The organism is Pseudomonas agronomica, from assembly GCF_025917275.1.
GTDB classification, from domain to species: Bacteria; Pseudomonadota; Gammaproteobacteria; order Pseudomonadales; family Pseudomonadaceae; genus Aquipseudomonas; species Aquipseudomonas agronomica.
The window spans coordinates 1-44,964 of the sequence record NZ_JAOSHO010000007.1; the positions used below are offsets into that span (position 1 = coordinate 1).

The window sequence follows — 44,964 nt, forward strand, 5'->3', positions numbered from 1 at the left end:
GGCGCCAGCCCAGGCAATCCAAGACCATCAAGCCTCATGCAACGGCACGCGCACCGACAAGGTCGTGCCCTCCCCCGGCTCACTGTCGAGGGTCAACTGCCCGCCCATGATCAACACGCGCTCACGCATGCCAACCAGGCCAAAGGATGTTGGCCGTCCCGCGTCAGTGATAAATCCTACACCGTCGTCGCTGACTGTCAGACACAACTGGTCGTCTTCCCGCACCAGCGTCAATTCTACGGTATGCGCCTGGGCATGGCGCATCACATTGGTCAGCGCCTCCTGGAGAATCCGAAACAGGCCTATGGCTTTGGCGTCGCTCAAGGGCGGCAGGTTGTCAGGCACCTGCACCAGACAAGGGATCTGCGTACGCGCCTCGAAACGCCGGGCCTGCCATTCGATGGCCGAGGCGATACCCGCGTCCAGGATTGGCGGGCGCAGCGCCGTCGCTACGTCGCGCACCAGTTGGAACAGCTGGGCAATCAGGCGCTTCATGCTGTTGAGCCGTTCCTGCAGACCAGGATCGAGTTGTGCATAGGCCAATTCACACATGGAAGTTTCAAGCTTCAACACCGTCAGCATCTGGCCCAGTTCGTCGTGTACTTCCCGGGCGATGCGCGCCTTTTCTTCTTCCCGGACGCTTTCCAGGTGCGCCGACAGTTCGCGCAATTGCTCCCGGGAACTGGCCAGTTCCAGTTCGATGCGCTTGCTTTCGGTGATGTCCCAGACGATACCGTCCCAGACGTAGGCGCCGTCTTCGAGGCGGCGAGTAATCGCCTTGATCTCGGCCCAGCGCTCCAGGCCTTCGCGGGTCAGGATGCGGCCCTGCCAAGACCAATCGCTGTCGCTGTCCAGCGCCTGGTCCTGGGAGCGGTGATAGCCGGCCTTGTCTTCGGGGTGTACCAGGCTGCGCAGCCCGGTATCGCTGCGGGCCAGGGTTGCCGGGGAATAACCCACCAGGTTTTCGCTGCCTTCACTGATGTAGGCAAAATCGATTTGCCCGGTCACCGGTGCCCGCTCCAGGCGAAAGACCATTCCCGGAACGTTGGCGGCGATGCCTTGCAGCCGCGCCTCGCTCTCACGCAAAGCCGCCAGCGCCCGCCGACGCTCCGTCACGTCGTTGAGATAAACCACCAGGTATTCCGCCTCGCGAAAACGCAGGAAACTCAAGGAGACGTCGGCCGGCAGGATGCTTCCATCGGCACGCACGCACTCGGTCTCGAAACTCAGCGGCCCCTCCTCACTGGCACGGGCACGCTTCCACAGGTTCAGCCAACGGTCCATGTGCAGGCCCGGCTCGAAGTCGATCAGCGGCCGGTCGATGATCGCGCCCGGCGCGTAGCCGAGCATGGTTTCGGCAGCGCGGTTGGCGTAGCGCACATGGCTGTCCCAATTGACCCAGAGGATGCCGACAGTGCTCTGGTCGATGGAAAATTGGGTCAGGCGCAAGGCTTCTTCGCTGGCGGTGCGTTGGGCGATGTCTTCCCGCGCGGCACGCAGGCGACGCTCCACCGAGCGCTGCTGGCGGCGCTGCCAGAATACGATCGCCACGCTGCTGAGCAGCATCGCCAGCAGCAACAGCGTCAGGTTCTGCCAGAAGCCCGGGGTCTCGGTCAGGCGTGGATATTTGGGCTTGAGCCAGCGACTGTGCAGTTGCTCCAGTTCCTTGGCGGGGATGGCCTGCAAGGCGCTGTCAATGATATCGGCCAGTTGCGGCCAATCACGGCGCGTGGCGACCCGGAGCAATTGCGGCGAACCGATGTCGCCCACCACCGCCAGCTCGGCGAATTCGGGCTCGACCATCAGCCGTCCAAGCTGCGCCTCGTCGACCACCGCGTATCGGGCCTGCTGGGTCAGCAGCAGCTGCAAGGCTTCGCGCTCCATCGGCACGCCCTGCAGATTCAGCGCTGGATAATTGCTACGCAGGTAATCAGCCGTGGCACTGGGCATGCGTACCGCAACCCGGCTCTGGGTGTCGAGCTTCTCCAATTCCACGCCTTCGGCGCCTTTCTGCGCGCCGACGATCAGTTGCGGTACACGCATATAAGGGTCGGAAAATTGCCAGAGCCTGAGCCCCCCCGGGGTCTGGGTCAGGCCCGGCGCAACATCCACTTCGCCATCGCGCACCGCCTCTTCCAGTTGCGCGACGTCCTGAAAGTTGCGCCAGGTCAGTTCGACGTTCAACGCCTTGCCCAACCACTGCATCAACTCGACGCTGGTGCCGGACAAACGCTGCAAGCGCCGGTCGTATTGTGCGTACGGCGCCTGCAGCACCAGGCCGACCCGTAGCTGCGGATGCTCCGCCAACCACTGGCGCTGGACGCCATTGAGCTGCACGTCGTGGCTCTGCGGCGCGGGCGCGGCCCAGGCCATCAAGGGAAGCCATAAACAGCCGATAACCCACAGGCAGCAAAAACGCATCATCGAAGTCTCATGCACTGACAAATACTGACCAACCCATTAGGCTGCCGGAAATACTTCTGGTCATGGAATATCCGATGCCCTCTGTTTATCGCCTGGCGTTGCCAGCATTGTGCCTGTCGCTGATCCTGCCGAGTGCATTTTCTGTGCACGCCGGCGAACCAGCCCCCGCCGCTGCGGAACAACCCGCCGAAGAGAAACCGGCCGAACGTCAACCCTTGCTCGAGCGTAGCCAGGAAGAAGCGACGGCACTTGCACGAAAAGTCCCGTCCCAGGAACAACAACAGCTACAAACCGGCAGCGATACTTTTCTTGCCCTGTGGAAGCCAGCCAATACCAGCGATCCCAAGGGCGCGGTCATCATAATCCCCGGCGCTGGCGAAACAGCTGACTGGCCTCAAGCAATCGGCCCGTTGCGCAAAAAGTTGCCGGATGCCGAGTGGGGCAGCCTGAGTATCACGCTGCCGGACCTGCAAAGCGACGTCATCGCGCCTCGCACCGTGGAAACACCGCCCGAGACCAAACCGGCAGACGTGGCTGCCGCAGCACCGGACGCCACCGCCGCCGCGCCCATCGAGCAAGTGGCCGGGGGCGAAGCCGACGCAGCAGATCCCGCCATCGCCGAAACCGATGAAGAACACGCCAAGGCCGACGCCGAACGGATTTTTGCCCGCATCGACACGGCACTGGCCTACGCCGAACAGCAGAGCGCCCGCAGCATCGTGCTACTGGGCCACGGCACAGGTGCCTATTGGGCGGCGCGCTACCTCAGCGAAAAGCAGCCCGCGCAGATCGAACGCTTCGTGATGGTCGCAGCCCAGACGCCCGTCACCGCGACGCCGGGCCTGGCCGAACTGACGCCCACCCTGAAGCTGGCCACCGCCGACATCTTCTATATGGACAAGCCGCTGGATCGCAACGCGGCCCTCGAACGCCTGCAAGCGAGCAAGCGATTGAAAGGATCGAATTTCAGCCAGGTCGCCCTCAAGGCGCTGCCCAACGCAACGGCGGAGCAGGAGCAGTTGTTTCGGCGGGTTCGGGGTTGGTTGAATCCACAAACGGACTAACACTTCAAGTGAACCATTATTGTGGCGAGGGGATTTATCCCCTCGCCACAATTGCTCGGCGCTCGGCTAGCGGAAATCCCGCCGCTCGCGAATCAACCGATAGGCGTTGTGCAATTCCCGGGTCTTGTCAGTCGCTTCACGCACCTGCAACGGCGTCGCCCCGCTACCGGCGATCTTGTCCGGGTGATGACGGCTGAGCAGCCGACGGTAAGCCCGCTTGATCTGCGACGGTTCACTGGTGGCGGAAACGCCCAGCAGCCGCAACGCCTCCTGGTAAGTCACGCCGCTGCTGGGTCGCGACAGTTTCTGCGGTTCGTAATCGATCGCCAGCGCCTGGACCTGCTGCGGCGTCCAGCCCAGCCACTTGCCCCACTGGGCAAGCAACTCGCGCTCACTCGCACCTGCGCGACCATCGGCCCATACCATCCGCCAACACGCCCGTAGCACGCCTTCGGCCGCATGGGGCTGGAGGGCGAGGCGACGCAGATAACCGCGCAAGCGATCATGCTCGGACTTGCCCCGGTTGAACGCCGCGATGGCACGACGTTGCGCCGGCTCGCTCAGGTCGAGCGCGCGCATCTCCTGGCGAGCCTGCTGGATATGCCCATCCACCACGCGCCCATCGCTTTTCGCCAGGCGTCCGAGCAATACGAACAACAATTCATCGTTGCGCAACGCCGGACGACCACCCAGGCGTTCACGCACTTGCGCCCAACTGTGCAGGTCCAGGCGCCGATCCAGCGCCTGTCCCAGCAACGCACCGAGCATGGCCCCCGGGATGCTGGCTATGGCAAAGCCCGCTCCCGCTCCGATCAGAGTCCCTGGCCACCACATATCAACGGCTCGCTTCTATCAATGCTTCAACCTGCGCTAATCGTTCATGAGTCCCGACATCTATCCAATGCCCGTCCAGGCGTTCGCCGCTGACCTGTTCCAGGGCCATGGCCCGGCGCAGCAACGGCGCAAGCTTGAACGCGCCGTCAACGCAACCGTCGAACAGCCGCGGGTGCAGGACTGCGATTCCGCTATAGGTCAGTTTGTCGGCCGTCGGCGCGCCTTCATGAACCTTTCCGTCGGCCAGGATGAAATCGCCGCCGGGGTGATGCGCGGGATTGTCCACCAACACCAGATGGGCCATGCCGTCGAGCGGCCGGTGCAAGGTGCCAAAATCGAAGTCGGTCCAGATGTCGCCATTGACCACCATGAACGCCTCATCGCCCAACAGAGGTAACGCGCGGAAGATGCCGCCACCGGTTTCCAATGGCTCGCCTTCCGCCGAATAGACAATGCGCACGCCGAACCGCGAGCCGTCCCCCAGGTAATCCTCGATCTGTTGGCCGAGCCAGGCGTGATTGATCACGACCTCGCTGAAGCCGGCGGCAACCAGCGCTCGCAGGTGATATTCGATCAAGGGTACGCCGGCGACGCGGATCAACGGCTTGGGCGTGGTCAGCGTCAGGGGCCGCATGCGCTCGCCCTTGCCTGCCGCCAGGATCATCGCCTTCATGCGGTCACCCCAGCCGGCTGCCGCAGACTGCAAAGCAATTCATCGAGCGGCGCCAATTCAGGACGACGGGCGATGACTGCTTCTATATAGGCAAAGAAACGCGGCACATCACCCAGGTATCTCGGCTTGCCGTCGCGATGGCAAATACGCGCGAAGATGCCGATCACCTTCAGATGACGCTGTACGCCCATCAAATCGCTGGCGCGCAGGAAATCTTCGAAATCCGGCTGGACCGGAATGCCGAGGGCACCGGCTTCTTGCCAGTAATTTTCCAGCCAGACACGCACACGCTCCTCGGGCCAACTGAGGAAGGCATCCTTGAACAGGCAGGTCACGTCATAGGTGACCGGGCCATAGACCGCGTCCTGGAAGTCCAGCACGCCTGGGTTGGGCTCGCTGAGCATCAGGTTGCGCGGCATGTAGTCGCGGTGCACCAATACTTTCGGCTGGGCCAGGGCGCTGTTGATCAACAGGTCGGACGCCTGCTGCCAAAGTTGTTGCTGGGTCGCATCGAATTCGATGCCCAGCTCCCGCTTGACGTACCACTCCGGGAACAGCTCCAGCTCTCGGCGCAGCAACGCAACGTCATAGCTGGGCAGTGGCGCCACCATCGGCAGTTGCTGAAAAGCCAACAGGGCTTGCAAGGCATCGCGGAACAAATCGTCGGCATTTTCGCCATTGATCACGTCCAGATACGTCCGGTTGCCCAGATCATTGAGCAAAAGAAATCCGCGATCGAGGTCTTCAGCATATATTTTTGGCACGTTGATGCCGGATTTCGCCAGTAAAAATGCAATATCCACGAAGGGTTTGCAGTTTTCCTGGGGGGGTGGCGCGTCCATCACGATCAGGCTGCGACCCGCGCCTTCCCAACGGAAATACCGCCGGAAACTCGCGTCGCTGCTGGCCGCGGTCAATGTGGCCGGGGGCACGGCGCCCCAGCCTTGTTGGGAAAAAAGGATCGGGAGTTGCTCATCGAGCCAAACTTTCAGGTGTTGCAAGCGTACATCTTGGTCAGGCATTGCAAGGGTCTCCGACGGCCCTAGCCGTCAAGCGGGTCATGCTTTATTATCCAGCATCTTTTTCAGACCATCGAGAGGCGTGCGGCCCACACCGCGGGCAGATGGCACGCAGGAAGCCCGGACTAATAAGATGGCATTGAAATCCCCCGCGTTTCGTAAAAAATTTCCGTTGCTGGTCACCGGCAGTCTGCTGGCCCTGCAACCCTTGGCCTCTTCATTCGTCGTCGCGGCGCAGCAGTATGACTGCTCCGTCTCCGCTTCGGGTGCCTGGGACTGTTCCCCCAAGACACCGGCCGCTGCATTGCCGCCGCGCCCCGTGCATGAGGGCAGTGCCGTCGCGGACAGCGGTAGCACGCCGGCTGAGAGTGGTTCGGGCGAAGAAGCCGGCGAAAAGCCGATGCTCGTCACCGAAGCCAAGGGTCGCGGCCTGAAGTCGCGCAGTGCAGACTACAGTCACCTGGACTGGGTTCCCCGCGAGAACCTCACGCCCGCTCAATTGGCTGAAACCGGTCCCTACTGCGCTGGCGCGTATATCGAACCGACGCGCCCAGGCATGAACGACAAGACCGCCAAAAGCGACGCCCCGACCTTCCTCGGCGCCAAGGCCTCGCGTTACGAGCAGGAACAGCAAGTGGCGACCCTGGCCGGTGACGTGGTCATGCGCCAGGGCAGCATGCAGGTCGAAGCCGACGAGGCCAGCCTGTACCAGGCCGAGAACCGTGGCGAGCTGAATGGCAACGTACGGGTTCGCGACAACGGTGCGCTGATTGTTGGCGACCACGCCGATGTGCAGCTGGACACCGGCGAAGCCAAGGTCGACAACGCCGAATACGTGATGCACAAGTCGCGCATCCGCGGTAATGCGCTGTATGCCAAGCGCGCCGAGAACGCGATCATCCGTCTCAAGGACGGTACGTACACCACGTGCGAACCGAGCAGCAACGCCTGGACACTCAAGGGCAACAACATCACCTTGAACCCGGCCACCGGTTTCGGTACCGCAACCAACGTCACATTGCGGGTCAAGGACATTCCGATCCTGTACACCCCGTACATCTACTTCCCGATCGATGATCGTCGCCAGTCCGGCTTCCTGCCGCCGACCATTGGCAGCGGCAGCGATACCGGCTTCATGCTGGTGACCCCGTACTACTTCAACCTGGCGCCAAACTACGACGCCACGTTGTACCCGCGCTACATGGGCAAGCGCGGCCTGTTGATGGAAGGTGAGTTCCGTTACCTGACCAAGTCCAGTGAAGGTCAGTTCGGCGCCGCGTACCTCAACGATGAAGACGATGAGCGTAGTGGGCAGACCGACTACGACAAGACCCGCTATATGTACAACTGGCAGCACAAGGGCGGCCTCGACTCGCGCGTGCTGACGGAAGTCGACTACACCAAGATCAGCGATCCGTATTACTTCCAGGATCTCCAGACCGACCAGATCGGTGTGGAGTCGCGGGACTATGTAAACCAGCAAGGTGCCGTCAGCTATCGCGGTGACAACTACACCGCGCGGTTGAACGCCCAGGCTTACCAGATGGCGACGATTTCGAAGATCACGCCTTATAACCGCCTGCCTCAGATCACCTTCAACGGATCCCTGCCTGAACATCCGTATGGACTGGATTTCGCATACAAGACGGAGCTGGTGCGGTTTGAGCGTGATTTGCGGACCGGTCAGTACACCGACGAGGACGGTAACAGCGAGGACTTCCTCGATACTCGCGTTAGAGGCTTGGCACGAGCAAACGGCGACCGCATGAACCTGGCGCCAGTTGTCAGCCTGCCGATGACCGCAAGCTATGGCTATATCAAACCGTCGCTCAAGTACCAATACACTCAATACGATTTGGATCTGGATAGCACGGGTAAAGACCAGGTCGCTTTGCAAAACGCCGAAGCCGATCGCTTGCGCGGCACCTACAGCAGCAGCCAGAGCCGTGGCGTTCCGATCGCCAGCATCGACAGCGGCCTGTATTTCGACCGCGACACGCAATGGTTCGGCACCAACTACCGCCAGACCCTGGAGCCTCGCCTGTTCTATCTCTATGTACCGGAAAAGGACCAGAGCGATATCCCGGTGTTCGACACCAGCGAATCGACCTTCAGCTATTCCTCGCTGTTCCGGGATAACCGCTTCACCGGCTCCGACCGTGTCGGCGACGAGAACAAGCTGTCCCTGGGCGTGACCAGCCGCTGGATAGAAGAAAACGGTTTCGAGCGTCAACGCGTCAGCGTTGGCCAGGCCTTGTACTTCAAGGACCGCGAAGTCCAGCTGCCAGGCATCGACTTCAAGACACGCGAAGACGCCAAGTCCGACGTCTCCCCATATGCCTTGGAATACGAATATCGCTGGAACCGCGATTGGCGCACCACGGCAACATACAACTGGGACCCGGACACCCGCAGCCCTCGTTCGGGCAGCGCGATGTTCCATTACCAGCCGGAAGACAACCCGAACAAGGTCATCAACGCCGGTTACCGTTATCGCAACGACCAGGTCCGCTACGACGAGGCCACTGGCCAATGGCAAGTGGGCGGCGGCGACTACGGCCGGCCGGGCGATCCGAACTACGTGAAGGATTACTACAAGATCAAGCAGCACGACTTCTCGGTCATCTGGCCGATCGTGCCGCAGTGGAACGCCATCAGCCGCTGGCAGTATGACTACAACCGCAACCGTACTTTGGAAGCCTTTGGTGGTTTCGAATATGACAACTGCTGCTGGAAATTGCGCCTGATCAACCGTTACTGGGTCGACTATGAAGAATTCAGTCAGGCCGCCCCGGAAAACGAAAAGGGCGACCACGGCGTCTTCCTCCAAATTGTTCTGAAGGGACTCGGCGGCCTTACCGGCGCCAAGGTAGAGAGTTTCCTCGACAAAGGCATTCAAGGTTATCGTGAACGTGAAGACCAAGCTTTCTGATTGTCTGCGCCCGCTGATGCTGGGCGCGCTGTTCCTGGGTACTGCGGCCAACGCCGCGGTGCAATCCATCGACAAGGTCGTGGCCATCGTCGACAACGACGTGGTCATGCAAAGCCAACTGGACCAGCGTGTCCACGAAGTCCAGCAAACCATTGCCAAGCGTGGCGGTGGCATGCCGCCGCCGGGCGTGCTCGACCAGCAGGTGCTTGAGCGCCTGATCGTTGAAAACCTGCAATTGCAGATTGGGGAACGCTCCGGCATCCGCATCACCGATGAAGAGCTGAACCAGGCTGTCGGCACCATTGCCCAGCGCAACAACATGACCATCGATCAGTTCCGTGCCGCCCTGGCTCGTGATGGCCTGTCTTTTGACGACGCCCGCGACCAGATCCGCCGCGAGATGGTCATCAGCCGTGTACGTCAGCGTCGTGTCGCCGAACGCATCCAGGTGTCCGAGCAGGAAGTGAAGAACTTCCTCGCTTCCGACCTGGGCAAGATGCAGTTGTCCGAAGAGCTGCACCTGGCAAACATCCTGATCCCCACTCCGGAAAGCGCCAACTCCGAAGCGATCCAGAGTGCTTATCGCCAGGCGATGGACGTTTACCAGCAACTCAAGCAAGGCGCTGACTTTGGCCAGATGGCCGTGGCGCGCTCCGCCAGTGAGAACGCCCTGGAAGGCGGCGACATGGGCTGGCGCAAAGCCGCTCAACTGCCTCCTCCGTTCGATCGCGAACTCAGCTCCATGGCCGTGGGTGACATCACCCAGCCTGCCCGTACACCGGGTGGCTTCATCATCTTGAAGCTGTTGGAAAAACGCGGTGGCGGTACCCAGGTGCGCGACGAAGTACACGTTCGTCACATCCTGATCAAGCCAAGTGAAATCCGCAGCGAAGCCGAAACCAAGCGCCTGGCCGAGAAGCTTTACGAGCGGATCACTTCTGGCGAAGATTTCGCCGAGCTGGCCAAGAGTTTCTCGGAAGACCCGGGTTCAGCCCTGCACGGCGGCGACCTGAATTGGGTCGACCCGAATGCGCTGGTTCCCGAGTTCCGCCAGGTCATGGCCGAAACACCGCAGGGCCAACTGTCCAAGCCGTTCAAGAGCCCTTATGGCTGGCACGTACTGGAAGTCCTTGGCCGCCGCGCCACCGACAGCACTACCCAGGCGCGCGAACAGCAAGCCATGACGGTGTTGCGTAACCGCAAATATGACGAAGAGTTGCAAACCTGGCTGCGTCAGATTCGCGACGAAGCCTATGTCGAGATCAAACTCCCTGGCGCAGACCAGGCAGCGCAGTGAAACCCAAGCGTTTCGCGCTGACCCCCGGCGAGCCAGCAGGCATTGGTCCCGACCTGTGCCTGCTGCTCGCCTCGCAAGCCCAGCCGCACCCCCTGATTGCCATTACCAGCCGCGACCTGCTCCTTGAGCGGGCCGCGCAGTTGGGAGTGGCGGTCGACCTGCTATCGGTCACACCGGATGCCTGGCCGGATTCTCCGGCGCCGGCCGGCAGCCTGTACGTGTGGGATACCCCTTTGGGCGCCCCGGTAGTAACGGGCCAGCTGGACACCGCCAATGCCGCGTTCGTCTTGGAAACCCTGACCCGCGCAGGCCAGGGCTGCCTGGACGGAGCCTTCGCTGGGATGATCACCGCCCCGGTGCACAAGGGCGTGATCAACGAATCCGGCATACCGTTTTCCGGTCACACGGAATTCCTGGCCGACCTGACCCAGACCGCGCAAGTGGTAATGATGCTCGCCACCCGAGGCCTTCGCGTGGCGCTGGTCACCACTCACCTGCCCCTGAGGGACATCGCCGACGCAGTAACACCGCAACGCCTGGAACGGGTCACGCGGATACTGCACGCCGACCTCCGGGAAAAGTTCGGCATCGCCCAGCCTCGTATCCTGGTGTGTGGGCTGAACCCCCATGCAGGCGAAGGCGGACACCTGGGCCGCGAAGAAATCGACATCATCGAACCCACATTGGAACGCTTGCGCAGCGAGGGCATGGATTTGCATGGCCCGCTGCCTGCCGACACTCTGTTCACCCCCAAATATCTGGAGCACTGCGACGCGGTGCTGGCGATGTACCATGACCAAGGCCTGCCCGTGCTGAAGTACAAAGGCTTCGGCGCGGCGGTCAACGTGACCCTGGGCCTGCCCATCATCCGCACGTCCGTGGACCATGGCACTGCCTTGGACCTGGCCGGCAGCGGCAAGATCGACACCGGCAGCCTGCAAGTCGCGCTGGAAACCGCCTACCAGATGGCCGAGACCCATTTATGACCGAGCAATACCAACACCGCGCGCGCAAGCGCTTCGGCCAGAACTTCCTGCATGACGCTGGCGTGATCGACCGCATCCTGCGTTCCATCAATGCCAAGGTCGATGACCGCCTCCTCGAGATCGGGCCGGGCCAAGGCGCCCTGACCGAAGGTCTGCTCGGCAGCGGTGCGCAGCTGGACGTGGTGGAACTGGACAAGGACCTCGTCCCGATCCTCAACCAGCAATTCGCCAGCAAGAGCAACTTCAACCTGCACCAAGGCGACGCGCTGAAATTCGACTTCAACAGCCTGAACGCCGCGCCGGGCAGCCTTCGAGTCGTGGGCAACCTGCCATACAACATCTCCACGCCGCTGATTTTTCACCTGCTGAACAATGCCAGCCTGATCCGCGACATGCACTTCATGCTGCAGAAGGAAGTGGTCGAGCGCCTCGCCGCCGGTCCTGGCGGCGGCGATTGGGGGCGTTTGTCGATCATGGTCCAGTACCACTGCCGCGTGGATCATCTGTTCAACGTGGGGCCTGGCGCGTTCAACCCACCACCGAAAGTCGACTCCGCCATCGTCCGGCTTGTCCCCCACGCGGTCCTGCCACATCCGGCAAAGGATCATCGCTTGCTGGAACGCGTCGTGCGCGAAGCCTTCAACCAGCGTCGCAAAACCCTGCGCAACACCTTGAAGCTGTTGCTCAGCAGCGCCGAAATCGAAGCCGCCGGCGTCGATGGCAGCCTGCGTCCCGAGCAGTTGGACCTGGCGGCTTTCGTGCGCCTGGCCGACAAGCTCAGCGAACAAGTCACGCCCACGACGGCTGCCAACTAACAGGCCATGACCGCTATCGGGCAGTACGCCGGTCTGGTTTACTACCCGATACGTGGCCTAGACTAACCTCTTGAGTCATGTCCGCGTCCCGCTTAAGGCCTTTTTGCATGTCCGATCCTCGTTATCAGGTCGACGTCAGCGTCGCCACCCGCTTTCTGGCAGAACAGTCGCAACCCGAACACAACCGTTTCGCTTTCGCCTATACCATCACGGTGCGCAACAACGGCTCTTTGCCGGCCAGGCTATTGTCGCGACACTGGGTCATCACCGATGGCGACGGACACGTCGAGGAAGTCCGCGGCGAGGGCGTGGTCGGCCAGCAACCGTTGATCGACGCAGGTAAAAGCCACAGCTATAGCAGCGGCACCGTGATGACTACCCAAGTCGGCACCATGCAGGGCACCTACCAGATGCTGGCCGAAGACGGCAAACGCTTCGACGCCATCATCAAGCCCTTTCGCCTGGCGGTGCCCGGAGCGCTGCACTGATGGCCACGTATGCGGTGGGCGACCTGCAAGGCTGCCTGGACCCGCTCAAGTGCCTGCTGGAACGGGTAGCGTTTGATCCACAAAAAGACACGCTGTGGCTGGTGGGCGACCTGGTCAACCGCGGCCCGCAATCACTCGAAACCCTTCGCTTTCTCCATGGCATCCGCGATTCGCTGGTCTGCGTGCTCGGCAACCACGACCTGCACTTGCTGGCGGCTTGGCAGAACATCGAGCGCCTGAAAAAATCCGATACCTTGAAGGAGATCCTGGACGCGCCTGATTGCGTCGAGCTGCTCGAATGGCTGCGCCAGCAAAAGCTCATGCATTACGACGAGACGCGCAACCTTGCACTGGTACATGCTGGCATTCCGCCCCAATGGTCCCTGCGCAAGGCACTCAAGTGCGCCGGCGAAGTGGAGCAGGCGCTACGGGACGACAACCTGTTCGGCCCCTACCTGGACGGCATGTACGGTAACGAACCGGTCAAATGGGACAATGACCTGACCGGCGTGGCCCGCCTTCGGGTCATTACCAACTATTTCACCCGCATGCGTTTCTGCACACGCGACGGCAAGCTGGATCTCAAGGGCAAGGAAGGCATCGAGACCGCCCCACCCGGTTATGCGCCATGGTTCAAGCACAAGGAACGCAAGACACGTAACCTGAAGATCATTTTTGGTCATTGGGCGGCCCTTGAAGGTCAAAGCGACGAGCCCGGGGTCTTTGCCCTCGATACCGGCTGCGTATGGGGCAGCGCGTTGACGCTGATGAACGTCGACACCGGCGAACTGCTGCGCTGCGATTGCGACGAGAAAGGCCGCCCCAAACCACATCCATCGACCACCGCATCATTGCCGGCCGGCACTGCCCTTTGATCGGCTTTGCGCTTCAGGCCACAGGAGTCCTAAATGACCGAATTCAAACGCATCCCTCCCGAACAGGCCCACGCCCTGCATGAACAAGGCGCCGTCGTCGTCGATGTGCGCGACCCCGCCACTTTCGCAGCTTTGCACATCAGTGGCTCCAAGCATCTGGATAATCATTCCCTTCATGCTTTCATCCAGGCCGCTGATCTCGATGCGCCTACCATCGTGGTCTGCTACCACGGCAACTCCAGCCAGAGTGCGGCGGCCTACTTGATCAGCCAGGGCTTCAGTGACGTCTACAGCCTGGACGGTGGTTTTGAGCTGTGGCGCTCGACTTACCCTGGAGAAACCGAGCAAGGCTCCCACGAATAATTTTTTATGCCGTCCAAGCCCACGCGAACCGCGGGCTTGGGCGATGGCAGACGAACGGTCTGCCATAACTAATTACGTATTCCACCTTTACCTCTCAGATTCCGAACTATCCTTAGCCTCAGGCCATCCAAAACAGGGGAGAGCCGGTACACCGGCGCGCGGGTCATCGGGAGTCAGCTTCCAGGAGTCGATATTCCTGGAAGCATTCTGGGGGGTAAAACGGCAACTGGGTTCCCAGCGGCTGTCCAGCATCGACTGATTGATCCGACACCGGCTCCACGTATCGAGCGAGGTGACGTCATGAGTATTTTTAGCCACTTCCAGCAACGTTTCGAGTCCACGCGGCAGGAGGAGTACTCGCTGCAGGAATACCTCGAACTCTGCAAGCAGGACCGCAGTGCCTACGCATCGGCCGCGGAGCGTCTGTTGCTGGCCATCGGAGAACCGGAGCTGTTGGATACCTCGACCAACTCGAGGCTCTCGCGGATATTCTCCAACAAAGTGATCCGCCGCTACCCGGCGTTTGCCGACTTCCACGGGATGGAAGAATGCATCGAGCAGATCGTGTCCTACTTCCGCCATGCCGCCCAGGGCCTGGAGGAGAAGAAGCAAATCCTCTACCTGCTCGGCCCCGTCGGCGGCGGTAAATCGTCCCTGGCCGAGAAGCTCAAGCAACTGATGGAGAAAGTGCCTTTTTACGCCATCAAGGGATCGCCGGTGTTCGAGTCCCCGCTGGGGCTGTTCAACGCCACCGAAGACGGCGCAATTCTGGAGGAAGACTTCGGCATTCCGCGCCGCTACCTCAATACCATCATGTCGCCTTGGGCCACCAAGCGCCTGGCCGAGTTCGGCGGTGACATCAGCCAGTTCCGGGTGGTCAAGCTCTACCCATCGATCCTCAACCAGATCGCGGTGGCCAAGACCGAGCCTGGGGACGAAAACAACCAGGACATTTCCGCCCTGGTGGGCAAGGTCGATATTCGCAAGCTGGAGGAATTCCCACAGAACGACGCCGACGCCTACAGCTATTCAGGCGCACTGTGCCGAGCCAACCAGGGACTGATGGAATTCGTCGAGATGTTCAAGGCGCCCATCAAGGTGCTCCACCCGTTGCTGACCGCCACCCAGGAAGGTAACTACAACAGCACCGAGGGGCTGGGGGCGATTCCGTTCAGCGGTATCCTGCTGGCGCACTCCAACGAATCGGAATGGCATACCTTCCGCAACAACAAGAACAACGAAGCCTTCATCGACCGGATCTACATCGTCAAGGTGCCTTACTGCCTGCGAGTGACCGACGAGGTGAAGATCTACGACAAGCTGCTGTTCAACAGCTCGCTGTCCAAGGCCCATTGCGCACCCGACACGCTGAAGATGCTGGCTCAGTTCACCGTGCTGTCGCGCCTCAAGGAGCCAGAAAACTCCAATATTTACTCGAAGATGCGGGTCTATGACGGCGAAAACCTCAAGGACACCGATCCGAAGGCCAAGTCGATCCAGGAATACCGCGACAACGCGGGCGTGGACGAAGGGATGAACGGCCTGTCCACCCGTTTCGCGTTCAAGATCCTGTCCAAGGTCTTTAACTTCGACCCCCATGAGATTGCCGCCAACCCGGTCCACCTGTTGTATGTGCTCGAACAGCAGATCGAGCAGGAACAATTCCAGGCCGAAACCCGTGAGCGGTACCTGCGCTTCCTCAAGGAATACCTGGCGCCCCGCTACATCGAGTTCATCGGCAAGGAAATCCAGACCGCCTATCTGGAGTCCTACAGCGAATATGGCCAGAACATCTTCGATCGCTACGTGTTGTACGCAGATTTCTGGATCCAGGACCAGGAATATCGCGATCCGGAGACCGGCGAAATCCTCAACCGCGTGGCGCTCAACGAGGAACTGGAAAAGATCGAGAAACCGGCGGGCATCAGCAATCCGAAGGATTTCCGCAACGAGATCGTCAACTTCGTCCTGCGCGCCCGGGCCAACAACAACGGCAAGAACCCTACGTGGCTCAGCTACGAGAAGCTGCGGGTGGTCATCGAGAAAAAAATGTTCTCCAACACCGAAGATCTGCTGCCCGTCATCAGCTTCAACGCCAAGGCCAGCAAGGAGGACCAGCAAAAACACAACGACTTCGTCACACGCATGGTCGAACGTGGCTACACCGACAAACAGGTACGGCTGCTGTCCGAGTGGTACCTGCGGGTCCGGAAATCGCAGTAGTACAGCGACAAGCTACAAGCTATAAGCTGCAAGAGAAAAGCGCGTGAGCCTGCTTTTGCTTGCAGCTTGTAGCTCACGACTTGAAGCTCCCCCGGAGGGGCCTATGAGCTATGTGATCGACCGACGCCTTAATGGCAAGAACAAAAGCACGGTGAACCGCCAGCGCTTTTTGCGGCGTTACCGTGATCACATCAAGAAAGCCGTCGAAGAGGCGGTCAGCCGTCGCTCCATTACCGACATGGAACACGGCGAACAGATCAGCATCCCCGGGCGCGACATAGACGAGCCGGTGCTTCACCATGGCCGCGGCGGCAAACAGACCGTCGTGCATCCCGGGAACAAGGAATTCACCAGTGGCGAACACATCCCTCGCCCACCGGGTGGAGGCGGTGGCAAAGGCCCTGGCAAGGCTGGCAATTCCGGCGAAGGCATGGACGAGTTCGTGTTCCAGATCACCCAGGAAGAATTCCTGGAGTTCATGTTCGAGGACCTGGAACTGCCGAACCTGGTCAAGCGCAACCTGACCGGCACCGACACCTTCAAGACCGTGCGCGCCGGTATCAGCAACGAGGGCAATCCCTCGCGCATCAATATCATCCGCACCCTGCGCTCAGCCCACGCCCGACGCATCGCCCTGTCGGGTAGCAGCCGGGCGAAACTGCGCGAAGCCAAGGAAGAACTGGCCCGCCTCAAGCGCGAGGAACCGGACAATTTTGGCGACATTCAGGACCTGGAAGCGGAGATCGAGAAACTCAGCGCGCGCATTCACCGCGTGCCGTTCCTGGATACCTTCGACCTCAAGTACAACCTCTTGGTAAAACAACCAAACCCCAGTTCCAAGGCGGTGATGTTCTGCCTGATGGACGTGTCGGGTTCCATGACCCAGGCGACCAAGGACATCGCCAAGCGCTTCTTCATCCTGTTGTACCTGTTCCTGAAACGCAATTACGACAAGATCGACGTGGTATTCATCCGGCACCACACCAGCGCCCGGGAAGTCGACGAAGAGGAGTTCTTCTATTCCCGGGAAACCGGCGGCACCATCGTTTCCAGTGCCTTGAAACTGATGCAGGAAATCATGGCCGCACGTTATCCAGCCAATGAGTGGAATATCTACGCGGCGCAGGCGTCCGACGGTGATAACTGGAACGACGATTCGCCCATCTGCCGTGACATCCTGATCAACCAGATCATGCCGTTCGTCCAGTACTACACCTATGTGGAAATCACGCCGCGGGAACATCAAGCCCTGTGGTATGAATACGAACGCATCGCCGAAGCTTTTTCCGACACGTTTGCGCAACAGCAACTGGTCTCGGCCGGGGATATCTACCCGGTCTTCCGTGAACTCTTCCAGCGCAGGTTAGTGACATGACCGCCAAAAAAGAGCAGAAGCGCCAGCCCATCTCAACCGGTTCCGAATGGACATTCGAACTGATCCAGGCCTACGACCGCGAAATCAGCCGTATCGCGGACCGTTATGCCCTGGACACCTACCCGAACCAGATCGAAGTGATCACTGCCGAGCAGATGATGGACGCCTACGCGTCGGTCGGCATGCCGCTGGGCTATCACCACTGGTCCTACGGCAAGCACTTTCTCAGTACGGAAAAATCCTATAGCCGAGGCCAGATGGGGTTGGCCTACGAAATCGTGATCAACTCCGACCCGTGCATTGCCTACCTGATGGAAGAAAACACCATCTGCATGCAAGCCTTGGTGGTGGCGCATGCGTGCTATGGGCACAACAGTTTCTTCAAGGGCAACTACCTGTTCCGTACGTGGACCGATGCCAGCTCGATCATCGATTACCTGGTATTTGCCAAGCAGTACATCATGCAGTGCGAAGAGCGCCACGGCATCGACGCGGTGGAGGACTTGCTGGACTCCTGCCATGCCTTGATGAACTACGGCGTGGACCGCTACAAGCGCCCCTACCCTATTTCCGCTGAAGAGGAACGGCGCAGACAGAAAGACCGGGAAGAACATCTGCAGAAGCAAATCAACGACCTCTGGCGGACCATCCCCAAGGGCGCCGACAAGTACAGCGAGAAGGACAACGCACGCTTCCCTGCCGAGCCCCAGGAAAACATCCTCTACTTCATTGAAAAGCATGCGCCGCTGCTGGAGCCTTGGCAGCGGGAAATCGTGCGGATCGTGCGCAAGATCGCCCAGTATTTTTATCCGCAGCGCCAGACCCAGGTGATGAACGAGGGTTGGGCGACGTTCTGGCACTACACGCTGATGAACGACCTCTATGACGAGGGCCTGGTCACCGATGGCTTCATGATGGAGTTCCTCACATCCCACACCAGCGTGGTGTTCCAACCTGGTTTCGACAGCCCCTATTACAGTGGCATCAACCCATACGCGCTGGGCTTTGCGATGTACCGCGACATTCGGCGGATGTGTGAAAACCCAACCGACGAGGATCGTCGCTGGTTTCCTGAGCTGGCCGGGTCGGATTGGTTATCCACCATCAAATTCGCGATGAGCAGTTTCAAGGATGAGAGCTTCATCCTGCAGTACCTTTCGCCCAAGGTGATTCGCGACCTGAAGCTATTCAGCATCCTTGACGATGATCAGAAGGACGATCTGCTGGTACCCGCAATCCATGATGAAAGCGGTTATCGCATCATCCGTGAAACCCTGGCGGCGCAGTACAACCTGGGCAATCGCGAACCCAACGTACAGATCTACAGCATCGACCGCCGTGGGGATCGCTCGCTGACGCTCCGTCATCAACAGCACAATCGCAAGCCGCTGGGCGATTCAACCGATGAAGTCCTCAAGCACCTGCATCGCCTCTGGGGATTCGATATCCACCTCGAAACCCTGCAAGGCGAGCAAGTGATGAAAACCCATCATGTCCCCCCGCGAAACGAACAAGCCGAAGGAGACTATGGCCGCCTGGACTTGGCCGTCATACATCTTTGATACCGTTTTCGCCTCCGGCGGTCCGGCGTAAAGGTTTATCCTGTCGGCCCAACGGAGGTTTTTTATGCAGATCTACAAAGTGGGCGGCGCCGTTCGCGACCGCCTCCTGGGCATTCCCGTCACTGACATTGATCGGGTCGTGGTGGGCGCCACCGCCGAGGAAATGCTCGCCAAGGGCTTCCGCCCCGTAGGGGCGGATTTCCCGGTATTTCTTGACCCCAAGACAGGCGAGGAATATGCCCTCGCCCGCACGGAACGCAAGAGCGGCAGGGGTTATGGCGGCTTCGTGTTCCATGCCAGCCCCGAGGTCACACTCGAAGAAGACCTGATCCGCAGGGACCTGACGATCAACGCGATCGCCGAAGATGATCATGGCAATCTCATCGACCCCTACCATGGCCAGCACGATATCGAAGCACGCATGCTTCGTCACGTTTCCATAGCTTTCGCCGAAGATCCCCTCAGGGTCTTGCGTGTTGCACGTTTTGCGGCGCGCTATGCCCCGCTGGGTTTCAAGATTGCGGACGAGACTCTTGAACTGATGCGCCAGCTCAGTGCGTCTGGCGAGCTGGAGGCGTTGACGGCTGAACGCAGCTGGAAGGAAATCTCCCGCGCACTGATGGAGAACCAGCCGCAGGTATTCATTCAGGTATTGCGAAACTGTGATGCGCTCAAAGTCTTGATGCCTGAAGTCGACGCATTGTTCGGCGTCCCACAACCCGAAGCCCATCATCCTGAAATCGACACGGGTGCTCATACCCTGGGCGTGCTGGAACAGTCAGCACGGTTCAAGCAGCCGCTGTCGGTCCGCTGGGCCTGCCTGCTGCATGATTTGGGAAAAGGCCTGACGCCTGAGCATGAGTGGCCACGACACATCGCCCACGAACACACAGGGCTGAAACTGATCAAAGCGGTCAACGAACGCTTCAAGGCACCCCGCGACTGTCAGGAATTGGCGCTGCTGGTGGGTCAATACCACACCCACGGTCATCGCGCGCTGGAACTCAAGGCCTCGACGTTGCTCGAGCTGCTGCAGAGTTTTGATGTGTACCGGCGCCCCCAGCGTTTCGAGGAATTCATCGCCGCCTGCGAAATGGATGCGCGCGGGCGCAAGGGGCTTGAAGAACGAAGTTATCCACAGGCTGATTATCTGCGGGGCGCTGCGGCAGCGGCCCGGGCAGTGGCGGTGCAGCCGTTGTTGGAGAAAGGGTTCAAGGGACCGGAACTCGGTGAGGCGATCAAGCGTGAGCGCCTCAGGGCGCTGAAGGCTTACAAGGAAGCGACGAGCTGACGATGTCGGCCGCCGCTTTACAGCAGATCCGACGGCGTAAGCTGCTTCCCTCGCCACTCGAATGCCACCGGCGCCAACACCTGGTCGATCTGCGCCTCTTCCCACAACGTGGCAAAGCTCTTGCCCACGCCCGGATGAATCCGATCCGGCGCGATCAACGACAAAGGCCACAGCACAAAAGCATTCTTGAGGATTTCGGCACGCGGAAGGATCAACCCATCGAAGTTGCCAACCTGTTCGCCATAGAGCAACACGTCGATATCCAGCGGCAAGCCCTTGCGGTCTGGCGCATAACGACCGTTGTCGGCCTCGATGAATTTGAGCCGGCGATCCAGCTCCATCAGCGGCAGGTCAGTGAAGGCCGAGACGACAAAATTGAAGAATGGCCCGCTCTTGATACCCACCGGCTGGCTCTCGAACACGGCTGAGCAGCGCATATCGACCAGGAAACCGGCCAGTGCCTCAAGCCCTGCGCACAAATGGGTTTCGCGCTCGATATTGCTGCCGAGCCCGAGGAAAACCTGTGTCAGCGACATCCGCGCTCGATCTCCACGCCAACCCCACTGGCAGCCGGAACGGCGCCAGGCTTGGTGACTTTCAGACGCAGCCAGGTGATCTTGAACTCGTCCATCAGCTCCTGGGCCAAGCGCTCGGCGAAAGTCTCGACCAATTGGAACTGCGCTTGCTCTGCGAACGCCTGGATACGCGCCGAAACGCTGGCGTAATCGAGAGCCAGCGCAAGGTCATCGCCCGCGGCAGCCGGGCGGTTGTCCCAGGCGAAGCTCAGGTCAAGCCGCAGGCACTGACGGATGCCTCGCTCCCAGTCGTAGGCACCGATTACCGTGTCGACTTCCAGGCCCTCGATAAACACTCTGTCCAAGCACTTTTCTCCGCAGCACGACAAGGGCGCAATGCGCCGTTAGAATCAGGGCGTCCTCGCCCGGAATGGTTAGCATGTTTTGGTTACTGGCGATCCTCGCCTACCTGCTCGGCTCACTGTCCTTCGCCATTTTGCTCAGCCGCCTGACCGGTCGTCCGGATCCGCGAATGAGTGGCTCGGGCAATGCCGGTGCCACCAACATGCTGCGCCTGGCCGGACGCAAACTCGCCATCCTGACCCTGCTAGGCGACCTTTGCAAAGGTCTTGTCCCGGTATTGATCGCCAGCCTTGCAGGGCTCTCGTTGCAGCAACAGGCCTGGATTGGCGTCTGCGCCGTCATCGGCCACCTGTTCCCGCTGTACTTTCGCTTTCGTGGCGGCAAGGGTGTCGCCACTGCCGCCGGCATGCTGCTGGGTCTTTATCCCCCTGCCGCCCTGCTGGCCGTCTGCGCCTGGCTGCTGACCTTCTACCTGACTCGCACCAGCTCCCTGGCCGCGCTGATCGCCACACCGTTGACCCTGCCATTGCTGGCCTGGCAGGAACCGGCGGCCTTGCTGCCAATGACCGCGCTCGTCGCACTGATCGTCTGGCGCCACCGGGGCAATCTACGCGACCTGTTCGCCGGGCGCGAACGGCATTTTTAAATGACACTTCACAGCGGCGCCAACTGCTCCATCGGCCAGCGCGCCTGCACACTGATTGCCAGGCTTTCCTGCTGGCCGGCCTGCAAACGCTGGCAGCCGGCAAAAGCGATCATCGCGCCATTATCGGTGCAGAACTCCGGCCGAGCGTAGTAAACGTCGCCCTTCATGTCGCCGAGCATTTTTTCCAACGACAGCCGCAAGGCTTTATTGGCACTTACGCCGCCGGCGATGACCAGGCGCTTGAGCCCGGCCTGCTTCAAGGCGCGCTTGCACTTGATGGTCAAAGTCTCCACCACGGCCTGCTGGAATGCCAGGGAGATGTCGCAACGGGCTTGCTCACTGTCGTCCCCGGCGCTCACGCACTGCTGCCAGGTATTCAATGCGAATGTTTTCAGGCCACTGAAGCTGAAATCCAGGCCAGGCCGATCGCACATCGGACGCGGGAAGACGAAACGTCCTTCGACCCCTTGGGTTGCCAACCGCGCGATCTCCGGTCCGCCTGGATAATTGAGGCCCATCATCTTCGCGGTTTTGTCGAACGCCTCCCCGGCGGCATCGTCGAGCGACTCCCCCATGAGGGCGTACTGACCGATTCCGTCCACGCGCACCAGTTGCGTATGACCACCCGACACCAACAAAGCGACGAACGGAAATTCCGGCGGTTGCGGTTCCAGCATGGGTGCCAGCAGATGGCCTTCCATGTGATGCACGCCCAGGGCCGGAATGCCCCAGGCAAAGGCCAGCGCCTGGGCACAGGAAGCGCCAACCAGCAGCGCACCCACCAGGCCCGGCCCGGCGGTGTAGGCGATGGCATCGATCTCGGTCGGCACACAGCCGGCTTCGGCCAGGACCTGGCGGATCAAGGGCAGCATGCGCTTGACGTGGTCACGGGACGCAAGCTCGGGCACCACGCCGCCATAAGCGCGATGCAGGTCGATTTGACTGAACAAAGCATCGGCCAGCAGGCCACGCTCGCTGTCGTAGAGTGCAACGCCGGTTTCGTCGCAGGACGTTTCTAATCCCAGTACTAGCATGGGTTTGCGCCTTGTAGAGGCTGAATTCGAAGGCGCGCATAATAGTCGCCGCGTTGTGCCCCGACCAGCGGTTTTCGATCAGAGGCTTTGCATTCCGAGCGTTGAGGGGTTAACATCCGCAACCCTTAAAAACCGACGTCTTCAAGTGCTCTTTTGCCGCGAGGATGTTGACCCCGGTAATGAATGAAGGTAGCTCTGGATGCCAGCCGTCAAAGTAAAAGAGAACGAACCCTTCGACGTAGCTCTGCGTCGTTTCAAGCGCTCCTGCGAAAAAGCCGGTGTTCTGGCTGAAGTTCGTAGCCGCGAATTCTACGAGAAGCCGACTTCCGAGCGTAAGCGCAAAGCAGCAGCCGCTGTTAAGCGTCACGCCAAGAAAGTTCAGCGCGAACAGCGCCGCGCCGTACGTCTGTACTAATACACAGACGTCCGTCGCAAGCTTCTTGCCAAGCCCGGCCCTCAAGCCGGGCTTATGGCATTTGCGGAAAACGCTTGATGCTTCACTGTCAAAGCCGCAGACGCGACCTAGACAACCCGCTTCACCGCGTCAGACCTGGCTCTTTTGCCAGCGGTGCACGTCTCTTCTGACGAGCCTTCCAAGGCTACTGACGAGCACACCCTGATTCCTCTAACGACGATCAGCCCAAGGCACCCGCTTGCGTGCCCGCTTGATGAGCTATCCGTGGCCAGACCGGCCGTTACCGGACTCAGCGCAACACATTCATACAGTCGAATACTGATAGTAATTAACGTCAGTGGATAATCGGCAGATACACTTCCCGACAGCAATGATGCAGACGACCCGGTCGAGCCACCTGTTTTCCGTGCCTCAGAACCAGGAACCGATGACGCCTGCTGATCTCGGGCCCTTTTTCGCGCAGTGATGATGAGAACGCCATGGCCGGGCTAATTCCCCAGAGCTTTATTGACGACCTCCTGAACCGCACCGACATCGTCGACGTGGTCAGCTCTCGCCTGCAAATGAAGAAAGCGGGCAAGAACTACACGGCCTGCTGCCCGTTCCACAAAGAAAAAACCCCATCCTTCAGCGTCAGCCCCGACAAGCAGTTCTATTACTGCTTTGGCTGCGGCGCGGGCGGCAATGCCCTCGGCTTCATCATGGACCACGACAACCTGGACTTCCCCCAGGCCGTCGAAGAACTGGCCAAAGCCGCCGGCATGGAAATACCTCGCGAGGAAAGCGGTCGGCAGCACAAGCCGCGCCAACCGACCGACTCGCCGCTTTATCCGCTGCTGACCGCAGCGGCTGATTTTTATCGCCAGGCCCTGAAGAGCCATCCGGCCCGCAAGGCGGCGGTGGATTACCTCAAGGGCCGCGGCCTGACCGGCGAAATCGCCCGGGATTTTGGCCTCGGCTTCGCCCCGCCCGGCTGGGACAATCTTTACAAGCACTTGAGCAGCGACACACTGCAGCAGCGCGCAATGATCGACGCCGGCCTGCTGGTCGAGAATGCCGAAACCGGCAAGCGCTACGACCGCTTCCGTGACCGCGTGATGTTTCCGATCCGCGATACGCGCGGGCGAATCATCGCCTTTGGTGGCCGGGTACTGGGCGACGACAAGCCCAAGTATCTGAACTCCCCGGAAACTCCGGTATTCCATAAAGGCCAAGAGCTTTATGGCCTGTACGAAGCGCGCAAGAACAACCGCAACCTCGACGAGATCATTGTCGTCGAGGGCTACATGGACGTTATCGCCCTGGCCCAGCAAGGCTTGCGCAACGCCGTTGCGACCTTGGGCACGGCCACCAGCGAAGAACACATGAAGCGTCTTTTTCGCGTCGTGCCCAGCGTGCTGTTCTGCTTCGATGGCGACCAGGCCGGCCGCAATGCCGCCTGGCGTGCGCTGGAGGCAACGTTGCCATGCTTGCAGGACGGGCGACGCGCACGCTTTCTATTCCTGCCCGAGGGCGAAGACCCGGACACCCTGGTGCGCTCCGAAGGCACCGACGCATTTCGTGCCCGGATCAACCAGCATGCGCAGCCGTTGGCCGATTATTTTTTCCAGCAACTGACCGAAGAAGCCGATCCGCGCTCCCTCGAAGGCAAGGCGCACATGGCCACCCTCGCGGCGCCGCTGATCGACAAGGTGCCAGGCGCCAACCTGCGCACGCTCATGCGCCAGCGCCTGAGCGAAATCACCGGTCTCAACAACGAAGCGATGAATCAGCTGGCCCACAGCGCCCCTCAGGAAGCGCCGCCTGCGTATGACCCGGGCGTCGATTACGACGCGATGCCGGATTTCGCCGACTATCATCAACCTCAGCAGGATTACGCTCCTCAGCAGGAGTGGACGCCGAAAAAAACCGGCAGCGGCGGCAAGAAATGGGACAAGAAACCCTGGGACAAGAACGGCAAGCGCGGCGATCGCGACCAGCCACGTGCCCCGCGCGTGCCGGCCGCCGTCGAACCACCAACACTGGCCGCCTTGCGTACCCTGCTGCATCACCCGCAACTGGCCGAGAAAGTAGAGGACGCCGGGCACTTCGCCGCCGAGGATCACAGCAACACGCAATTGCTGGTGGCACTCCTTGAAGCCGTGCAGAAGAACCCCAAGTTAAACTCATTCCAGTTGATCGCGCGGTGGCACGGCACCGAGCAAGGGCGCCTGCTAAAGGCGCTGGCCGAGAAGGAATGGCTGATAGAGGGAGACAACCTTGAACAACAGTTTTTCGACACCATTACTAGCTTGTCCGCCCGCCAACGCGAGCGAAACCTGGAACAACTTCTGCGCAAAGCTCGCCAGAGCGAGTTGACCAGCGAAGAGAAAAACCAATTGCGGGATTTACTCAGCCGCAATGTTTGCGCATCAAACCCGACCTCAACTGGCGCGTGAGGTCACAGCTCAGGTATAATCCTCGGCTTGTTTTTTGCCCGCCAAGACCTTCAGTGGATAGGGTGTTATGTCCGGAAAAGCGCAACAGCAGTCTCGTATCAAAGAGTTGATCCTATTGGGTCGTGAGCAGGGCTACCTGACTTACGCGGAGGTCAACGACCACCTGCCGGAGGATATTTCAGATCCGGAACAGGTGGAAGACATCATCCGCATGATCAACGACATGGGGATCAACGTATTCGAGGTTGCTCCAGATAAGGATGCCCTTATGCTGGCCGACGCCGATACCGACGAGGCGGCCGCTGAAGAAGCGGCCGCAGCGTTGGCAGCGGTCGAGACCGACATTGGTCGCACCACGGACCCCGTGCGCATGTACATGCGTGAAATGGGTACGGTAGAGCTCCTCACGCGTGAAGGCGAAATCGAAATCGCCAAGCGTATTGAAGAAGGCATCCGTGAAGTGATGGGCGCGATCGCGCACTTCCCTGGCACGGTTGACCATATTCTCTCCGAGTACACCCGCGTCACCACCGAAGGTGGCCGCCTGTCCGACGTTCTGAGTGGCTACATCGACCCGGACGACGGCATTGCGCCGCCTGCCGCCGAAGTGCCGCCACCGATCGACTCGAAAGCCGCCAAGGCCGACGATGACACCGATGACGAAGACGCCGAAGCCAGCGACGACGAAGAAGAGGCCGAAAGCGGTCCGGATCCCATCATCGCTGCCCAGCGCTTCGGCGCCGTGGCCGACCAGATGGAAATCACCCGCAAGGCGCTGAAAAAGCATGGTCGCAACAACAAGCAGGCCATCGCCGAGCTGTTGGCGCTGGCTGAGCTGTTCATGCCGATCAAGCTGGTGCCCAAGCAGTTCGAAGGACTGGTGGAGCGTGTTCGTAGCGCCCTGGACCGCCTGCGTCAGCAAGAGCGCGCGATCATGCAGTTGTGCGTTCGTGATGCGCGCATGCCGCGTGCAGACTTCCTGCGCCAGTTCCCTGGCAACGAAGTCGACGAAAGCTGGACCGATGCATTGGCCAAAGGCAAAAGCAAATACGCTGAAGCCATTGCCCGCCTGCAACCGGACATCGTTCGTTGCCAGCAGAAGCTGAGCGCGCTGGAAGCCGAGACTGGCCTGAGCATCGCCGAGATCAAGGACATCAACCGTCGCATGTCGATCGGCGAGGCCAAGGCCCGTCGCGCGAAGAAAGAGATGGTCGAAGCGAACTTGCGTCTGGTGATCTCCATCGCCAAGAAGTACACCAACCGCGGCCTGCAATTCCTCGACCTGATCCAGGAAGGCAACATCGGCCTGATGAAGGCGGTGGACAAGTTCGAATACCGTCGCGGCTACAAGTTCTCGACTTATGCCACCTGGTGGATCCGTCAGGCGATCACTCGCTCGATCGCCGACCAGGCTCGCACCATCCGTATTCCGGTGCACATGATCGAGACCATCAACAAGCTCAACCGCATTTCCCGGCAGATGTTGCAGGAAATGGGTCGCGAACCGACGCCGGAAGAGCTGGGCGAACGCATGGAAATGCCTGAGGACAAGATCCGCAAGGTACTGAAGATCGCCAAAGAGCCGATCTCCATGGAAACACCGATCGGTGATGATGAAGACTCCCATCTGGGTGACTTCATCGAAGACTCCACCATGCAGTCTCCGATCGATGTCGCCACTGTCGAGAGTCTCAAGGAAGCGACTCGCGAAGTACTTTCCGGCCTCACTGCCCGTGAAGCCAAGGTACTGCGCATGCGCTTCGGCATCGACATGAATACCGACCACACCCTTGAGGAAGTCGGTAAGCAGTTCGATGTAACCCGCGAGCGGATTCGTCAGATCGAAGCCAAGGCGTTGCGTAAACTGCGCCACCCGACGCGAAGCGAGCATCTGCGCTCCTTCCTCGACGAGTGACCCTCCAAACCCCCGGCCCTGCCGGGGGTTTTGCTATGTGCAGATAAAACGCCCTTCGTTACCCCCCCGCCCCGTTGCCCGTCTACACTCGAAACATCCTCCCAAGCCATGACGAGACCGTGATGCCCAGACTGACGGCCGTGCTTTTGCTGTCACTGATGACCTGGACCGCGACGGCCGGCGCGTTGACGCTCACCGATGAAGAGCACCGCTGGCTCAAGGACCACCCCGACCTGCGCCTGGGCGTCGATGCCTCCTGGCCACCGTTCGAGTTTCGCGACGATCAAGGGCGCTACCAGGGCTTGGCCGCCGATTACGTGGAAATCATTCGCAGGCGACTGGCTGTCACATTGACGCCCATTGAACCGGTGAGTTGGACCGTCGTGCTGGAACAGGTCGCACAGGGCAGGATCGATCTCCTGCCGGGCATCATGTCCACCCCAGAACGCCAGAATTACCTGGCCTTCACCCGCCCGTACCTGGACTTCCCGATTGTCATCCTCGCCCATCATGGCGGCGCCCAACCGCGCAATCTTGAAGACCTGTATGGCCTGAAGATCGCCGTTGTGGAGAACTATGCCCCCCACGAACTGTTGCGCAATCACCATCCCGACCTGAACCTGGTGGCACTGCCCAACGTCAGCTCAGCCTTGCAGGCGCTGGCAACCGATGAGGTGGATGCCGTCGTCGGCGATCTGGCGTCCAGCGTCTGGAGCTTGCGCCAACTCAAGCTCGACGGACTCTACGTCAGTGGCGAGACCCCTTATCGTTATCAGCTCGCAATGGCCGTCCCGCAGGAAAACAAGATCCTGGTGACCATCCTGGACAAGGTCATCGCGGACATGTCCCCTGCCGAGGTCAGCGAAATCCAGGAAAAATGGATCGGCAACGTGCGTGACTATCGCCAGTTCTGGTCAGATTTATTGCTGTACGGCCTGCCGGGGATGCTTCTACTGGTGGGTATCCTCGCGGTGGTGATTCGCATCAATCGCCGCCTCAGTTCCGAGATAGCCCGACGAGTCGACCTTGAACAGGAACTGCGCAGCAGCGAATACCATTATCGCGGATTGGTCGAGAGTCTTTCAGCGATTGCCTGGGAAGCGAGGGTCAGCGATTTCACCTACAGCTACGTCTCGCCCCACGCCGAGGAATTGTTAGGCTATCCGCTCAGCCATTGGCTCATCCCGGGATTCTGGCGCAACATCATTCACCCGGCCGACCTCATACGCGCGCAGAGCTACTGCGACCATGAAGTACTTGCCGGGCGCGACCATTGCATTGATTACCGGGTGATCACCGCCGACGGACGCTGCCTGTGGGTACGAGACATCGTCAGCCTGATCGAACACGGCCATGAACCATTGATGCGCGGGCTGATGATCGACATCAGTGAAGCCAAGCACACCGAGGAAGCGTTGCGCCTGTCCGAACAGAAGTTCGGATCGGTGTTTCGTCAGTGCCCGGACATCCTGGTCATCGCCCGATTGCTGGACGGCTGCCTGCTGGAAGTCAACAAAGCCTTTGAAGAGCAGATAGGCCTGAGCGCCGAACAAGTGGTAGGCAAGAGTGCCACCGACCTGGATATCTGGGGCATACAGGGCGTGGGCCCGAGCCTGCTCCAGCGTCTGCAAGCCGGCAGTATTCGCAATCTGGAAATGCCCTTTCGGCGCAGTAACGGCCAGGTCTTCACCGGCCTTATCTCTGCAGAACCGTTTGACCTCGACACCACCCCGGCGCTGGTCGTGGTGGTCCGGGATATCAGCCAGCTCAAGGAAACCCAGCAACAGTTGCAGACCTCCGAAGAGAAGTTTGCCAAGGCCTTCCACGCCTCGCCCGATGGCCTGCTACTGTCCCGGCAGAGCGATGGCCTGCTGATCGAGGTCAACGACGGTTTCAGCCGCATCACCGGTTTCAACAGCGCCTTGTCGGTGGACCGTTCCACCCTCGACCTGGGCATCTGGGTCAACCTCAACGAGCGCAAGCAGATGCTCGACCTGCTGCAACGGGACGGCTTCGTCAAGGATTTCAGCTGCCATATCCGCCGTAACGACGGGCAGATTCGACTCTGCGAGGTGTCCAGCCGACCGCTGCCCATCGGCAACGAAGACTGCATGCTGACCATCGCCCGGGACATCACCGAACGCCACCTCATGCAGGAAAAACTGCAACAGGCCGCCACGGTCTTCGAAAGCACCGCCGAAGGCGTACTGATCACCGACACGCAGCAGCACATCAGCGCCGTGAACCGCGCTTTCACCGAAATCACCGGCTACAGCGAAACCGAAGCCCTGGGCCACACGCCCCGCTTGCTCGCTTCCGGCCTGCATGACAGCGCGTTCTACGCCGCGATGTGGCATCAATTGACGGCCGAAGGACACTGGCAAGGCGAGATCTCCAACCGCCGCAAGAACGGCGAACTGTACCCCAGCTGGCTGACGATCAGCGCCGTCCGCAACCGGGAACAGCAGATCACCCACTTCGTCGCGGTGTTCGCCGACATCTCCAGCCTAAAGCACGCCCAGGCTCGCCTCGACTACCAGGCTCACCACGATCCACTCACCGGCCTGCCAAATCGCACGCTGTTCGAAAGCCGTCTACTGACAGCCCTGAACAACCAGCAGGAAAACGGCGGCCAGGGCGCGGTCCTGTTTCTCGACCTGGACCGTTTCAAACACATCAACGACAGCCTCGGGCACCCAGTCGGCGACCTACTCCTGAAGGGCATCGCCGTGCGATTGCGCGAACAATTGCGCGATATCGACACGGTCGCGCGACTGGGCGGTGACGAATTCATCATCCTCTTGCCCGGCCTGCAACAGCCCAGTGATGCCGAGCACATCGCCCACAAACTCCTGAACTGTTTCACCGCGCCGTTCCAGGCCGGTGAACATGAATTCTTCATCAGCGCCAGCATCGGCACCAGCCTGTACCCGCAGGATGGCGGCGATGTCGCCACGCTGGTCAAGAATGCCGATGCGGCGATGTACCGTTCCAAGGCCAAGGGGCGCAACCGGGTTGAAAGCTACACCCGCGACCTCACGGCCCAGGCCAGTGAACGCGTCGCCCTGGAACACGAGCTGCGACGGGCGATTGAACGCAACGAGCTGTCGCTGTCCTTCCAGCCGAAAATCAGCCTCATCGACAACCGACTGGTGGGCGCCGAAGCGCTCATTCGCTGGACGCACCCGACCTTCGGTGACGTGCCGCCCGAACATTTCATTCCCTTGGCGGAAGAAAACGGCATGATCCTGCAGATCGGCGATTGGGTATTGGAAAGCGCATGCCGCCAGCTCTGCGAGTGGAACAGCAGCCATGAAAGCCTCGGCCCGCTGTCGGTCAACCTGGCGGGAGCCCAACTGCGCCAACCCAACCTGCTGGGCCGTATCGAACAACTGCTGCGGGAAAACCAGCTTGAGCCTGGCCTATTGCAACTGGAGATTACCGAGAACTTCATCATGAGCCAGGCCGAAGAGGCGCTGACGGTGCTGCACCAACTGAAGAAGCTCGGCGTACAACTGGCCATCGACGACTTCGGCACCGGCTATTCGTCCCTGAGCTATCTCAAGCGGCTGCCGCTGGATATCCTCAAGATCGACCAGTCATTTGTCCGCGGCCTGCCCGACGACCCCCACGATGCGGCGATTGTGCGGGCAATCATCGCCCTGGGACGCAGCATGCAGTTCACCATCATCGCCGAAGGCGTCGAGACCCTGGCCCAGCAGCAATTCCTCACCGACGAGGGCTGCGAACAGATCCAGGGCTACATCGTCAGCCTGCCCCTGTGCGCCGAAGAATTTGCCGCAACGTTTCTGCGTGTAACCGTATCGGATTTTTCGGATAGCACAGCCGAGAAACCGTCGCTATAATCCGCGGCCTACTGAGGGCCCATAGCTCAGTTGGTTAGAGCAGAGGACTCATAATCCTTTGGTCCACGGTTCGAGTCCGTGTGGGCCCACCAAATTGAAAGCCGCGCATTGCGCGGCTTTCGTCGTTTCCAGGGTACAAGGATTTAATGGATCACTTGATGCCAAGTGATCGATCCAACGACATCGCACCACCGCCACGGGCGACGATGAGCAATAGCAAGCCTGCCCAGGAAAGGTGGGTTGGCCAGGCGTCAGGGTAGACAAACACCTCGATTACAAACGTCATGCCCAGCAATGCCAATGCCGACAGTCGCGAGAACAGGCCCAGTACCAGCAACAGCGGAAAAAGATGCTCGCTGTAGGTTGCCAGATGCGCGGCCAGTTCTGGAGTGACCAGCGGCAGTGCGTATTCCGCGCGAAACAGTTCATAGGTGCTGGGCGTGATCGTCAGAAAACCACTGACCTTGGTGCGCCCTGACATCAGGAAGATGGCTGCGATGGATAGCCGCGCAACCAGCACCAATAACGAGTCACCCAGCATTGCGCCAAGTCGGTCTGCGATGCTGTTCCACATGCCTCGCAAGGATTTGTCGGTTGTGGACGAAGGATTTCTTATGGCGTCCATGATGTGCTCCGCTGGCTAAGTTGCTGTTATGGAATGCTTACAGGGGCGAACGCGTCGGCGCTGAATAAGCGGGTAATGAGTTCTGAAAAATCCAGGTCAGGCTGAACCTCAAGGGCCTTTTCCACGGCCTGTTCGAGCGGTAGATGGGCTGCGCAGGCATCCAGGAACCTGCACTCGGCAGCACTGGCGGCCTGCCAAAAAACCTTGCCTTGCTTGCGCGTCAGCAGCGCTCCTTCGCCTCGCCAATCGAGCTCATCAGGCATGTCCCGCTCTTCACGATTGAACCGCCAAAGGGTGTAGGCGGGGTTGTCCGGGAACCACGCCCACCGGCACGCGGCCTTCGGTGTGAGTCGGCTGCGGGCCAAGTCCTGTGGGAGCAACTTCGCCAGTTCGCTCGGATCGACGTCGGGTTCATCTTCGGCGCAATGGACGTGTGTCCAGAGCAGATCAAGGCGGGCGACGTCGCCCAGATAAGGCATTTCCCGCGCGTGCTCGAAAGCGTCGAGAAAATCCGGGAATCCAGCCCCGTAATGCAACAACCGGGAATCGGTCGGGGGCGCCTGCCGGGCATGAAGCGTCGCGGCAGCCCTAAGCCACTCTGTACCGACCAAGCGTTCGACGGTGGGAAAGTTCGCCAGTAACGCGTCCACCGCCCCTTTCAAAACGGTATTGCGGTACACCATGAAACCGGGCTGTTCGATCAGCGCGGTCATTCCAGTCGAATGTCGCTCATATAACGCGTCGACGAATGCATCCTGGAAACTTGCCAGCGAGGTGTTCATATCGTCACTTCCGATACACGCCGGTTGCCGGTGTTCAACAATCCCTGCGCCCTGTCTCGTTCAGCCAACAAGACATCGAACCCGGGGATATTGTCGTCGCGCTCGATCAAGGTCGGGCGCCTGCCGATCCGGTCGATAACGCGTCGATACAGCAACCAGACATCATCAGCGATGGGCGCATCGTGACTATCGATCAGCAACTGCGTGTCCCCCGGGTCCACCGTGTGGCCCGCCAAATGGATTTCCGTAATCGCCTTGGCCGGGAAGGCGTCCAGGTACTTCGACGCATCGAAGCCCAGGTTATGCGCGCTGATATGGACGTTATTGATGTCCAGCAGCAACCCGCAACCAGTCCTGATGCTCAGTTCGGTCAAAAACTCTATTTCGCTGAATTCATGCCCCGGCAAACTCAGATAGTGAGTGGGGTTTTCAATGGCAATCGAACGTCCCAGGGCGTCTTGTGTTCGTTGGATATTGCTTGCGATGCACTGCAATGCCTCGACGGTACGAGGGAATGGCAACAGATCAGGATGATATTGGCCACGCCATGCGGACCAGGCCAGATGTTCGGAAATCAATGCAGGCTGTACGCGGTCGACCAGTGCCTTGAAACGCTTCAGATGGCTTTCGTCCGGTGGGCAATCGGCCGCCAGTGAGAGTGATACACCGTGCAGCGACAGGGGGTGCTGGCTCCCGATAGCCTCCAGCCACGCGAGACGGGGCCCACCTTCTTCCATGTAGTTTTCCGGATGAACTTCGAACCAGAGTCCCTCGGCAGCGCAGTCAAGCGCATCGGAGTAATGGTTCGGTTTCAGGCCGAGTCCGGCCCCCATCTGGAATACGGTTTTCATGATCGGTGAGCCCCTTGGCACTGCGATTACATAGGTGTAAGAGAGCCCATGCCTTTTGGCGTCTTGATGGAGGTGCACGTACCGGCAGGCACGTTTTTCCAGGCGTTGGCCTGATAGTCCATTTTGGCGGTGCCCGCACAGGTAGTGCCCGCACCCGCTTTGCAATCGTTCTTGCCGGCCATGGCAACGCCGTAGCATTTCTCCATGGCACCTGCTGCGGCAGGCGTTTCTGCGGCGATGGCACCGGCGGCGAACGAAGAGAAGGCAACGGCGAGGGCGGCAAGTTTGAGGTTATTCATGATGTGCTCTCCAGAAGATGGGTTGGTCGCTGCATCAATGCTTGGGCACTGTGCTTGCGATCCAACAAGTAGTTCGATGTCGTTCCGGATTCGGTTACAGCGACCACAAAATATTTCTTGGGCCAGCAAAAAATGCCTTCACGTCCGGAAGCCGCATGTAAGATTCGCTGCCGGCATTGGCAGCAATGAGATATTTCCCCTTTCGTGTAACCAGAGCGAACGATGGAACGAACTACGGATAACGATGCTTTGCGCAGCCGAGAGCTCCATCTTCAGGCCTTGTTTCTCTCAGGCCTGGATGGAGACGAACGGGCTTATCGCAGGTTTTTATCGGAGCTGAGTGGTCATCTTCGCGGCTTTTTACGCTCGAGGCTTCAACAGCGCCCCGGTGAAATCGAGGACCTGCTGCAAGAGGTTTTGCTGGCCGTTCATAATGCGCGCCAGACCTATCAAGCCGATCAACCGCTGACGGCATGGGTCTTTGCCATTGCGCGTTACAAGCTCATCGACTTTTTCCGTGGGCGATCACGCCATGACATGCTCAACGACTCCCTCGACGATGCGGCGGAGCTGTTTGCCGAGCCACATCTTGAACCTGCGCAGGCCAGTCGCGACCTGGGCAAGTTGCTTGAGCAACTACCTGAACGCCAGCGTCTACCGATCGTACGCGTGAAACTGGAAGGGCTGTCTGTGACGGAAGCCGCTCAAACGACGGGGTTGTCCGAGTCTGCGGTGAAGATAGGGATACACCGAGGGCTCAAAGCCCTGGCGTTGAGAGTGAGAGGTGCACGATGAAGACTGATGATTTGATTTCCCTGCTCGCCTCGGGCGTGACCCCGGTCGATCGCCGGGCGCCCGCCAAGCGATTCAGTATCGCGGTGCTGGCCGGCCTCCTGGGCGCCCTTTTGCTGGTGGTCGCACTGAAAGGCGTGCGCCCAGACTTGGGCCAGGTCATGGCGACACCGATTTTCTGGGCCAAGATCGCGTTCCCGCTCTGCCTGATGATCGGCACGCTGAGCATGGTCATGAGGCTGGCCAGACCTGGCGCCACTTCGGGGCCCGGCAAGATACTGATCGTTGCCGCCGTCACGGCAGTATGGATTGGCGCGATCTATGTCCTCATGGCGACCGCACCTGATGGTCGCGTTGCAGTCATTCTGGGCGATACCTGGCGGGTGTGTGCGCTCAACATCACCCTGCTGTCGATTCCGGGATTTATCGCCGTGTTCTGGGCGCTACGCGGCCTCGCCCCCACGAACCTGATGCTTTCAGGCGCCTGCGGCGGACTGCTGGCCGGTTCAATGGCGACGATTGCCTATTCCCTTCACTGCCCCGAGATGCAGGTCCCGTTTTGGGCAGTGTGGTACTTGTTGGGCATGTTGGTGCCGACGATACTGGGCGCCCTGCTCGGTCGACGCTGGCTGCGCTGGTAGCAGGCCCTTCCGTTTTTCCAAGGCCCTGCGACGGCGACGCCACGTTTTCCTTTTTCAATGTCGGCTCACTCACGACCAAAAGCCCCCCACCGAGACCTCCATCATCGCCAGCCCTAGCCTGTCCCGACTGTTCCTCGAACTCTTCTGGCAACTCGGCATCCTCTTGGTGCCAGCCTTCTTCGTCACCATCCTGCCGCCGCCGCTGGCCTTGCTGGCGGTGGTATTGCTCGGCTTGCTGATGGGCCTCGCCGCGCGGCTAGGCTTCCAGTCGATGGGCCGAGGCGTCGCCCGGCTGACAGTCGGAGCGGTGTTTGGCCTGGGCTTCAGCCTGGGCCGGGCGTTGCCCGAGTGGTGGGGCATCCTCGTGGCGATCGCTGGCATCGGTGCAGGGCTTGCCTGCGTCAGCAAATGGGAACGGCGTCTTGGGCTCGCGCCGGTTACCACCCAAGGACCGAGCGCCTGGGGTGGCGGCGAGCCGCAGTCGACGCCTGAAGGCGAACCGATCCGGCAGTTCAACCACAGCGAAATCGCCATGGGCGGCCCTGTCCATTGCGATTATCTGTTTCCCGATGGCGTGCTTCTGCAAGGGCTTGGTTCTTCGGCGATGTTTTCCAGTGATGGCCGTTATTTCGCCGCACCCGTGCCGTCCCGGCAGGAATGGGGGCTGGTCATCCTCGACCGTCAGCAGCGCAAGGTCTACCGCTGCGCCGAAAGCGAGTTCTGGGAACTGGATTCTTTCAATCCTGACGAACTGATCGGCCGTCATAGCCCCCTGGTGGACAACGGCGCTCGCCAAGCGCGGCTGGAGGATCTGCTGCGAACCGCACAGGTGGCGGACCTGGTTCCCGTCGCTGACCTGTGGCTTGAACCAGGCTGGCATCCGGACAATGTAGCGCCCACCTTCGAGCGGCCCAGCGCCGACGGCCAGCATCGCCTGGAGGGCGATCTATTGCTGCCCGCGACCTTTCGCGACCTGGACCAGCCATTGGCGCCGCTGTATTCCCCGCGCTATGCCATCAGCGTCGACGGGCAACCCTCGGGGCTGGTCATGGCAGCTGATGCACCTTTGGTGTGGAGCGCCACTCAACCCGCGCTGGTGTGTCTGGCCCGGGAGCAGGCCAACGATGCGGACGGCGACCAGTATTGGTTGTGGCAAGCGGGGAATGGCTGGCGCGCCCTGCCCTCACCCTGGGTGAAAAGCGCCGCCGAGCCGTCCTTTTACTGGCACGAGTTGCTGAGTCTCGGGGCGAACCATGTGCATATCGGCGCATACCTCGACTATCCGCGACCGAGCGCCGGCCGTTATGGGTATCGCCTGGACAGCATCCACAGCGATACCGAAACCCAGACAGGTCACGACGCCCAGGGTCGCGTGCAGGTTGATGAATTCAAGCTGACGCGGATGTCCATCGTCATGCCGCTGGACAGTCGCGGCCGGCGAGGCGACTCGTGCATCGAGACACAGCCGATGCTGGACGGCAAATGCGCTTGTCTGACCTGGATACACGACAACCCCGACGGACTCGGAAGTTATCGCTGCCAGATCGGTGATTGGTCCTTGCCGGGAAGTTGGTTGCTCGATCATCGGATCTCCGATTGCGGGCGCTACCTGGCGCTGCTGCCCTTTGAGCACGCGACGACAGTGGCAACCCACGCGGTGGTCGCAGACTTGCAGGAGCGGCGCTTGCTGCAAGGGCCCGCCCTGTGGGTGGAGCGCATACTCGATTTCCGCGCCGGCCGCTTGAGCCTGGCGGTCGTCGAAGGTCGTCTTGATAACGATCTGGAAAGCAGCCCATTAATGCGCTTCAACGTCGTCGCGCCACAGGTCGGATGTGACGCTTCCTTCTTCCGTTCCAATGAACACTCCCGGCTGTTCTACAACACCGTTCAGCTACAGCCGGAAGATTCGCAGCTCCACGTCGTTGAGCCATGGCGCCTGGTGGACCGCCCCCAAGCGGCCACCGCCGACGGCGACTTCATCCAACCCGCGCCGAATGACCAGGATGCCGCCTGGCTATTGGGCAGCGAAACGGAATACGCCGACAGTTGGGTGCGTGCCGGTACGCCCCGCCTCGGCGGGCACCTGTTGACGGCGTCGGGCTGTGCATTGGTCGACCTGGCGCCGTCGATGGCCTGGTCATCCAATAGCCGTTATCTGGCGTTGACCTGCATGGCAACCGACGTGACAGAACTCTGTGGAAACTACCGGGGCTGGCAGTTGCTGCTGCTCGATGTCCAACACCATACGCTGCGGATACACCCGCGGTGGCTGGGTCATCGGCCGTTGTTTGAAAGCTTCGACGAGCAACAACTACAGGTACGCTGTTTCAAGCGCGATTGGGAAATTGAAGGCAATGACGACCAAGGTTCGGTGCAGGCGTTCTCACTGGACGACTTGCTGCAGTTGCCGGCCGAGCCTCTGATCGGCCAGGACGGTCTTTGGCTCAGGTCTTCCCAGGCGCACCTCGCCCCGGCTTGGCGAGCGCTGGCCTTGCCTGCCACCCGCTACTTCGAACGCCGGAGCCTGTAACATGCCCGCCATTGATGCATGCGCCGGAGCTGACCTTGACTGATACCCGCCCTCCCGTCCTCGACGAAATCGATCGCCAACTGATCGCGGCGCTGCAAATCAACGCGCGGGAAAGTGTTGCGATGCTGGCCCGGCAACTGGGCATCGCCCGCACGACCGTGACCTCGCGCCTGGCTCGACTGGAAAAAACCAAGGTCATCACCGGATACGGCGTGCGTCTTGGGCAGCGAGTGATCGATGGCGGCTTGCAGGCTTATGTCGGCATCAAGGTCCAGCCACGCTCCGGCAAGGACGTATTGCGACGCCTGAGCGCGATGGCCCAGGTCCAGCAGTTGTGCGCAGTGAGCGGCGAGTTCGACTACGTGGCCTGGTTGCGCACGGACTCGCCGGAACAGCTGGATCAGTTGCTGGACCAGATCGGCAGCGTGGACGGGGTGGAGAAAACCACCACGTCGATCATCCTCAGCAGCAAGATCGATCGGGGCCAGCCGGTCTAAAGCCAACCCAAAAACCTGTGGGAGCGAGCTTGCTCGCGATGGCGGTGTGTCAGTCAGCATTCTCATGTGCTGATCCACCGCTTTCGCGAGCAGGCTCGCTCCCACATGGGACCAGGATTCGTCATTACGATTGAGCCAAGATTATAAATGACGAAAAACAGCGCAAAACGACGACACATTGCGTCTTATTAACGTGTTTCTCCCTCTCTAGAATGGCTGGCATCTTTTCCTATACTCAGACGCGAACGTCGCGTCGAGTCGCCCATCAAGGTCCGCCATGAACAAGAACAATCGCCACCCAGCAGACGGCAAGAAACCCATCACCATTTTCGGGCCGGATTTTCCGTTCGCCTTTGACGACTGGATCGAACACCCGGCCGGCCTGGGCGTCATTCCGGAACATAATCACGGCGCCGAAGTGGCGATTGTCGGTGCCGGGATCGCTGGCCTGGTGGCGGCGTATGAGTTGATGAAGCTGGGCCTCAAGCCCGTGGTCTACGAAGCGTCGAAAATGGGCGGGCGCCTGCGCTCCCAGGCGTTCAACGGCGCCGAAGGCATCATTGCCGAGCTCGGCGGCATGCGGTTTCCGGTCTCCTCGACGGCGTTCTATCACTACGTCGACAAGCTGGGCCTGGAGACCAAACCCTTCCCCAACCCGTTGACCTCGGCCTCGGGCAGCACCGTCATCGACCTGGAAGGCCAGACCTACTATGCAGAAAGCATGGCCGACCTTCCCGCGCTGTTCCAGGAAGTCGCCGACGCCTGGGCCGACGCATTGGAGGCTGGCTCACGCTTCAGCGAGATCCAGCAAGCGATCCGCGACCGCGACGTACCGCGTCTCAAGGAACTGTGGAACACCCTGGTGCCGCTGTGGGATGACCGCACCTTCTATGATTTCGTCGCCACCTCCAAGGCGTTCGCCAAGCTCTCGTTCCTGCACCGCGAAGTGTTCGGCCAGGTCGGCTTCGGCACGGGCGGCTGGGACTCGGACTTCCCCAACTCGATGCTGGAAATCTTCCGCGTGGTGATGACCAACTGCGATGATCATCAACACCTGGTCGTCGGCGGTGTGGAGCAGGTGCCCCACGGCATCTGGAAACATGTCCCGGAGCGTTGCGCGCACTGGCCGGCGGGCACCAGCCTGAACTCGTTGCACCTGGGCGCGCCTCGTGCCGGCGTGAAACGTATCGCCCGGGCCGATAATGACCGGTTCAGCGTCACCGACGTCTGGGGGGACACGCGCGAATATGCCGCCGTGCTGGTCACCTGCCAGACGTGGCTGTTGACCACCCAGATCGAATGCGAAGAGGCGCTGTTCTCGCAAAAGCTGTGGATGGCCCTGGACCGCACCCGCTACATGCAGTCGTCGAAGACATTCGTGATGGTCGACCGGCCGTTCTGGAAGGACAAGGACCCGGAAACCGGTCGCGACCTGATGAGCATGACCCTCACCGACCGCCTGACTCGTGGCACCTACCTGTTCGACAATGGCGACGACAAGCCGGGCGTGATCTGCCTGTCGTATTCGTGGATGAGCGATGCGCTGAAGATGCTGCCTTATCCGGTGGAAAAACGGGTGAAGCTGGCCCTCGATGCCCTGAAGAAGATCTATCCGAAAGTGGACATCGCCGCGCGGATCATTGGCGAACCGATCACCGTGTCCTGGGAAGCGGACCCTTACTTCCTCGGCGCATTCAAGGGCGCCTTGCCGGGCCACTATCGCTATAACCAGCGCATGTATGCGCATTTCATGCAGGACGACATGCCCGCCGAACAAAAAGGGATCTTTATCGCCGGCGACGACGTCTCATGGACACCCGCCTGGGTTGAAGGCGCGGTACAGACCTCGCTCAATGCCGTGTGGGGAATCATGAAACACTTCGGCGGTGAAACTCACCCCGAGAACCCGGGTCCAGGTGACGTATTCCACGAAATCGGTCCGATCGCCCTGCCCGAATAAAAGGAGTTGTCGATGCGCGTAGCCCTTTACCAATGCCCACCGTTGCCCATGGACCCGGCCGGCAACCTGCAGCGCCTGCATCAGATCGCGCTGGAAGCCAGGGGCGCCGATGTGCTGGTGGTGCCGGAGATGTTCCTCACCGGCTACAACATCGGGGTCGATGCGGTGAATGTACTGGCGGAGGTCTACAACGGCGAATGGGCGCAGCAAATCGGCCGTATCGCCAAGGCGGCCGGCCTGGCGATTCTCTATGGCTACCCTGAACGCAGCGAAGACGGGCAGATCTACAACGCTGTCCAACTGATCGATGCCCACGGTGAACGCCTGGCCAACTACCGCAAGAGCCACCTGTTCGGTGACTTGGACCACACGATGTTCAGCGCCGGCGACGCGGCGTTGCCGATCGTGGAACTCAACGGCTGGAAGCTCGGTTTCCTGATCTGCTATGACCTGGAGTTCCCGGAAAACGCGCGGCGCCTGGCACTGGCCGGCGCCGAACTGATCCTGGTGCCTACCGCCAACATGCAACCCTACGAGTTCATTGCCGATGTCACCGTGCGCGCACGGGCGATCGAGAACCAGTGCTTCGTCGCCTACGCCAATTATTGCGGCCACGAAGGGGAGTTGAAGTATTGCGGCCAGAGCAGCATTGCAGCACCGGACGGCAGCCGGCCGGCGTTGGCAGGCCTGGACGAAGCATTGATCGTGGGTGATCTCGATCGACAGTTGATCGATGATTCCCGCGCGGCCTACAACTACCTGCACGACCGTCGCCCCGCGCTTTATGGCGACTTGCCTAAACACTGATCCGGACTAATCCGCTAGCATGAGCGCATCCCCATCCTGGAAGCGCTCATGCCGGTCCCCGATCCCCTCCGCCCCCACATTGAAACCCTGGCCAACGGCTTGCTGGTGACATTGCGTCATGTTCCCGGCCTCAAGCGCAGCGCCGCGGTGTTGCGGGTGGCAGCCGGCAGCCATGATGCACCCGAAGCCTGGCCGGGACTGGCGCATTTTCTCGAGCATCTTTTCTTCCTGGGGACAGAACGCTTTCCTACCGGCCAGCACCTGATGGCCTACGTGCAAGGTCACGGTGGGCAAATCAATGCGCGCACCAACGAACGCACCACCGACTTTTTCCTGGAGTTGCCACCGGCAGCCCTGCCCGGCGGACTGGAACGGTTGGCCGACATGCTCGTCCATCCGCGCCTGGACGAAAACGATCAATTACGCGAACGTGAGGTCCTCCACGCTGAATTCATTGCCTGGTCCCAGGACGCAGCGGCCCAGCGGCAGATCGCCTTGTACGAAGGGTTGGCGGTGAATCACCCGCTGCGCGGCTTTCATGCGGGCAATCGCGACAGCCTTGGCGTATCGCAGCCGGAATTCCAAACGGCACTGCGGGATTTCTACCAGTGTTTCTATCAGAGCGGCCAAATGACCCTGAGCCTGGCCGGCCCGCAGGACGTCGAAGCCTTGCGAACCCTGGCCATTCAATTCAGTGAGCACGTGCCCACCCATGAAGTAGCGATCCGGCAGGCACCGCCGAGGCTCATGGCGTCCGCCGACGCCAGTTATCAGCAGACGCGCAAAGGCGGCCTCGACTTGCTGTTCGCCTTCGAACACCTGCCCGCCGCCTCGCCCCGAGCCCTGGATTTCCTGTGCCACTGGCTGAACGACCCCAAGCCTGGCGGCTTGCTCGCGGCACTGCGCCAGCAAGGCCTGGCTGACAGCCTCAAGGCTACCGCGCTGTATGAATTTTCCGGCCAAGCGCTGCTGCATATCGAACTCAAGCTCGACAACGGACAAACACCCACCGATAGCCGACCGTTGCTGCGCGATTGGCTGGGCTTTTTTGCCGCCCAGGACGACTGGGCATCACTGCGCCAGGCATACACCACGCTTCGGCAACGTCAGCAAGAGACCGCGACCGCCTGGCAGCTGGCCCGCTGGGACTGCGAAGGACGCGAAGGTCCGCTGTCGGAAAACGACTTGATACGCCTCAGGGAAATCCTCAGGCAACTGCACCCTGTGGATAACGTCGCCGGGCAATGGCTCGTGCCAGCGCCCAACCCATTTCTGCAAACCATCGGAGAACCACCCCGCGCCGGTTTGATCCGCGGCCAGACCAGCGCCCACCGTGGCTTGCGCACATTTGCCCAGGATCGCAGCCGGGGCCGTCGGGAGCGCTCGCCCCTGCAGTTCAGCCAGGCATTGCCGGATACCTCGCCTGAAGGTGCGGTGTACCTGCGCTGGCAATGGCCGGCACAAGTACCGCTCAGTCTGAAATCCAGGCTTGATCGGCAGTTGGCGGACTTGCAGGAAGATGCCCGGCAGGCCGGTGTCGACATCGCCTTTGAACCCAGCGGCCAGCAATGGCTATTGAAACTGGTCGGCTTGCAGGCGCCGATGCCGTTGGTCCTTGAGCACTTCCTGGCGAAGCTGGGACAGCCACTGCCGCCCGGCCCGGCCCGGGACGACGCGCCGCTGATACCGATCCGACAGCTATTGCGCGAATTGCCGAATCATTGTCAGCAAACCCCACGGCCATCCTCGCAACCTTTACCCGACAGCGATCAAGGCGCCTGGGCAAACGCCCACTGGGACGGTTTGGCCGTCGGTCTGTCGGCAGCCACCCAGGCCGCCATCGGTCCCGTATTGGCGCGAGTCCCTGGCATCGCCCGAGAGCAAGCTGCGACAACGAGCGTGCCTGCGCCGATGCGTCGCTGGCATTCGCTCCAGACCCAAGGCGACGAACAGGCCGTGCTGCTGTTCTGTCCCACGCCAACCCAGGATTTGATCGACGAAGCCGCGTGGCGCCTGCTGGCCCATCTGGGCCAAGCCCCGTACTACCAACGCCTGCGGGTCGAGTTGCAGTTGGGCTATGCGGTGTTCAGTGGCTTGAAACAGATCGACGGCCGGACCGGCTTGTTGCTGGGCGCGCAATCCCCCGCGGCGTCGGCGGCGCAGTTGGTCGAGCATATGGAGCAGTTCCTGGGCGGCTTGGTGGCGCTGATCGAGCAGATTGACGATGCGACCCTGGCCAGCCAACGACAAGCCCTGGGCAGCCAGTTGCAAAGTACCGTGCTGCCGGTTGCCCAGGTCGCCGAAGTGCTCTGGCAAGGCAAGCTGGCCGGTCGTCCATCGGACTACCTTCAACAGTTACCCGACGCCATAACAGCTATCACGCGCAGACAATTGATCGACGCGGCCCAGCGCCTGGCCGACGCCCATGGCGGACGGTATTGCCTGAGCAACGCGCCGTGTCCGGGAATGCCTTGGCAAGCGGGGCATTGATCGTTACCGCCCCTGCAACGAGCTTTCTCAAAGAATCGCGGCGAACGAATTTGTCAGATTTAGTAACATAGCCGACCAAGCATCTGAACACCTCCGAACGGAGGTGGACTATATATATAGATCCTAACTGTCCCATCCCAACCAAAGGAGTATTCCCATGTCCTGGTCCAAACCCGCATATATCGATCTGCGTATCGGCTTCGAAGTCACCATGTACTTCGCCAGCCGTTGATAGCTGCAGGCGGTAGTACGCAACACCACGCCTCGGTCATCCGGGGCGTTTTTATTTTCGGTTTGCAGATGGAGCGGCCATGTTCGTCCAGATTCTAGGTTCCGCCGCCGGCGGGGGTTTCCCCCAGTGGAACTGCAACTGCGCCAATTGCGCAGGTTTTCGCAACGGCAGCCTGCGGGCCCAGGCGCGTACCCAGTCGTCCATCGCGATTTCCGATGACGGCGTGAGCTGGGTGTTGTGCAACGCCTCACCGGACATCCGCGCCCAACTCCAGGGTTTCGCCCCGATGCAGCCTGGCCGGGCCCTGCGGGATACCGGCATCGGCGCGATCATCCTGATGGACAGCCAGATCGATCACACCACCGGCCTTCTCAGCCTGCGCGAAGGCTGCCCGCACCAGGTCTGGTGCACCGACATGGTCCATGAAGACCTGAGCACTGGCTTCCCGCTGTTCAACATGCTGACCCACTGGAACGGCGGGCTGAGTTGGAACCGCATCGAACTCGACCAGAGCTTCACCATCGCCGCCTGCCCGAACCTGCGCTTTACCCCACTGCCCCTGCGCAGCGCCGCACCGCCCTATTCGCCGCACCGCTTCGACCCGCATCCGGGCGACAACATCGGGCTGATCGTCGAAGACCTGCGCACCGGCGGCAAGCTGTTCTACGCCCCAGGCCTGGGCAAGGTCGACGAGTCGTTGCTACAGATCATGGCAAGCAGCGATTGCCTGTTGGTGGACGGCACGATGTGGGACGACGATGAAATGCAGCGCCGCGGCGTCGGCACCCGCACCGGCCGGGAAATGGGCCACCTGGCGCAGAACGGCCCCGGCGGCATGCTTGAAGTGCTGGAGCAACTGCCTGAGCAGCGCAAGGTCCTTATCCATATCAACAACACCAACCCGATCCTCGATGAAGATTCGCCCGAGCGGGCCGAGCTGGTGCGCAGGAACGTCGAAGTGGCTTTCGACGGGATGAGTATCGAGTTGTAGGAAGGGCTGAACGACTGCGGGGGACCAGCGGGCCTCATCGCGAGCAAGCTCGCT

General features: G+C 60.6%; 37 protein-coding genes and 1 tRNA gene. 27 read left to right on the top strand and 11 right to left on the bottom strand.

Going from position 1 to position 44,964, the window contains the following annotated elements; genetic code table 11:
• Positions 1-27: 27 nt before the first annotated feature.
• A complete protein-coding gene (locus OC610_RS01370) occupies positions 28-2,424 on the bottom strand; it encodes a PAS domain-containing sensor histidine kinase (RefSeq protein WP_264426184.1) in 2,397 nt (798 codons plus the stop codon).
• A 74-nt stretch (positions 2,425-2,498) separates the two neighbouring features.
• Here OC610_RS01370 and OC610_RS01375 point away from each other — a divergent pair, with 74 nt between their 5' ends.
• Entirely contained in the window at positions 2,499-3,488 is a 990-nt protein-coding gene (locus tag OC610_RS01375) for an alpha/beta hydrolase family protein (RefSeq protein ID WP_264426185.1), read from the top strand.
• Between the two features lie 66 nt (positions 3,489-3,554).
• Here the strand turns inward: OC610_RS01375 and OC610_RS01380 are convergent, their stop codons facing one another.
• Genes OC610_RS01380 through OC610_RS01390 form a run of 3 tightly spaced genes read right to left on the bottom strand, consistent with a single transcriptional unit; the run spans position 3,555 to position 6,017 of the window.
• Positions 3,555-4,322 (bottom strand): TerB family tellurite resistance protein, encoded by a 768-nt coding sequence (locus tag OC610_RS01380; protein ID WP_264426186.1) that lies wholly within the window; start codon positions 4,320-4,322, stop codon positions 3,555-3,557.
• A 1-nt stretch (position 4,323) separates the two neighbouring features.
• Positions 4,324-4,995 (bottom strand): N-acetylmuramate alpha-1-phosphate uridylyltransferase MurU, encoded by a 672-nt coding sequence (gene murU, locus OC610_RS01385; protein WP_264426187.1) that lies wholly within the window; start codon positions 4,993-4,995, stop codon positions 4,324-4,326.
• Positions 4,992-6,017 (bottom strand): aminoglycoside phosphotransferase family protein, encoded by a 1,026-nt coding sequence (locus OC610_RS01390; RefSeq protein ID WP_264426188.1) that lies wholly within the window; start codon positions 6,015-6,017, stop codon positions 4,992-4,994. The genes murU and OC610_RS01390 overlap by 4 nt, the downstream gene beginning before the upstream one ends.
• Positions 6,018-6,147: 130 nt before the next feature.
• Between OC610_RS01390 and OC610_RS01395 the strand changes: the two genes are divergently transcribed.
• The 11 genes from OC610_RS01395 to OC610_RS01445 all read left to right on the top strand — a co-directional run bounded on the left by OC610_RS01395 (position 6,148) and on the right by OC610_RS01445 (position 20,221).
• On the top strand, positions 6,148-8,946 hold the full coding sequence (locus tag OC610_RS01395) for an LPS-assembly protein LptD (RefSeq protein WP_264426189.1): 2,799 nt from the start codon (positions 6,148-6,150) through the stop codon (positions 8,944-8,946).
• The gene (gene surA, locus OC610_RS01400; RefSeq protein WP_264426190.1) at positions 8,927-10,243 is read left to right on the top strand and encodes a peptidylprolyl isomerase SurA; all 1,317 of its coding nucleotides are present in this window, start codon (positions 8,927-8,929) and stop codon (positions 10,241-10,243) included. The genes OC610_RS01395 and surA overlap by 20 nt, the downstream gene beginning before the upstream one ends.
• Entirely contained in the window at positions 10,240-11,229 is a 990-nt protein-coding gene (gene pdxA / locus OC610_RS01405; protein WP_264426191.1) for a 4-hydroxythreonine-4-phosphate dehydrogenase PdxA, read from the top strand. Before surA ends, pdxA begins: the two co-directional genes overlap by 4 nt.
• Complete coding sequence (gene rsmA / locus OC610_RS01410; RefSeq protein ID WP_030139226.1) at positions 11,226-12,044, top strand: 16S rRNA (adenine(1518)-N(6)/adenine(1519)-N(6))-dimethyltransferase RsmA; 819 nt, start codon at positions 11,226-11,228, stop codon at positions 12,042-12,044. Before pdxA ends, rsmA begins: the two co-directional genes overlap by 4 nt.
• Positions 12,045-12,151: 107 nt before the next feature.
• Positions 12,152-12,532: a Co2+/Mg2+ efflux protein ApaG gene (gene apaG / locus OC610_RS01415; protein WP_030139227.1), complete on the top strand. Its 381-nt coding sequence runs from the start codon at positions 12,152-12,154 to the stop codon at positions 12,530-12,532.
• Positions 12,532-13,407 carry a symmetrical bis(5'-nucleosyl)-tetraphosphatase gene (locus tag OC610_RS01420; protein ID WP_264426193.1) on the top strand — a complete coding sequence of 292 codons (876 nt, stop codon included), beginning with the start codon at positions 12,532-12,534 and terminating at the stop codon, positions 13,405-13,407. Before apaG ends, OC610_RS01420 begins: the two co-directional genes overlap by 1 nt.
• Positions 13,408-13,440: 33 nt before the next feature.
• Complete coding sequence (gene glpE / locus OC610_RS01425) at positions 13,441-13,770, top strand: thiosulfate sulfurtransferase GlpE (RefSeq protein ID WP_264426194.1); 330 nt, start codon at positions 13,441-13,443, stop codon at positions 13,768-13,770.
• A 300-nt stretch (positions 13,771-14,070) separates the two neighbouring features.
• Positions 14,071-15,993 carry a PrkA family serine protein kinase gene (locus tag OC610_RS01430; RefSeq protein ID WP_264426195.1) on the top strand — a complete coding sequence of 641 codons (1,923 nt, stop codon included), beginning with the start codon at positions 14,071-14,073 and terminating at the stop codon, positions 15,991-15,993.
• A 103-nt stretch (positions 15,994-16,096) separates the two neighbouring features.
• The gene (locus tag OC610_RS01435; RefSeq protein WP_030139231.1) at positions 16,097-17,368 is read left to right on the top strand and encodes a YeaH/YhbH family protein; all 1,272 of its coding nucleotides are present in this window, start codon (positions 16,097-16,099) and stop codon (positions 17,366-17,368) included.
• A complete protein-coding gene (locus tag OC610_RS01440; RefSeq protein ID WP_264426196.1) occupies positions 17,365-18,930 on the top strand; it encodes a SpoVR family protein in 1,566 nt (521 codons plus the stop codon). Before OC610_RS01435 ends, OC610_RS01440 begins: the two co-directional genes overlap by 4 nt.
• 64 nt (positions 18,931-18,994) lie before the next feature.
• Positions 18,995-20,221: a multifunctional CCA addition/repair protein gene (locus tag OC610_RS01445; protein ID WP_264426197.1), complete on the top strand. Its 1,227-nt coding sequence runs from the start codon at positions 18,995-18,997 to the stop codon at positions 20,219-20,221.
• Between the two features lie 17 nt (positions 20,222-20,238).
• Here OC610_RS01445 and folK read toward each other — a convergent pair whose 3' ends face one another.
• Positions 20,239-20,757 (bottom strand): 2-amino-4-hydroxy-6-hydroxymethyldihydropteridine diphosphokinase, encoded by a 519-nt coding sequence (gene folK, locus OC610_RS01450; protein WP_264426198.1) that lies wholly within the window; start codon positions 20,755-20,757, stop codon positions 20,239-20,241.
• Positions 20,748-21,101: a dihydroneopterin aldolase gene (folB, locus tag OC610_RS01455; RefSeq protein WP_264426199.1), complete on the bottom strand. Its 354-nt coding sequence runs from the start codon at positions 21,099-21,101 to the stop codon at positions 20,748-20,750. Before folB ends, folK begins: the two co-directional genes overlap by 10 nt.
• A 74-nt stretch (positions 21,102-21,175) precedes the next feature.
• Here folB and plsY point away from each other — a divergent pair, with 74 nt between their 5' ends.
• Positions 21,176-21,745 carry a glycerol-3-phosphate 1-O-acyltransferase PlsY gene (plsY, locus tag OC610_RS01460; RefSeq protein ID WP_003206189.1) on the top strand — a complete coding sequence of 190 codons (570 nt, stop codon included), beginning with the start codon at positions 21,176-21,178 and terminating at the stop codon, positions 21,743-21,745.
• Between the two features lie 8 nt (positions 21,746-21,753).
• Here the strand turns inward: plsY and tsaD are convergent, their stop codons facing one another.
• Positions 21,754-22,779, bottom strand: coding sequence for a tRNA (adenosine(37)-N6)-threonylcarbamoyltransferase complex transferase subunit TsaD (gene tsaD, locus OC610_RS01465; RefSeq protein ID WP_264426201.1), 1,026 nt, complete (start codon positions 22,777-22,779; stop codon positions 21,754-21,756).
• Between the two features lie 199 nt (positions 22,780-22,978).
• Between tsaD and rpsU the strand changes: the two genes are divergently transcribed.
• The 5 genes from rpsU to OC610_RS01490 all read left to right on the top strand — a co-directional run bounded on the left by rpsU (position 22,979) and on the right by OC610_RS01490 (position 31,505).
• A complete protein-coding gene (gene rpsU / locus OC610_RS01470) occupies positions 22,979-23,194 on the top strand; it encodes a 30S ribosomal protein S21 (RefSeq protein ID WP_002551877.1) in 216 nt (71 codons plus the stop codon).
• A gap of 479 nt (positions 23,195-23,673) precedes the next feature.
• The gene (dnaG, locus tag OC610_RS01475) at positions 23,674-25,632 is read left to right on the top strand and encodes a DNA primase (RefSeq protein ID WP_264426203.1); all 1,959 of its coding nucleotides are present in this window, start codon (positions 23,674-23,676) and stop codon (positions 25,630-25,632) included.
• Between the two features lie 67 nt (positions 25,633-25,699).
• A complete protein-coding gene (gene rpoD, locus OC610_RS01480; protein WP_264426204.1) occupies positions 25,700-27,547 on the top strand; it encodes an RNA polymerase sigma factor RpoD in 1,848 nt (615 codons plus the stop codon).
• Positions 27,548-27,669: 122 nt separating this feature from the next.
• Entirely contained in the window at positions 27,670-31,413 is a 3,744-nt protein-coding gene (locus OC610_RS01485) for a bifunctional diguanylate cyclase/phosphodiesterase (RefSeq protein WP_264426205.1), read from the top strand.
• Between the two features lie 15 nt (positions 31,414-31,428).
• Positions 31,429-31,505 (top strand) — tRNA-Ile (locus tag OC610_RS01490).
• Between the two features lie 59 nt (positions 31,506-31,564).
• Here OC610_RS01490 and OC610_RS01495 read toward each other — a convergent pair.
• From OC610_RS01495 to OC610_RS01510, 4 genes are read right to left on the bottom strand one after another with little or no spacing between them, the layout of a single operon-like run.
• Positions 31,565-32,038, bottom strand: a complete 474-nt coding sequence (locus OC610_RS01495) for a DoxX family protein (RefSeq protein WP_264426206.1) — start codon at positions 32,036-32,038, stop codon at positions 31,565-31,567.
• A gap of 26 nt (positions 32,039-32,064) precedes the next feature.
• Positions 32,065-32,820 carry a DNA-binding domain-containing protein gene (locus tag OC610_RS01500; protein WP_264426208.1) on the bottom strand — a complete coding sequence of 252 codons (756 nt, stop codon included), beginning with the start codon at positions 32,818-32,820 and terminating at the stop codon, positions 32,065-32,067.
• Entirely contained in the window at positions 32,817-33,671 is an 855-nt protein-coding gene (gene bufB / locus OC610_RS01505) for an MNIO family bufferin maturase (protein WP_264426209.1), read from the bottom strand. The genes OC610_RS01500 and bufB overlap by 4 nt, the downstream gene beginning before the upstream one ends.
• A 26-nt stretch (positions 33,672-33,697) precedes the next feature.
• The gene (locus tag OC610_RS01510) at positions 33,698-33,970 is read right to left on the bottom strand and encodes a BufA1 family periplasmic bufferin-type metallophore (protein WP_264426210.1); all 273 of its coding nucleotides are present in this window, start codon (positions 33,968-33,970) and stop codon (positions 33,698-33,700) included.
• Positions 33,971-34,192: 222 nt separating this feature from the next.
• Here OC610_RS01510 and OC610_RS01515 point away from each other — a divergent pair, with 222 nt between their 5' ends.
• The 9 genes from OC610_RS01515 to pqqB all read left to right on the top strand — a co-directional run bounded on the left by OC610_RS01515 (position 34,193) and on the right by pqqB (position 44,910).
• Positions 34,193-34,765 carry a sigma-70 family RNA polymerase sigma factor gene (locus tag OC610_RS01515; RefSeq protein WP_264426211.1) on the top strand — a complete coding sequence of 191 codons (573 nt, stop codon included), beginning with the start codon at positions 34,193-34,195 and terminating at the stop codon, positions 34,763-34,765.
• On the top strand, positions 34,762-35,403 hold the full coding sequence (locus OC610_RS01520) for a DUF1109 domain-containing protein (protein ID WP_264426212.1): 642 nt from the start codon (positions 34,762-34,764) through the stop codon (positions 35,401-35,403). Before OC610_RS01515 ends, OC610_RS01520 begins: the two co-directional genes overlap by 4 nt.
• A 100-nt stretch (positions 35,404-35,503) precedes the next feature.
• Positions 35,504-37,933 carry a hypothetical protein gene (locus tag OC610_RS01525; RefSeq protein ID WP_408636516.1) on the top strand — a complete coding sequence of 810 codons (2,430 nt, stop codon included), beginning with the start codon at positions 35,504-35,506 and terminating at the stop codon, positions 37,931-37,933.
• 35 nt (positions 37,934-37,968) lie between these two features.
• On the top strand, positions 37,969-38,430 hold the full coding sequence (locus OC610_RS01530; protein WP_018607342.1) for an Lrp/AsnC family transcriptional regulator: 462 nt from the start codon (positions 37,969-37,971) through the stop codon (positions 38,428-38,430).
• A 277-nt stretch (positions 38,431-38,707) separates the two neighbouring features.
• Positions 38,708-40,390 carry a flavin monoamine oxidase family protein gene (locus OC610_RS01535; RefSeq protein WP_264426213.1) on the top strand — a complete coding sequence of 561 codons (1,683 nt, stop codon included), beginning with the start codon at positions 38,708-38,710 and terminating at the stop codon, positions 40,388-40,390.
• A gap of 12 nt (positions 40,391-40,402) precedes the next feature.
• Positions 40,403-41,197, top strand: coding sequence for a carbon-nitrogen hydrolase family protein (locus OC610_RS01540; RefSeq protein ID WP_264426214.1), 795 nt, complete (start codon positions 40,403-40,405; stop codon positions 41,195-41,197).
• Between the two features lie 48 nt (positions 41,198-41,245).
• Positions 41,246-43,687 carry a pyrroloquinoline quinone biosynthesis protein PqqF gene (gene pqqF, locus OC610_RS01545; protein WP_264426215.1) on the top strand — a complete coding sequence of 814 codons (2,442 nt, stop codon included), beginning with the start codon at positions 41,246-41,248 and terminating at the stop codon, positions 43,685-43,687.
• 157 nt (positions 43,688-43,844) lie between these two features.
• Positions 43,845-43,919 carry a pyrroloquinoline quinone precursor peptide PqqA gene (gene pqqA / locus OC610_RS01550; RefSeq protein WP_003177660.1) on the top strand — a complete coding sequence of 25 codons (75 nt, stop codon included), beginning with the start codon at positions 43,845-43,847 and terminating at the stop codon, positions 43,917-43,919.
• Between the two features lie 79 nt (positions 43,920-43,998).
• A complete protein-coding gene (pqqB, locus tag OC610_RS01555) occupies positions 43,999-44,910 on the top strand; it encodes a pyrroloquinoline quinone biosynthesis protein PqqB (RefSeq protein ID WP_264426216.1) in 912 nt (303 codons plus the stop codon).
• Positions 44,911-44,964 lie beyond the last annotated feature (54 nt).

Bases quoted from the DNA above. Each gene is read 5' to 3' on its own strand.
- OC610_RS01370 (WP_264426184.1), bottom strand. From the start codon at position 2,424: ATGATGCGTTTTTGCTGCCTGTGGGTTATCGGCTGTTTATGGCTTCCC.
- OC610_RS01375 (WP_264426185.1), top strand. From the start codon at position 2,499: ATGCCCTCTGTTTATCGCCTGGCGTTGCCAGCATTGTGCCTGTCGCTG.
- OC610_RS01380 (WP_264426186.1), bottom strand. From the start codon at position 4,322: ATGTGGTGGCCAGGGACTCTGATCGGAGCGGGAGCGGGCTTTGCCATA.
- murU (WP_264426187.1), bottom strand. From the start codon at position 4,995: ATGAAGGCGATGATCCTGGCGGCAGGCAAGGGCGAGCGCATGCGGCCC.
- OC610_RS01390 (WP_264426188.1), bottom strand. From the start codon at position 6,017: ATGCCTGACCAAGATGTACGCTTGCAACACCTGAAAGTTTGGCTCGAT.
- OC610_RS01395 (WP_264426189.1), top strand. From the start codon at position 6,148: ATGGCATTGAAATCCCCCGCGTTTCGTAAAAAATTTCCGTTGCTGGTC.
- rsmA (WP_030139226.1), top strand. From the start codon at position 11,226: ATGACCGAGCAATACCAACACCGCGCGCGCAAGCGCTTCGGCCAGAAC.
- apaG (WP_030139227.1), top strand. From the start codon at position 12,152: ATGTCCGATCCTCGTTATCAGGTCGACGTCAGCGTCGCCACCCGCTTT.
- OC610_RS01420 (WP_264426193.1), top strand. From the start codon at position 12,532: ATGGCCACGTATGCGGTGGGCGACCTGCAAGGCTGCCTGGACCCGCTC.
- glpE (WP_264426194.1), top strand. From the start codon at position 13,441: ATGACCGAATTCAAACGCATCCCTCCCGAACAGGCCCACGCCCTGCAT.
- OC610_RS01430 (WP_264426195.1), top strand. From the start codon at position 14,071: ATGAGTATTTTTAGCCACTTCCAGCAACGTTTCGAGTCCACGCGGCAG.
- OC610_RS01435 (WP_030139231.1), top strand. From the start codon at position 16,097: ATGAGCTATGTGATCGACCGACGCCTTAATGGCAAGAACAAAAGCACG.
- OC610_RS01440 (WP_264426196.1), top strand. From the start codon at position 17,365: ATGACCGCCAAAAAAGAGCAGAAGCGCCAGCCCATCTCAACCGGTTCC.
- OC610_RS01445 (WP_264426197.1), top strand. From the start codon at position 18,995: ATGCAGATCTACAAAGTGGGCGGCGCCGTTCGCGACCGCCTCCTGGGC.
- folK (WP_264426198.1), bottom strand. From the start codon at position 20,757: ATGTCGCTGACACAGGTTTTCCTCGGGCTCGGCAGCAATATCGAGCGC.
- plsY (WP_003206189.1), top strand. From the start codon at position 21,176: ATGTTTTGGTTACTGGCGATCCTCGCCTACCTGCTCGGCTCACTGTCC.
- tsaD (WP_264426201.1), bottom strand. From the start codon at position 22,779: ATGCTAGTACTGGGATTAGAAACGTCCTGCGACGAAACCGGCGTTGCA.
- rpsU (WP_002551877.1), top strand. From the start codon at position 22,979: ATGCCAGCCGTCAAAGTAAAAGAGAACGAACCCTTCGACGTAGCTCTG.
- dnaG (WP_264426203.1), top strand. From the start codon at position 23,674: ATGGCCGGGCTAATTCCCCAGAGCTTTATTGACGACCTCCTGAACCGC.
- rpoD (WP_264426204.1), top strand. From the start codon at position 25,700: ATGTCCGGAAAAGCGCAACAGCAGTCTCGTATCAAAGAGTTGATCCTA.
- OC610_RS01485 (WP_264426205.1), top strand. From the start codon at position 27,670: ATGCCCAGACTGACGGCCGTGCTTTTGCTGTCACTGATGACCTGGACC.
- OC610_RS01495 (WP_264426206.1), bottom strand. From the start codon at position 32,038: ATGGACGCCATAAGAAATCCTTCGTCCACAACCGACAAATCCTTGCGA.
- OC610_RS01500 (WP_264426208.1), bottom strand. From the start codon at position 32,820: ATGAACACCTCGCTGGCAAGTTTCCAGGATGCATTCGTCGACGCGTTA.
- bufB (WP_264426209.1), bottom strand. From the start codon at position 33,671: ATGAAAACCGTATTCCAGATGGGGGCCGGACTCGGCCTGAAACCGAAC.
- OC610_RS01510 (WP_264426210.1), bottom strand. From the start codon at position 33,970: ATGAATAACCTCAAACTTGCCGCCCTCGCCGTTGCCTTCTCTTCGTTC.
- OC610_RS01515 (WP_264426211.1), top strand. From the start codon at position 34,193: ATGGAACGAACTACGGATAACGATGCTTTGCGCAGCCGAGAGCTCCAT.
- OC610_RS01520 (WP_264426212.1), top strand. From the start codon at position 34,762: ATGAAGACTGATGATTTGATTTCCCTGCTCGCCTCGGGCGTGACCCCG.
- OC610_RS01535 (WP_264426213.1), top strand. From the start codon at position 38,708: ATGAACAAGAACAATCGCCACCCAGCAGACGGCAAGAAACCCATCACC.
- OC610_RS01540 (WP_264426214.1), top strand. From the start codon at position 40,403: ATGCGCGTAGCCCTTTACCAATGCCCACCGTTGCCCATGGACCCGGCC.
- pqqF (WP_264426215.1), top strand. From the start codon at position 41,246: ATGCCGGTCCCCGATCCCCTCCGCCCCCACATTGAAACCCTGGCCAAC.
- pqqB (WP_264426216.1), top strand. From the start codon at position 43,999: ATGTTCGTCCAGATTCTAGGTTCCGCCGCCGGCGGGGGTTTCCCCCAG.